General features: G+C 72.0%; 54 protein-coding genes and 1 pseudogene. 26 read left to right on the top strand and 29 right to left on the bottom strand.

What is annotated here, in order from left to right:
• Positions 1 to 217: 217 nt before the first annotated feature.
• On the bottom strand, positions 218 to 1,495 hold the full coding sequence (locus ACFWPQ_RS30510; protein ID WP_384041706.1) for a DUF692 domain-containing protein: 1,278 nt from the start codon (positions 1,493 to 1,495) through the stop codon (positions 218 to 220).
• Positions 1,496 to 1,624: 129 nt separating this feature from the next.
• Positions 1,625 to 2,416: a DUF4142 domain-containing protein gene (locus ACFWPQ_RS30505; protein ID WP_384041654.1), complete on the bottom strand. Its 792-nt coding sequence runs from the start codon at positions 2,414 to 2,416 to the stop codon at positions 1,625 to 1,627.
• Between the two features lie 199 nt (positions 2,417 to 2,615).
• Between ACFWPQ_RS30505 and ACFWPQ_RS30500 the strand changes: the two genes are divergently transcribed.
• Positions 2,616 to 3,944: an FAD-dependent oxidoreductase gene (locus ACFWPQ_RS30500; protein WP_384041652.1), complete on the top strand. Its 1,329-nt coding sequence runs from the start codon at positions 2,616 to 2,618 to the stop codon at positions 3,942 to 3,944.
• Positions 3,945 to 3,951: 7 nt separating this feature from the next.
• Here the strand turns inward: ACFWPQ_RS30500 and ACFWPQ_RS30495 are convergent, their stop codons facing one another.
• The gene (locus tag ACFWPQ_RS30495) at positions 3,952 to 4,647 is read right to left on the bottom strand and encodes an aminoacyl-tRNA hydrolase (RefSeq protein WP_384041649.1); all 696 of its coding nucleotides are present in this window, start codon (positions 4,645 to 4,647) and stop codon (positions 3,952 to 3,954) included.
• Positions 4,648 to 4,779: 132 nt separating this feature from the next.
• Here ACFWPQ_RS30495 and ACFWPQ_RS30490 point away from each other — a divergent pair, with 132 nt between their 5' ends.
• Positions 4,780 to 5,652 (top strand): ATP-binding cassette domain-containing protein, encoded by an 873-nt coding sequence (locus ACFWPQ_RS30490; protein WP_384041647.1) that lies wholly within the window; start codon positions 4,780 to 4,782, stop codon positions 5,650 to 5,652.
• Positions 5,649 to 6,320 carry an ABC transporter gene (locus ACFWPQ_RS30485; protein WP_384041644.1) on the top strand — a complete coding sequence of 224 codons (672 nt, stop codon included), beginning with the start codon at positions 5,649 to 5,651 and terminating at the stop codon, positions 6,318 to 6,320. The genes ACFWPQ_RS30490 and ACFWPQ_RS30485 overlap by 4 nt, the downstream gene beginning before the upstream one ends.
• Here ACFWPQ_RS30485 and ACFWPQ_RS30480 read toward each other — a convergent pair.
• Positions 6,312 to 6,494, bottom strand: coding sequence for a hypothetical protein (locus ACFWPQ_RS30480; protein WP_384041642.1), 183 nt, complete (start codon positions 6,492 to 6,494; stop codon positions 6,312 to 6,314). The two genes, ACFWPQ_RS30485 and ACFWPQ_RS30480, sit on opposite strands and share 9 nt — an antisense overlap.
• Before the next feature lie 206 nt (positions 6,495 to 6,700).
• Between ACFWPQ_RS30480 and ACFWPQ_RS30475 the strand changes: the two genes are divergently transcribed.
• Together ACFWPQ_RS30475 and ACFWPQ_RS30470 are read left to right on the top strand one after the other, a co-directional pair.
• Complete coding sequence (locus ACFWPQ_RS30475) at positions 6,701 to 7,495, top strand: oxidoreductase (RefSeq protein ID WP_384041639.1); 795 nt, start codon at positions 6,701 to 6,703, stop codon at positions 7,493 to 7,495.
• On the top strand, positions 7,480 to 7,773 hold the full coding sequence (locus ACFWPQ_RS30470) for an NAD(P)H-dependent oxidoreductase (RefSeq protein WP_384041704.1): 294 nt from the start codon (positions 7,480 to 7,482) through the stop codon (positions 7,771 to 7,773). The genes ACFWPQ_RS30475 and ACFWPQ_RS30470 overlap by 16 nt, the downstream gene beginning before the upstream one ends.
• A gap of 15 nt (positions 7,774 to 7,788) precedes the next feature.
• On the opposite strand, the gene ACFWPQ_RS30465 is transcribed toward ACFWPQ_RS30470, so the two are convergent.
• From ACFWPQ_RS30465 to zapE, 6 genes are all read right to left on the bottom strand, one after another.
• A complete protein-coding gene (locus tag ACFWPQ_RS30465) occupies positions 7,789 to 8,643 on the bottom strand; it encodes a polysaccharide deacetylase family protein (protein ID WP_384041636.1) in 855 nt (284 codons plus the stop codon).
• 64 nt (positions 8,644 to 8,707) lie between these two features.
• Positions 8,708 to 9,544, bottom strand: a complete 837-nt coding sequence (locus tag ACFWPQ_RS30460) for a slipin family protein (RefSeq protein WP_384041633.1) — start codon at positions 9,542 to 9,544, stop codon at positions 8,708 to 8,710.
• A 284-nt stretch (positions 9,545 to 9,828) separates the two neighbouring features.
• Positions 9,829 to 11,298: a SulP family inorganic anion transporter gene (locus ACFWPQ_RS30455; protein WP_384041631.1), complete on the bottom strand. Its 1,470-nt coding sequence runs from the start codon at positions 11,296 to 11,298 to the stop codon at positions 9,829 to 9,831.
• An 8-nt stretch (positions 11,299 to 11,306) separates the two neighbouring features.
• Positions 11,307 to 11,885: a carbonic anhydrase gene (locus ACFWPQ_RS30450; RefSeq protein WP_361295000.1), complete on the bottom strand. Its 579-nt coding sequence runs from the start codon at positions 11,883 to 11,885 to the stop codon at positions 11,307 to 11,309.
• Positions 11,886 to 11,987: 102 nt separating this feature from the next.
• A complete protein-coding gene (locus ACFWPQ_RS30445) occupies positions 11,988 to 12,383 on the bottom strand; it encodes a hypothetical protein (protein ID WP_384041627.1) in 396 nt (131 codons plus the stop codon).
• Positions 12,384 to 12,620: 237 nt separating this feature from the next.
• Positions 12,621 to 13,727 carry a cell division protein ZapE gene (gene zapE / locus ACFWPQ_RS30440; protein WP_384041624.1) on the bottom strand — a complete coding sequence of 369 codons (1,107 nt, stop codon included), beginning with the start codon at positions 13,725 to 13,727 and terminating at the stop codon, positions 12,621 to 12,623.
• Positions 13,728 to 13,977: 250 nt separating this feature from the next.
• Between zapE and ACFWPQ_RS30435 the strand changes: the two genes are divergently transcribed.
• The 4 genes from ACFWPQ_RS30435 to msrB all read left to right on the top strand — a co-directional run bounded on the left by ACFWPQ_RS30435 (position 13,978) and on the right by msrB (position 17,391).
• On the top strand, positions 13,978 to 14,760 hold the full coding sequence (locus ACFWPQ_RS30435) for a pyrimidine reductase family protein (protein WP_384041701.1): 783 nt from the start codon (positions 13,978 to 13,980) through the stop codon (positions 14,758 to 14,760).
• Between the two features lie 153 nt (positions 14,761 to 14,913).
• Entirely contained in the window at positions 14,914 to 15,387 is a 474-nt protein-coding gene (locus ACFWPQ_RS30430; RefSeq protein ID WP_089104693.1) for an indole-3-glycerol phosphate synthase, read from the top strand.
• Between the two features lie 194 nt (positions 15,388 to 15,581).
• Positions 15,582 to 16,970, top strand: coding sequence for a UDP-N-acetylmuramate--L-alanine ligase (gene murC / locus ACFWPQ_RS30425; protein ID WP_361294990.1), 1,389 nt, complete (start codon positions 15,582 to 15,584; stop codon positions 16,968 to 16,970).
• 13 nt (positions 16,971 to 16,983) lie between these two features.
• A complete protein-coding gene (gene msrB / locus ACFWPQ_RS30420; protein ID WP_384041621.1) occupies positions 16,984 to 17,391 on the top strand; it encodes a peptide-methionine (R)-S-oxide reductase MsrB in 408 nt (135 codons plus the stop codon).
• Positions 17,392 to 17,406: 15 nt separating this feature from the next.
• Here msrB and ACFWPQ_RS30415 read toward each other — a convergent pair.
• Positions 17,407 to 17,616: pseudogene (locus ACFWPQ_RS30415) on the bottom strand (MFS transporter); the annotation flags it as partial.
• A 200-nt stretch (positions 17,617 to 17,816) separates the two neighbouring features.
• On the opposite strand from ACFWPQ_RS30415, the gene ACFWPQ_RS30410 reads away from it, so the two are divergent.
• Positions 17,817 to 19,109 carry a PP2C family protein-serine/threonine phosphatase gene (locus tag ACFWPQ_RS30410; protein WP_384041619.1) on the top strand — a complete coding sequence of 431 codons (1,293 nt, stop codon included), beginning with the start codon at positions 17,817 to 17,819 and terminating at the stop codon, positions 19,107 to 19,109.
• Here ACFWPQ_RS30410 and ACFWPQ_RS30405 read toward each other — a convergent pair.
• Together ACFWPQ_RS30405 and ACFWPQ_RS30400 are read right to left on the bottom strand one after the other, a co-directional pair.
• Positions 19,106 to 20,536 carry a sensor histidine kinase gene (locus tag ACFWPQ_RS30405; RefSeq protein WP_384041698.1) on the bottom strand — a complete coding sequence of 477 codons (1,431 nt, stop codon included), beginning with the start codon at positions 20,534 to 20,536 and terminating at the stop codon, positions 19,106 to 19,108. The two genes, ACFWPQ_RS30410 and ACFWPQ_RS30405, sit on opposite strands and share 4 nt — an antisense overlap.
• 59 nt (positions 20,537 to 20,595) lie before the next feature.
• Positions 20,596 to 21,294 carry a response regulator transcription factor gene (locus tag ACFWPQ_RS30400; RefSeq protein WP_361294981.1) on the bottom strand — a complete coding sequence of 233 codons (699 nt, stop codon included), beginning with the start codon at positions 21,292 to 21,294 and terminating at the stop codon, positions 20,596 to 20,598.
• A gap of 151 nt (positions 21,295 to 21,445) precedes the next feature.
• Here ACFWPQ_RS30400 and ACFWPQ_RS30395 point away from each other — a divergent pair, with 151 nt between their 5' ends.
• Genes ACFWPQ_RS30395 through ACFWPQ_RS30385 form a run of 3 tightly spaced genes read left to right on the top strand, consistent with a single transcriptional unit; the run spans position 21,446 to position 23,994 of the window.
• Positions 21,446 to 22,783 (top strand): ferric reductase-like transmembrane domain-containing protein, encoded by a 1,338-nt coding sequence (locus ACFWPQ_RS30395; protein WP_384041615.1) that lies wholly within the window; start codon positions 21,446 to 21,448, stop codon positions 22,781 to 22,783.
• Between the two features lie 10 nt (positions 22,784 to 22,793).
• Positions 22,794 to 23,249 carry an FMN-binding protein gene (locus tag ACFWPQ_RS30390; protein WP_384041612.1) on the top strand — a complete coding sequence of 152 codons (456 nt, stop codon included), beginning with the start codon at positions 22,794 to 22,796 and terminating at the stop codon, positions 23,247 to 23,249.
• A gap of 4 nt (positions 23,250 to 23,253) precedes the next feature.
• Positions 23,254 to 23,994, top strand: a complete 741-nt coding sequence (locus tag ACFWPQ_RS30385; protein ID WP_384041610.1) for an FAD:protein FMN transferase — start codon at positions 23,254 to 23,256, stop codon at positions 23,992 to 23,994.
• 134 nt (positions 23,995 to 24,128) lie between these two features.
• On the opposite strand, the gene ACFWPQ_RS30380 is transcribed toward ACFWPQ_RS30385, so the two are convergent.
• From ACFWPQ_RS30380 to ACFWPQ_RS30355, 6 genes are read right to left on the bottom strand one after another with little or no spacing between them, the layout of a single operon-like run.
• Complete coding sequence (locus ACFWPQ_RS30380; protein WP_384041607.1) at positions 24,129 to 25,982, bottom strand: prolyl oligopeptidase family serine peptidase; 1,854 nt, start codon at positions 25,980 to 25,982, stop codon at positions 24,129 to 24,131.
• Positions 25,979 to 27,043, bottom strand: a complete 1,065-nt coding sequence (locus ACFWPQ_RS30375; RefSeq protein WP_384041605.1) for an ABC transporter ATP-binding protein — start codon at positions 27,041 to 27,043, stop codon at positions 25,979 to 25,981. The genes ACFWPQ_RS30380 and ACFWPQ_RS30375 overlap by 4 nt, the downstream gene beginning before the upstream one ends.
• Positions 27,040 to 28,083 (bottom strand): ABC transporter ATP-binding protein, encoded by a 1,044-nt coding sequence (locus ACFWPQ_RS30370; protein ID WP_384041602.1) that lies wholly within the window; start codon positions 28,081 to 28,083, stop codon positions 27,040 to 27,042. Before ACFWPQ_RS30370 ends, ACFWPQ_RS30375 begins: the two co-directional genes overlap by 4 nt.
• The gene (locus ACFWPQ_RS30365) at positions 28,083 to 28,988 is read right to left on the bottom strand and encodes an ABC transporter permease (RefSeq protein ID WP_384041599.1); all 906 of its coding nucleotides are present in this window, start codon (positions 28,986 to 28,988) and stop codon (positions 28,083 to 28,085) included. The genes ACFWPQ_RS30370 and ACFWPQ_RS30365 overlap by 1 nt, the downstream gene beginning before the upstream one ends.
• Positions 28,985 to 29,953, bottom strand: a complete 969-nt coding sequence (locus tag ACFWPQ_RS30360) for an ABC transporter permease (RefSeq protein ID WP_384041597.1) — start codon at positions 29,951 to 29,953, stop codon at positions 28,985 to 28,987. The genes ACFWPQ_RS30365 and ACFWPQ_RS30360 overlap by 4 nt, the downstream gene beginning before the upstream one ends.
• A gap of 31 nt (positions 29,954 to 29,984) precedes the next feature.
• Positions 29,985 to 31,697 (bottom strand): ABC transporter substrate-binding protein, encoded by a 1,713-nt coding sequence (locus ACFWPQ_RS30355; RefSeq protein ID WP_384041595.1) that lies wholly within the window; start codon positions 31,695 to 31,697, stop codon positions 29,985 to 29,987.
• A 191-nt stretch (positions 31,698 to 31,888) separates the two neighbouring features.
• Here ACFWPQ_RS30355 and ACFWPQ_RS30350 point away from each other — a divergent pair, with 191 nt between their 5' ends.
• The gene (locus ACFWPQ_RS30350) at positions 31,889 to 32,620 is read left to right on the top strand and encodes a TetR/AcrR family transcriptional regulator (protein WP_384041592.1); all 732 of its coding nucleotides are present in this window, start codon (positions 31,889 to 31,891) and stop codon (positions 32,618 to 32,620) included.
• 14 nt (positions 32,621 to 32,634) lie between these two features.
• Here the strand turns inward: ACFWPQ_RS30350 and ACFWPQ_RS30345 are convergent, their stop codons facing one another.
• The 3 genes from ACFWPQ_RS30345 to ACFWPQ_RS30335 form a co-directional block, all read right to left on the bottom strand.
• On the bottom strand, positions 32,635 to 33,753 hold the full coding sequence (locus ACFWPQ_RS30345) for a M20/M25/M40 family metallo-hydrolase (RefSeq protein ID WP_384041589.1): 1,119 nt from the start codon (positions 33,751 to 33,753) through the stop codon (positions 32,635 to 32,637).
• Between the two features lie 392 nt (positions 33,754 to 34,145).
• The gene (locus ACFWPQ_RS30340; RefSeq protein ID WP_384041586.1) at positions 34,146 to 36,284 is read right to left on the bottom strand and encodes an ArnT family glycosyltransferase; all 2,139 of its coding nucleotides are present in this window, start codon (positions 36,282 to 36,284) and stop codon (positions 34,146 to 34,148) included.
• Positions 36,281 to 37,126, bottom strand: a complete 846-nt coding sequence (locus ACFWPQ_RS30335; protein WP_384041583.1) for a dolichyl-phosphate beta-glucosyltransferase — start codon at positions 37,124 to 37,126, stop codon at positions 36,281 to 36,283. Before ACFWPQ_RS30335 ends, ACFWPQ_RS30340 begins: the two co-directional genes overlap by 4 nt.
• A 243-nt stretch (positions 37,127 to 37,369) precedes the next feature.
• On the opposite strand from ACFWPQ_RS30335, the gene ACFWPQ_RS30330 reads away from it, so the two are divergent.
• From ACFWPQ_RS30330 to ACFWPQ_RS30320, 3 genes are read left to right on the top strand one after another with little or no spacing between them, the layout of a single operon-like run.
• Entirely contained in the window at positions 37,370 to 38,500 is a 1,131-nt protein-coding gene (locus tag ACFWPQ_RS30330) for an ABC transporter ATP-binding protein (RefSeq protein ID WP_384041580.1), read from the top strand.
• Positions 38,497 to 39,147, top strand: coding sequence for an ABC transporter permease subunit (locus ACFWPQ_RS30325; RefSeq protein ID WP_351497229.1), 651 nt, complete (start codon positions 38,497 to 38,499; stop codon positions 39,145 to 39,147). The genes ACFWPQ_RS30330 and ACFWPQ_RS30325 overlap by 4 nt, the downstream gene beginning before the upstream one ends.
• Complete coding sequence (locus ACFWPQ_RS30320; RefSeq protein ID WP_361294936.1) at positions 39,144 to 39,809, top strand: ABC transporter permease; 666 nt, start codon at positions 39,144 to 39,146, stop codon at positions 39,807 to 39,809. The genes ACFWPQ_RS30325 and ACFWPQ_RS30320 overlap by 4 nt, the downstream gene beginning before the upstream one ends.
• Before the next feature lie 108 nt (positions 39,810 to 39,917).
• Here ACFWPQ_RS30320 and ACFWPQ_RS30315 read toward each other — a convergent pair whose 3' ends face one another.
• The 4 genes from ACFWPQ_RS30315 to ACFWPQ_RS30300 are packed head-to-tail and all read right to left on the bottom strand — an operon-like array spanning position 39,918 to position 43,952.
• Positions 39,918 to 40,514 carry an ATP/GTP-binding protein gene (locus ACFWPQ_RS30315; RefSeq protein WP_217547088.1) on the bottom strand — a complete coding sequence of 199 codons (597 nt, stop codon included), beginning with the start codon at positions 40,512 to 40,514 and terminating at the stop codon, positions 39,918 to 39,920.
• Positions 40,501 to 40,911 carry a DUF742 domain-containing protein gene (locus ACFWPQ_RS30310; protein ID WP_361294932.1) on the bottom strand — a complete coding sequence of 137 codons (411 nt, stop codon included), beginning with the start codon at positions 40,909 to 40,911 and terminating at the stop codon, positions 40,501 to 40,503. Before ACFWPQ_RS30310 ends, ACFWPQ_RS30315 begins: the two co-directional genes overlap by 14 nt.
• 51 nt (positions 40,912 to 40,962) lie before the next feature.
• The gene (locus ACFWPQ_RS30305; RefSeq protein WP_384041576.1) at positions 40,963 to 41,439 is read right to left on the bottom strand and encodes a roadblock/LC7 domain-containing protein; all 477 of its coding nucleotides are present in this window, start codon (positions 41,437 to 41,439) and stop codon (positions 40,963 to 40,965) included.
• Positions 41,436 to 43,952, bottom strand: a complete 2,517-nt coding sequence (locus ACFWPQ_RS30300; protein ID WP_384041573.1) for an ATP-binding protein — start codon at positions 43,950 to 43,952, stop codon at positions 41,436 to 41,438. Before ACFWPQ_RS30300 ends, ACFWPQ_RS30305 begins: the two co-directional genes overlap by 4 nt.
• Before the next feature lie 358 nt (positions 43,953 to 44,310).
• Between ACFWPQ_RS30300 and ACFWPQ_RS30295 the strand changes: the two genes are divergently transcribed.
• The 3 genes from ACFWPQ_RS30295 (at position 44,311) to ACFWPQ_RS30285 (ending at position 47,725) form a co-directional block, all read left to right on the top strand.
• Positions 44,311 to 45,273 carry an ABC transporter substrate-binding protein gene (locus ACFWPQ_RS30295; RefSeq protein ID WP_384041570.1) on the top strand — a complete coding sequence of 321 codons (963 nt, stop codon included), beginning with the start codon at positions 44,311 to 44,313 and terminating at the stop codon, positions 45,271 to 45,273.
• Positions 45,274 to 45,312: 39 nt separating this feature from the next.
• The gene (locus ACFWPQ_RS30290) at positions 45,313 to 46,164 is read left to right on the top strand and encodes an aromatic amino acid lyase (RefSeq protein ID WP_384041568.1); all 852 of its coding nucleotides are present in this window, start codon (positions 45,313 to 45,315) and stop codon (positions 46,162 to 46,164) included.
• A 175-nt stretch (positions 46,165 to 46,339) separates the two neighbouring features.
• Positions 46,340 to 47,725, top strand: a complete 1,386-nt coding sequence (locus ACFWPQ_RS30285) for an MFS transporter (protein ID WP_384041565.1) — start codon at positions 46,340 to 46,342, stop codon at positions 47,723 to 47,725.
• 25 nt (positions 47,726 to 47,750) lie between these two features.
• Here ACFWPQ_RS30285 and ACFWPQ_RS30280 read toward each other — a convergent pair whose 3' ends face one another.
• A complete protein-coding gene (locus ACFWPQ_RS30280) occupies positions 47,751 to 48,206 on the bottom strand; it encodes a TerB family tellurite resistance protein (protein ID WP_361294917.1) in 456 nt (151 codons plus the stop codon).
• A gap of 187 nt (positions 48,207 to 48,393) precedes the next feature.
• On the opposite strand from ACFWPQ_RS30280, the gene ACFWPQ_RS30275 reads away from it, so the two are divergent.
• From ACFWPQ_RS30275 to ACFWPQ_RS30250, 6 genes are all read left to right on the top strand, one after another.
• A complete protein-coding gene (locus tag ACFWPQ_RS30275) occupies positions 48,394 to 48,756 on the top strand; it encodes an ArsR/SmtB family transcription factor (RefSeq protein ID WP_384041562.1) in 363 nt (120 codons plus the stop codon).
• The gene (locus tag ACFWPQ_RS30270) at positions 48,746 to 51,397 is read left to right on the top strand and encodes an HAD-IC family P-type ATPase (protein ID WP_384041559.1); all 2,652 of its coding nucleotides are present in this window, start codon (positions 48,746 to 48,748) and stop codon (positions 51,395 to 51,397) included. The genes ACFWPQ_RS30275 and ACFWPQ_RS30270 overlap by 11 nt, the downstream gene beginning before the upstream one ends.
• A gap of 140 nt (positions 51,398 to 51,537) precedes the next feature.
• Positions 51,538 to 51,810 (top strand): Sec-independent protein translocase subunit TatA, encoded by a 273-nt coding sequence (tatA, locus tag ACFWPQ_RS30265; protein WP_384041556.1) that lies wholly within the window; start codon positions 51,538 to 51,540, stop codon positions 51,808 to 51,810.
• 243 nt (positions 51,811 to 52,053) lie between these two features.
• A complete protein-coding gene (locus ACFWPQ_RS30260) occupies positions 52,054 to 52,446 on the top strand; it encodes a hypothetical protein (protein WP_384041553.1) in 393 nt (130 codons plus the stop codon).
• Positions 52,443 to 52,742, top strand: a complete 300-nt coding sequence (locus ACFWPQ_RS30255; RefSeq protein ID WP_384041551.1) for a hypothetical protein — start codon at positions 52,443 to 52,445, stop codon at positions 52,740 to 52,742. Before ACFWPQ_RS30260 ends, ACFWPQ_RS30255 begins: the two co-directional genes overlap by 4 nt.
• A 152-nt stretch (positions 52,743 to 52,894) precedes the next feature.
• Positions 52,895 to 53,431, top strand: coding sequence for a hypothetical protein (locus ACFWPQ_RS30250; protein ID WP_384041548.1), 537 nt, complete (start codon positions 52,895 to 52,897; stop codon positions 53,429 to 53,431).
• A 102-nt stretch (positions 53,432 to 53,533) separates the two neighbouring features.
• Here ACFWPQ_RS30250 and ACFWPQ_RS30245 read toward each other — a convergent pair whose 3' ends face one another.
• Together ACFWPQ_RS30245 and ACFWPQ_RS30240 are read right to left on the bottom strand one after the other, a co-directional pair.
• Positions 53,534 to 53,971, bottom strand: a complete 438-nt coding sequence (locus ACFWPQ_RS30245; RefSeq protein WP_361294899.1) for a DUF6114 domain-containing protein — start codon at positions 53,969 to 53,971, stop codon at positions 53,534 to 53,536.
• Positions 53,971 to 54,669 (bottom strand): DUF6230 family protein, encoded by a 699-nt coding sequence (locus ACFWPQ_RS30240; RefSeq protein ID WP_384041544.1) that lies wholly within the window; start codon positions 54,667 to 54,669, stop codon positions 53,971 to 53,973. Before ACFWPQ_RS30240 ends, ACFWPQ_RS30245 begins: the two co-directional genes overlap by 1 nt.
• Positions 54,670 to 55,276 lie beyond the last annotated feature (607 nt).

Here is a 55,276-nt window from a genome sequence, read left to right as displayed (position 1 = left end):
GGGGAGCTTCGGCCGGACCTCGGGTGCAGGCCGGTGGGGGCTGGCCGCGCAGTTCCCCGCGCCCCTTACGGGGCGCTGTCCAGCTGTGTCCTACATAGCTACATAGCTGCGGGCAGGCGTGCCGCAGGGCGGCACGGGTGGGCGCTGGGGGTCCCCCCGGCCGAAGGCTGGGGGAGGCACCCGGCAAGCGCCGGTAAGCGTCCCCACCCCCCGGCCACTACCCCCGCCGCAGCAACGCCCTCCGCGCAAGCGACCGCCGGGGCGTCGCCCCCGCACGCTCCAGCCACCACTCCTCCAGCCGCCTGCGGGACCCCGCGTCCCCCACCCGCCCCTCCCGCAGCAGCACCCCCGCGAACTCCAGCGCGTCCCGCCGGTAGCCCCCCGTCATCGGCCGCTCCTGCGCGTACGCCAGGAACGCCGTCCGGTACCCCGCCCCCAGGATCTCCGGCAGCTCCGGCGCCACCTTCGCCACCACGTCCGCCCGCTTCGCGGCCAGCGCCCGCGCCTGCACCCCCATCCGCACCCGGTCGAACCCCTCCGGCACCGGTGTCCCCGCGACCAGCGACGACAGCACCGCCGCCTGCGCGAGCCCGACCCGCTGCCGGGTGGCGTCGGGGACCTCGGGCGCGGTCGCCGTGGCCGAGGGCTCCCGCTGCCCGCCGGCCACCGCACCGCCCGCCGCCACGGCCGCCCGGATCGCCGCCAGCTCCCGCTCCAGCTCGGCCGGTTCGGGGAAGTTCTCGTCCCGCTCCAGCAGCACGCCCGGCGGCGCCACCCGGGACGCGAGCCGGGTCAGGACGTCCAGGACCGCCGGGGGCACCGGATGGGCGTGGCTGTCGTGCCAGACGCCGTCCCGCTCGAAGCCGCCCGCGACATGGACGTAGGCGATGGCCTCGACGGGGAGTTCGGCGAGCGCCCTGGCCGGGTCCTCGCCCCGGTTGACGTGGTTGGTGTGCAGGTTCGCCACGTCGATCAGCAGCCGTACCCCGGTGCGGTCCACGAGGTCGTACAGGAACTGCCCCTCGGTCATCTCCTCGCCCGGCCAAGAGATGAGCGCGGCGATGTTCTCGACGGCGAGCGGCACGGGCAGCTCGGCCTGGGCGATGCGGACGTTCTCGCAGAGCACGTCGAGGGCGTCCCGGGTGCGGGGGACGGGGAGCAGATGGCCCGCCTCGCGGGCGGCCGACGCCGTGCGCGGACCGCCCGCGCGGACGAACGCGATGTGCTCGGTGACCAGCGGCGAGCCCAGTGCCGCCACCCGCTCGGCGAGGGCGGCGAGCCGGTCCTCGTCCGGGCGGTCCGCGTCGCCGAGACCCAGTGAGACGCCGTGCGGTACGACCGTCACCCCGCGCTCGCGCAGCCGCCGCAACGATTCGGGGAGGTGGCCCGGGCAGGTGTTCTCGGCCACGACCTCGACCCAGTCGATGCCCGGCATGCGCTCCACGGCGTCCGCGATCTCCGGCCGCCAGCCGATGCCCGTTCCCAGCCGCTCCAGAGTCATGGCCGTCCCCCCTGCTGCTTCGAGTGAGGGGGGTATGGCCCCGGAGCACGCCCGCGAACCGCGTTGCCTGCCGCTTCAGAGCAACATTTGAGGTTCGGGGGCGCGCTCCGGGGAGCTCTCCGGCTACTGGCCGAGCAGGCCGAGCGAGTCCGTCGGGTCCGGACGGGCCGTGTTCACCGTGCCCGGCTCGCCGGGGGAGGGCTTGGACGTGGTCCGCACGTTGCCGCTGGCCTGTGCGGCCGGCGCGGAGGGCGCCACCACCCCCGGCGCCGGCGCCGCCGGACCGGTCGGGCTGGCCGTGGTCGCGCCCGCGACCTCGTTGGCGATGGCCTCGAAGTCGACCTTGCCGGTCTTCTCCAGGATCGTGATGTGGTCGAGCACGGTCTGGTTGGTGTCGGAGGCGAGCTGCCGCACCAGGCTGTTGCGCGTGGAGTTACGTACCGCCCCGACCGCGGGGAAGATCTTGCCGTGCGCGGCCCGCAGCAGGTTCACGAACTTGTACTCGTACTCCGCCCCGGTCGCCGCCGACATCTCGTTCAGCCAGCCCTGCTGCTGCTCGTTCGGCACGTTGGGCAGCTCGACGCCCAGCTGTGCCGCGACGATCCGGACCCTTCTGTCGAGGTCGGTGTGGCCGACGATCAGGTGGTCGCCGGCCTCCTTGATCGCCGCGCTCGGCGCCCGCTGGATCGCCTGCTGCCCGGCCGGCAGCTCCCAGAGCCCGGCCAGCCGGACCCGCACGATGAGATCCCGGTCGGCGGCGGTCAGCGGGCCCCACTGGGTCGCCACGGTGCCCGCCGCCACGTTCGCCTGCCCGGTGCCGGAGCGGTCGGCGTACGACCACACGGGATAGGCGAGCGCGCAGAGCGTGGTGGCCAGGGCCGCCATGATCAGGGCCGTTCCGTTGAAACGCCGCAAGGGATGCCTCCCCGTGTCGCTGGTTCAGTGCCAGGACGTACGGGTGGGGCGACAGCGGTGTTCAAACAAACGGCAAAGTTTCCAAGGGGAGGTAAAAAAGACCAGGTCAGGATAGGTGGTTTGACAATCGAGTATCTCTATGTTCAAGCTTATGTATCTCGAAAATCGAGATACATGAACATCGAGGAAAGTGATCGTCATGCACGTCTTGGTCATAGGCGGCGGTACCGGCGGGATGTGCCTGGCACACGGTCTGAAGAAGGCCGGCGTCTCCGTCGCGGTGTACGAGCGCTACGGCTCCCGGAGCGACGGCCTGTACGGCTACCGGGTCGGCATCGACCCCACCGGCAGCCGGGCCCTGCACGAGTGCCTGCCGCCCGGGCTCTTCACCACGTTCGTCGACACCTGCGCCCGGGACCCCCGGTACTTCAACGTGCTCACCCAGTCGAACCGCACCACCGCCACCATCGAGCTGCCCGAGGCGGCCGACGCGGTGGACAGCGAACGCTCCGTGTCCCGCTCGACCCTGCGCCAGGTGCTGTTCACCGGCATGGACGACGTCGTGCACCACGGCAAGGAGTTCACCCGCTACGAGCAGCACCCGGACGGCAGGGTCACCGCCCACTTCGCCGACGGCACCACCGCGACCGGTGACGTCCTGGTCGCCGCCGACGGCACCCGCTCCGCCGTACGCCGGCAGTACCTGCCGCACGCGGAGATCAGGGACACCGGGATCACGGCCGTCGCCACCAGGACCCCACTCACGCCCGAGACCCGCGCACTGCTGTCCGACGAGGTGCTCAACGGACTCTCGCTGATCTTCGGCACCAAGGGCCTCGTCGGCATGCTCCATGTCATGGAGTTCAAGTGGGACGCCGAGGGCCGGCCCAAGAACCCCGCCGACAAGGCGCTGTTGGACAGCTGGTCGGGCCTGCGGTTCGACAACACCCACGACTACATCAACCTGTCCGTGTGGAGTTCCCACGCCCACTTCCCCGAGGACACCGCCCGGCAGCGCGGCAAGCAGCTCGTCGACACGGTCCTGCGGGTGACCCGCAACTGGCACCCGGACCTGCGCAGGATCTTCGAACTGTCCGACCCGGCGGCCGCGTTCCCGCTGAGGATCGCCACCTCGGTCCCCGTCGACCCGTGGCCCACGACCACCGTCACCCTGCTCGGCGACGCCATCCACACCATGACCCCGGGCCAGGGCGTCGGCGCCAACACCGCGCTGCGCGACGCCTCGCTGCTCTGCCGGGAACTGACCGCCGCCGCCCGCGGCGACAAGCCGCTGCTCACCGCGATCGGCGACTACGAGGCGGAGATGATCCCCTACGGCTTCACCCGCGTCGCCGAGTCCCTCGACAACAACGGCACCAGCGGCGACGACCCGCTCTACCGGCCCGTCACCGGCCGCCTCGCCCTCTTCGCCACCCGCAGCTTCTTCAGCGCGACCGGCAAGGTCCCCGCCCTGCGCCGCAGGTTCCTCGCCGACATGTACGCCTACCGGGGCGCCGACACCGACTGACCGCGCGCTAACCGCGGAGCGCGGGGTGGTCCGCGACCACCGTGCAGCTGCCCGGCGCGATCTCGGTGAACCCGGCGTCCCGCACCAACGGCAGCCCGCTGCCGGTCAGGTCACGCCACTCGGCCGGATCGGCGGTCCGTACGGCGAGCGGGAACCCGGCGTCCCGCCAGGCGTCCCGCTCCTCCTGCGACAGCGCCCACCAGGCCAGTTGCGCCCCGTGCCCGGCCTGCGCCATCGCCTTGCCGGCCGACATCTCCAGCTCCGGGTTCAGCCACAGCACGGGCGCGGACCGGTCCGCGCCCACGGGCGGCTCCGGATCGTCCAACTCCGTCCCCGACACCTGCAACTTGGCCAGCTCCTTGGGCCACCCGTCCAGGGGTACGGGCGGAAACACCCGTACCTCGGCGGACTTCCCCGTGAGGGTGATCCCGGGCAGCTCCCCGGCCCGCCGCCACTCGGCGCCGCGGGCCCGCCGCACGACCTTCCGGATCCGCGCGTCCTCCCAGTCCCGAAGGGCCTGCGCCCACTCCCCGTCGCCAAGGGCTCGCGGGTCACTGAGCATGGCCAGCACGGCCCGAGCGGCGGTTTCGAGTGCGTCGGTGCGCGCAGGAGGAGCGGACTTCTCTATCCGCACGACAAGGGGCAGCACAAACTGGGGTGCTTCGTCGCGACTGTTCGCCGAGACCTGGAAAGGAGCGCTCACCGCACCAACCTATAGGGGCGCGGGGCTGTGCCCAATTTGCGGCTCCGCCGCGTGGGCGCGAACGGCCCCCACGCACCCGCAGACCGCACACAACCGAAACTCACCACCCCGATCCCGCACGACAATGTCCCCATGCACCGTGATCTTGAACTGGCCCGCGTAGGCCGCCGCTACGGCATACGCGGCCCCTGGGTGTTACGAGGCGTCGACCTCACCATCACCCCCGGCTCCCTCACCCGCGTGGAGGGAGCGAACGGCACCGGCAAGTCCACCCTGCTCCGCCTCGTCGCCGGCTTGGACACCCCCACCGAGGGCCGCATCACCGGCCGCCCCCGTACCGCGTACGTACCCGAGCGCTTCCCCGCCGCCCTCCCCTTCACCCCCTCCGGCTACCTCACCCATCTCGGCACCGTCCACGGCCTCTCCCGCCGGTCGGCCGCCGCCCGCGCCGCGAACTGGCTGGAGCGGTTCGGCGCCGCGGCCCACGCAGCCACACCCATGGCCCAGCTCTCCAAGGGCACCAGCCAGAAGGTCGCGGTCGCCCAGGCACTGCTCGCCGACCCCGAACTCCTCGTCCTCGACGAGGCCTGGACCGGTCTCGACGCCGAGGCCCGTGCCGAACTGGAGCGGGCCGTCGCCGAGCGCACCGCCGCCGGGGGCGCCGTCGTGTTCGTCGACCACGATCCCCGGCGCCTCGCGGGCGTGCCCGACGCGGTCCACCAAGTCGTCGACGGCACCCTCGGACCCCGTACCGAGCAGACGGCCGCACCCGTCGGCCCGCTCACCCTCGTCACCGTCCGGGGCCCGGCCGGCGGCCGGCTGCCCGCCGACGCGACGCGCCCGGCGGCCTCGGCCGAGGAACCGGCCCCCGGCACCTACCGTCTTACGGTTCCCGCGTCCCACTCGGACGTGGTGCTGCGTGCCCTCCTCACGGCCCGCCCGCCCTGGCACGTGGTCTCCGTCAGCGCCCCGGACGTCCCACCGGACGAGAAAGACCGCCCATGACCGCACTCCTCCGCTACCAGACCGATCTCCTCCTGCGCTCCCAGCGCTGGCTGCCCCCGGTGATCCTGTACGCCGTGTTCCTGGGCGTGGGCGTGCAGAGCGGTCAGCCGGTGCTGGACTCGCTCGGCTACACGGCCGCCGCGCTGCTGCCGGTGGCCGCCTGGCTGGTACGGATCTGCGTCACCGGCGAACCGCCCGCCGCCCGCGCCTGCGTCACCGCGGCGCGCGGCCCGGCCAGGACCCATCTGGCCGCGCTGCTCACCGCCTTCTTCGCCGCCGCCCTGCTCGGCACCGCGGCCACGCTCGTCGTGACGGTGATCAGCCGGCACGCCACCAACGACCACCGGCTCCCCGTACCACCCCTGCGGGCCGGGACCGCCGGCCTCCTCGCGACCCTCGCCTGCGCGCTGCTCGGCAGCGCCGTCGGCGCGCTCACCAACCGGCCGCTGCTGCGCTCGCCGGGCCGGGCGGTGCCCACCATGCTGCTGGCCGCACTGCTCTCGACGGTGGTCGCGGGCTCACCGGCACACGCCGCCGTCAGCGGCCTGGTCACCGGCTCGGAGTCCGGCCGGATCCCGGTCTCCCCGCTCCCGGTGGCCGCCGCGGCCCTGCTCACCACCGCGGCCTTCGCCCTGGCCTGCGCCCTCAACGGCCGCCGCTCACCCTGAACAGGCGGCCCGCTGCGCCTCCTGCCACTCGCAGCGCGGACACATCGTGATGCCCTTGTACGACTCCGGGTACTCCGTCGGCTCCCGGCACAGCACGCACTCCGCGAACGGCGGCCCCTCCGCCGTCGCCGGCTGCGCCGCCCCGTCGGTCGTGCAGTAGCCCTCGTCGCTCATCCCTCCAGCGTAGACAGTCTCCGGCGGTGGAAGTACAGGCAGCCGGATCGAGGATCGATGGAGGTTCGGCTCGGACATGGCCCGGCCCGGTTGGTGTCGTTTCCGTCGGGTCGGCAGTGTGGACGGCGGGCGGAGCTTCCTCCGGGAGGCTCGCCCCAAGCCCGAACACCCATGGCACATCACTGCTCTTCCAGGAGCCCCTGCCCGTGAACGCGAAACTCCCCGGCGGCACCCTGCGCCTGTCGGACACCCTCACCCTCACCCGCGTCGGCTTCGGCGCACTCCAGCTCGCCGGTCCGATGGCCTACGGCCCGCCGCGCGACCGCGACGAGGCTCTCGCCGTACTGCGCGACGTGGCCGACGCCGGGACCACCCATCTGGACACCAGCGACTACTACGGCCCGCACCTCGTCAACGGACTGATCCGTGAAGCCCTCCACCCCTACCGCGACGGACTCCGCATCGCCACCAAGGTCGGTGCCCGCCGGACCCCCGACCGCGGCTGGCCCGCCGCGCTCTCGCGTCCCGAACTGGTCCAGGCCGTGCACGACAACCTGGAGCACCTCGGCCTGGACGCGATCGACCTGGTCAACCTGCGGATGACCGACACCCTTGAACCGGCGGACATCGTCGAGCCGTTCACCGTACTGGCCGAACTGCGCGACCAGGGGCTGATCCGCAACCTGGGCGTCAGCAACGTCAGCCTGGACCAGGTCAGGGCCGCCCGGGAGATCGCCCCCGTGGTCGCCGTCCAGAACCACTACAACATCGCCCACCGGCTGGACGACGACCTGGTGGACTGGTGCGCCCGGCAGGGCATCGCCTTCGTGCCCTTCTGGCCGCTGGGCGGGTTCCGTCCCCTCCCGCTCCAGGTCCTCGTGGACGTCGCCTCGGACCTGGGTGTCTCCGCCCGGCAGATCGCCCGCGCGCCCAGGCCGGCAGCGTCGACAGCCTCTTCGTCCTCACGCCCGTCTACAACGCCGGCATCTCGGCGGCGCTGAAGAACGCCATCGACTGGCTCTCCCGCCCCCGTGACCACTGCGCACTGGCGGCCAAGCCCGTCGCGGGCCTGGTCGTCGGCTACCACTCACAAGGGGCGGAACACCGGCTCAACACCATCCTGCGTGCCACCGGCGCCACGCCCCTCACCGTCCCCCTCCCGATGCTCGGGCTGCGCACCATCGACCAGCGCGACATCACGGGGGACCCGCGCGTGCACCGAACCGTCCGGGAAACTCTCGACGTCCTCCGACGGGCACCCGCGCACGCACCGGGGTGACATCGGCCCGCCCGGTCACCGGTGACCGGGCGTCTGCCCGATCAGCTCGGACACCTTCACGAACCGGAAGCCCCGCTCGCGCAGCTCCGGCACGACGGTCCGCACCACCTGGTCGGTGGTCGGGGCGGCGCTGCGGGTGCAGTGCATGACGACCACGGAACCCGGCTTCACCCCGTCCAGCACCTGTTTGGCGACCGCGTCGGCGTCCGTCGCGAACGCGTCCCCGCTCACCACGTCCCACTGCACCGCGGTGACCCCGAGGGCGCCGACCGCGCGCAGCGCCTGCCGGTCGTAACAGCCGCCGGGGAACCGGAAGTACGGCATCGGGTGCGGAACCCCGGCGCGGAGCAGCGCGGCGTAGGCACGCTCCACGTCCGACTTCATGTGCGCGGCGGAGACGGTCGGCAGGCCGTAGCAGTCACCGGTGAAGGCGTAGTGGCTGTAGGAGTGGTTGGCGACCTCGAACTGCGGGTCGCGGCCGAGGGAGCGGGCCTGGGCCGGGTACTCGTCGGCCCAGCGGCCGGTCATGAAGATCGTGGCCGGCACCTTCAGCCTGCGCAGGGTCGCGATCAGCGCCGGGTTGTCGAAGTGCTCGCCGGCGGCCGCGCGCGGCCCCTGGTCGGCGGTCATGTCGGCGTCGAAGGTGAGGGCGACGGTCTTGCCCAGGGTGCGCGGGCCGTTCATGAAGACGGGCGCCGCCCCGCCGGGGCCGGGGGCGAGCGTGGGCGGCGGGGTGGTGGACGAGGAGGCCCTGGCGGGGGCCGGGGGGCCGGCATGGGGTGCCTCGTTGGCGCCGCAGGCGGCGAGCGCGGCGCCCAGGGCGACGCAGACGGCGGTCGTACCGGTAAGACGGCGTGCTGGTCGGATCACCGTATGAACGTAGGGCGGAATGTCTGTTTTTCTCGGGTGGCGCGGCGGATCGTGCGGCGCCGGGTCACCCGGGCGGCGGCCCGGTCCGCAGGGTGCTGTCGGCGATCCCGGCCGGGGCGTTGCCGTTCGGCCCCGGCTGCTGCCTTCCGGCCCGCTCCAGGAACCGCAGCAGCTCCACCGGGAACGGCAGGACCAGGGTGGAGTTCTTCTCGGCGGCCACCGCCACGATCGTCTGCAGCAGCCGCAGTTGCAGGGCCGACGGGGTGTCCGCCATCTGCTGGGCCGCCTCGGCCAGCTTCCGGGAGGCCTGGAGCTCGGCGTCGGCGTTGATGATCCGGGCCCGGCGCTCCCGGTCGGCCTCGGCCTGGCGGGCCATCGAGCGCTTCATCGTGTCCGGCAGGGACACGTCCTTGATCTCGACCCGGTCCACCTGCACGCCCCAGCCCACGGCCGGGCTGTCGATCATCAGCTCCAGGCCCTGGTTGAGCTGCTCGCGGTTGGAGAGCAGGTCGTCCAGGTCGCTCTTGCCGATGATGGAGCGCAGCGAGGTCTGGGCCATCTGCGAGACGGCGAACTTGTAGTCCTCGACCTTGACCAGCGCGCTCACCGCGTCGACCACCCGGAAGTAGACGACCGCGTCCACGCGCACGGTCACGTTGTCGCGGGTGATGCCCTCCTGGGCGGGGACCGGCAGCGTGACGATCTGCAGGTTGACCTTGTACAGCCGGTCCACGAACGGGATCACCAGATTGAAGCCGGGCGTCCGTACGTCACCCGTGACCCGGCCGAGCCGGAACAGCACGCCGTGCTCGTACTGCTTGACGATCCGCGCGCCGGCGGCCAGGTACAGCGCGCCGAAGCACAGCGCCGCCACCACCGCGACCAGCAGCTCCTGAACCATCTCGACCCCCAGGTAAAGAGGTCCGATATTTCCGTTGCTGTAACGATATGCCCGATGGGAGGGTCGGGGCCACGGCCGCCGGGAAGCAGGTCCGGGCCGGGATGCCGAGGGGCGTCGGCACCCCGGCCCGGGGCGGCCGCCGGTTCAGACGGCCGTGACCGAGGGGTCGTGACCGAGGGGGCATGACCTTGGAGCCGTGGCCTTGGAGCCGTGACCTTGAGGTCATGACCCTGGGGTCGTGGCTCAGGCCGCTGTGACCTTCACCATGACCCTGGGGTCGTGGCTCAGGCCGCTGTGACCTTCACCGGCTCGGTGTTCGCGTCGCTGTGCCGCTCGGCCCAGCTCTCCAGCGCGGTCCGGCAGGCGTGGTCGAGGTGGTGCAGCCCGGACAGGTCCACCCGGACCGGGCGGTCCTGGGGCAGCGCCTCCAGACTGTCGAGGATCTTCGGCAGCCGCAGGAAGGTCGCGTTGCCCGACAGGTAGGCGTCGACAGGCCCCGAGCCCTTGTCGACGACCTCCAGCTTCAGGTGCGAGGCCTCCCAGGCCGTCTTGACGATCGACAGGGCGAGCCCGATCAGCACCCCCTCGAACATGCTCACCGCGACGATGGACACCGCCGTGACGACGAGGATGAGCGCCTCGCCCCGGTGCTCGCGCCACAGCACGGCCAGCGCGCGCACCGGGATCAGCTTGGCGCCCGAGTAGACCAGGATTCCGGCGAGCGCCGGGATCGGTATGTAGCTCAGCACCCCCGGCAGCAGGGCCGCGAACAGCAGCAGCCAGACGCCGTGCAGCACCCGCGACGCCTTGGTGCGGGCGCCCGCCTGGACGTTGGCCGCGCTGCGCACGATCACCGCGGTCATCGGCAGCGCGCCGAGCACTCCGCAGAGCGCGTTGCCCGCGCCCTGGGCGATCAGCTCCTGGTTGTACCGGGTGCGCGGGCCGCTGTGCAGCCGGTCCACGGCCGCCGCGCTGAACAGCGACTCGGCGGACGCGATCAGCGTGAACGCGACGATCGTGCCGATCAGCCCGACGCTCGCCAGCTCGCCGAAGGCGCTCAGCGGGGGCGGCTGGACGGAACCCAGCAGCCCGTGCACCTCGACGGTGGCCACCGGAAGGCTCAGGAAGAACGCGGCCAGGGTGGCGAGGCCGACGGCGGCCAGCGGCCCGGGGACCGTCCGCACCTTCGCCGGGGCGTACTTCCACAGCACGAGGACCGCGACGGTGCCCGCGCCGAGGGCCAGCGAGGCCAGCGCCCCGCCGTCCCCGAGGGCGTCCAGGAACGCCCCGGGCAGCCCGGCGATCTTGCCGGGGCCCGACTCGGGGGCCTTGGCGGCGAGCGCCGGGTACAGCTGGCCGGCGATCAGTACCAGACCGATTCCGGCCAGCATGCCCTCGACGACCGAGACCGAGATGGCCCGGAACCAGCGCCCCAGCCTCAGGACGCCCATGGTGATCTGCAGGACGCCGGTGGCCAGCACGATCACCCCGAGCAGCGGCAGCCCGAACTCCCGCACCGCCTCGAAGACGAGCACGGTCAGGCCGGCGGCCGGCCCCGACACCTGAAGGCTGCTGCCGCGCAGCATCCCGGTGACGAGACCGCCCACGATGCCGGTGACCAGGCCGAGTTCGGCCGGGACACCGGAGGCGACGGCCACACCCACGCAGAGCGGGAGCGCGACCAGGAAGACGACGAGAGAGGCGGCGAAGTCCTGCCGTATGTAAGGGAACTTGATGTGGGGGAACTTGGTCATCGCGACGCTCACAGGGTCTCGAACGCGTCGGTGTCGGCGCGGTGTTCGCGCACGGCACCGGTGTGGACCTCGTAGTACCAGCCGCGCAGGGTCAGTTCGCCCTCCGCCAGCTTCCTGTCGATGAACGGGTACGAGCGCAGCCGCAGCAGCTGGGCGAGCACATGGCTCTGCACGCCCTCGGCCACGGCCGGATCCTCGACCGCCCCGGTCGGGCGCGGCTCGGCACTCGCCAGCCAGTCCCGGACGGCGGGTACGGCGGTCAGGTCGTCGCCGCGCACCAGCGCGCCGACCGCGCCGCAGTGCGAGTGCCCGCAGACGACGATGTCGCGGACGCCGAGCACCTCCACGGCGTACTCGATGGTGGCCGCCTCGCTGGTGGGGTGGACCGAGGCGTATGGCGGGACGATGTTGCCCGCGGTGCGCAGCTCGAAGAGCTCGCCCGGGCGGGCGCCGGTGATCAGGGCCGGGACGACCCGGGAATCGGAGCAGGTGATGAAGAGCACCTGCGGGGACTGGCCTTCGGCGAGCCTGGCGAACTCCTCAGGGCGCTGTCCGAACGTACGGGCGTTGTCGATGAGGGGCTGCATGGTGTGTGGATTCCTCCTGGCGCGCTACAGCGGCGCGTCGGGCTTGCACGACGTCTGTGGGGGGATGAGGGGCATGGAGAGCCCGGGGCAGAGCCCGTCCCGTCAGCAGCGGAAGACCTGCAGCGTGGCCGGTGAGTGGGCTCTCGACGCTCTTGACGCGCGGTGGTGCCTGGCCGGGGAAGGCCCCGGGGTGCGTATGGCCTCGGTGTGCCGGGGGCCGGGCTGACGGTCGTCCGCCCAGCCGGCGGTGGCGCTGCGATGGCGGTCGGCGGTCGGCGGCGGGCTGGGGGGCTCGCCGCAGCGGCCGTGGTCCCGGAGGGCGGGCGAGGCGTCGCGCACGGCCTTCGCCGAGGGGTGCGGCCCGGGCTGGGCTTTGGCCTCGACATGACTGAGGGTGTGCGCGACTGCGAAGGTTGCCGTAGGCGCGAAGAACTGGACGGCGAGCAGGGCGGCGGCCAGGTGCGCGAGCACGGTCCGGGCCGTCGTACCTCGGAACATGAGCCCCCCTCGCGGCAGTTCACGCCTCTCGTGCGCACCAAGCACAGGTCAATGGTTGGTCAAGAAACACGTTAACCCTGCAAAGTTGTTTGCAGGGTTAACTCGGTGTTGCGAGCCGAAGAGAGCGTGAAAAATGCCGGTGGCGTGGCCTGATCAGGCTCTTGACCTGACGAGCTTGATCACATAGGGGCCGGTCGGCGGGGTCTGCCCGGGGTCTGCCCGGGTTCCGCTCGGGGTCTATTCGGGGGCCACGAAGGCCTTGCCGTCCCGGGCCAGGGCCGTGAGCCGCGATATCGCGCGGAAGTACTTCTTCCGGTAGCCGCCGTTCAGCATCTCCTCGCTGAACAACTTGTCGAAGGGCATCCCGGAGGCCAGGACCGGGACCTCGCGGTCGTAGAGCCGGTCCGCGAGGACCACGAGCCGCAGCGCGGTCGACTGGTCCGGCACCGGCCGGACGTCCGTCAGGCAGACGGCCGACACGCCGTCGGTCAGCGCGCCGTACCGGCTGGGGTGCACCTTGGCCAGGTGGTCCAGGAGGTGCGGGAAGTCGTCGAGCGAGGCGCCCGGGGTGGCGTACGCCGCCTTCGTCACCTGTTCGTCGGAGTACGGCGCCGGCGCCTCGGGCAGGCCGCGGTGGCGGTAGTCCTCGCCGTCGATGCGCAGGGCGCGGAAATGGGCCGACAGGCCCTGGATCTCACGCAGGAAGTCGGCGGCGGCGAACCGGCCCTCGCCGAGCTTGCCGGGCAGGGTGTTGGAGGTGGCGGCGAGCGCGACACCGGCGTCCACCAGCCGGCCCAGCAGCGTCGACACCAGGACGGTGTCGCCGGGGTCGTCCAGCTCGAACTCGTCGATGCAGAGCAGGCGGTGGCCGGAGAGGGTCTGCACGGTCTGCTGGAAGCCGAGGGCGCCGACCAGGTTGGTCAGCTCCACGAAGGTGCCGAACGCCTTCAGCGCGGGCTCGGCCGGGGTGGCGTGCCAGAGCGAGGCGAGCAGGTGGGTCTTGCCGACGCCGTACCCGCCGTCGAGATAGACCCCGCGCGGTCCGGCGGGCACCTTGGCCGCTCTGGCCCTCCCGAAGCCGAGGAAGCCGCGCCTGCCGCCGGCCACCGCGTGCGCCCCGCCGAGACCGCCGGCGAACCCTTCCAGAACCCGTACGGCCTCGGTCTGGCTCGGCTGGTTCGGGTCCGGGAGGTAGGTGGCGAAGCGGACCGAGTCGAAGCGGGGCGGCGGCACCATCTCGGCGACCAGCCGGTTCGCGGGGACGTGCGGGGAACGGGCGCACAGCGCCAGCGGGGCCGCGTCGGCTATGGGGCTGACCTCGGATGCGGCGGGAGAAGACGACACGGTTACCCATGCTAGTTGCCGTGCCACACTGCACGGCATGCGACGCCTGTTCCCTGTGACCGAACAAACAGCAGCCCGGGCCTCCGGCGGTCCGACCGAGGGGGCGGGGCCCGGGGGCGGTGCGGGTGCCTCCGGCGGTTCGGCCGAGGAGCTGCGGCTCGCGGGTGGCGCGGGTGCCTCCGGCGCGGAGGCCGAGGGGGCGGCCCACGGGGGTGGGGGTGATGGCTCCTCCGGCGGTGCGGCCGACGGGCTGCGTGCCGACGGGGTGCGTGCCGTGGAGGTGCGTGCCTCCGCTTCCGGTTTCGTCGATCGGGAGTGGAGTCTAGGCGAGCTGGCGCTCGCCTATGCCTATCCCGAGTCCGCCGGGCGGGAGGTCTGGCTGCGGGCCAACATGGTGTCCACGCTCGACGGGGCCGGTCAGCACGACGGGCAGTCGCAGCCCATCTCCGGTGCGGCCGACATGCGGATCTTCGGCACCCTGCGAGGGCTCGCGGACGTCGTCGTCGTGGGCGCGGAAACGGTACGGCAGGAGGAGTACCGGCCGGTACGCGAGCGGGCGGAGTTCGCCGGGGCCCGGGCCGCGGCGGGGCAGGCCAGGGTCGCCGCGGTCGCCGTCGTCAGTGCGAGCCTCGACCTCGACTTCTCGCTCCCGCTGTTCACCTCGCCCCTCGTGCCCACGCTCGTCCTGACCGGCGCGGCGGCCGCCCCCGACCGCGTCGCCGCCGCCGAGCGGGCCGGCGCCCGGGTGGTGGTCGCCGGTGACGGCGCCGGCGTCGACCCCGCCCGCGCGGTCCGCGCCCTCGCCGGCCTCGGCCACACCCGGCTGCTCACCGAGGGCGGCCCCCGGCTGCTCGGGCAGTTCATCGCCGCCGGTGTCCTCGACGAGCTGTGCCTGACGCTCTCCCCGATGCTCACGGCGGGCGACGCGCAGCGGATCGCCGGGGGCCCCGGTGTCGCCGTACCCCGGCGCTTCGAACTAGTGTCCCTCCTGGAAGAGGCCGGATTCCTGTTCGGCCGCTACCGCCGGTCCTGAAAACAGCGGAATATCCCGTTCCGCTTAGCTTCCGGCGGGCAAACTGAATCCGGCAGTACCCGTGCGATCACGGGGCAGGATGGTTTCCGCAGGGGTGCCGGCCCCCACGGAGGACAGAGGGTCGAGCGGCCCTCTAGGGAGAAGAGGCGCCTGGTGTTCACAAGCGTTCTGATGATCGAGAAGGCCCTGACGTCCGCCGACGTGGAGTTCGTCACCACCTTGCACGGGGACGAGCAGGTCGCCTTCCACGTGCTGCTCCAGCCGCGCGGCGACCAGGCGGACCGCCTGCTGCGGGCCATCGACGACATCGCACTCGGCGAACTCGACGAGGCCGCGCGCGAGCGGGAGACGCCGGAGGGCGATGCGGCGAAGGGGCCGGCCGAGCAGGCGTTGGACGTGTCCCTGACGGCCCTGCGGGCGGCGGGGAGCACGGCGGAGGGGCGGATGGTCGAGGACCACCCGCTGGACGCGCTGCGGAAGCTGGTGGAAGAGGTGGGTGCGGACGAGGTGATCGTGCTGACCGACCCGCACTACGTGGAGGAGTTCTTCCACCGGGACTGGGCGTCCCGGGCGCGGCACAAGGTGGGGGTGCCGGTGCTGAAGCTGTTCTCGCACAGCAAGGCGTAGGCGCCGCTGGGGGTGCGGTGCGTCGGCGGCCGCGGGTGAGTCGTGGCCTGTCGCGCCCGCGCGGCGGCAGCCGCATATCGATACGGCCCCGCGCCCCTTTGGGTCGGCAGGGCTCGCGTCCCCTGCAAAGGCGCCCGTGCTCCAGCACATAGGCTAGGGCTGCTTTCGCACGTCACCGTCTCTGGGAGAAACACATGGCACCCGGCCTTCCTTCCGCCATGGAGCGACCGCACTTCATCGGGATCGGCGGCGCCGGGATGTCGGGGATCGCCAAGATCCTCGCCCAGCGCGGTGCCGAGGTGGCCGGGAGCGACGCCAAGGAGTCGGAGACCGCCGAGGCGCTGCGGGCGCTCGGCGTCACCGTGCACATCGGGCACGCGGCCGGGCACCTCGCCGACGACGCCAGCTCCGTCGTCGTGTCGTCGGCGATCCGGAAGGACAACCCCGAGCTGGCCCGCGCGGCCGAGCTGGGGATCCCGGTGGTGCACCGCTCGGACGCCCTCGCCGCGCTGATGGACGGCCTGCGTCCGATCGCGGTCGCCGGTACCCACGGCAAGACCACCACCACGTCCATGCTCGCGGTGTCCCTGACCGCGCTGGGCCGCACCCCCTCGTACGCCATCGGCGGCGACCTCGACGCCCCCGGCTCCAACGCCCTGCACGGCGAGGGGGAGATCTTCGTCGCCGAGGCCGACGAATCGGACCGCAGCTTCCACAAGTACGCGCCCGAGGTCGCCATCGTCCTCAACGTGGAGCTCGACCACCACGCCAACTACGCCTCGATGGAAGAGATCTACGAGTCCTTCGAGACCTTCGCCGGCCGGATCGTGCCCGGCGGCACGCTGGTGGTCAACGCCGACCACGAGGGGGCGCGCGAGCTGACCCGGCGGGTGGCAGGGAAGGTGCGCACGGTGACGTACGGCGAGGCCGCGGACGCCGACGTCCGGGTGCTGTCCGTCGTACCGCAGGGCCTGAAGAGCGAGGTCACCGTCGCGATGGACGGGGCCGAGCTGACGTTCACGGTGTCCGTGCCCGGCCGGCACTACGCGCACAACGCCGTCGCCGCGCTGGCCGCCGGAGCCGCCCTCGGGGTGCCGGCCGCCGAACTGGCGCCCGCCCTGGCCGCGTACACCGGCGTCAAGCGCCGCCTCCAGCTCAAGGGCGAGGCGGCCGGCGTCCAGGTCATCGACTCCTACGCGCACCACCCGACCGAGATGACCGCCGACCTGGAGGCCATGCGCGCCGCGGGCGGGGACGCCCGGATCCTGGTCGTCTTCCAGCCGCACCTCTTCTCCCGGACCCAGGAGCTGGGCAAGGAGATGGGCGACGCGCTGGCCCTCGCGGACGCCTCGGTCGTCCTCGACATCTACCCGGCCCGCGAGGACCCGATCCCCGGGGTCACCAGCGAGCTGATCATCGAGGCGGCGCGGGGCGCGGGCGCCGACGTCACCGCCGTGCACGACAAGGACGAGGTTCCCGCCGTGGTCGCGGGAATGACGAAGCCCGGTGATCTGGTTCTCACCATGGGCGCGGGAGATGTGACCGACCTGGGCCCGAGGATCCTGGAACGCCTGGCGAAGTGAGGGGCTGAGAGTCATGTCGTACGACGTCGAGAAGCCGGACGAGCAGTGGCGGGCGGAGCTGTCGCCGGCCGAGTACGCCGTGCTGCGTCAGGCGGCGACCGAGCCGGCCTTCAGGGGTGAGTACACCGACACCAAGACCAAGGGCGTGTACTCCTGTCGCGCCTGCGGTGCCGAGCTGTTCACCTCCGACACGAAGTTCGAGTCCCACTGCGGGTGGCCGAGCTTCTACGACCCGAAGGACACCGACGCGGTCGAGCTGATCGAGGACCGTACCCACGGGATGGTCCGCACCGAGGTGCGCTGCGCGCGCTGCGGCTCGCACCTCGGGCACGTGTTCGAGGGTGAGGGGTATGCGACCCCGACCGACCAGCGGTACTGCATCAACTCGATCTCGCTGCGGCTGAGCGCCGACGAGAGCTGAGTCCGGCCGGGCCCGTCATCGGACGGGCCCGTGGGCCTGGCGGCGGGTGGCGAGGACCACCACCAGGCCGCCCGCGACGGCCAGGCCCGTCAGGACCGCCGCGAAGACGGTCGCGCCGTCGGCCGGCCCGACGGCGTCGCCGAGGTAGCCGGCCGACACCGGCAGCAGGCCCGCCGGGACGTAACCGCCCACGTTGAGCGCCGCGTTGGCCTCCGCGAGCCGCTTGCGGTGCTGCCCGGCCACGTCCGCGTCGCCGACCTCGGCGCACGCTTTCCCGGCCTGCCGGACCTGGTCGCGGCGTGGACCCCGGACGCGCCCTGACGGGCGGGCCGGCGGTCCGTGGCGCGGCGTTCCGAACCGTCTCCGGGACGGGTGACACACGGATGGCCGGTGCCCGGACCGGCGCTGTTTGAGATTCTGTGAGGGTGTCCGGTGTCGCGCGATGGTTCCAGTCCCGCCGGGGACCCGCGTCCGCCGACGGCGCGGGCGGAGAGGGCGGCCGCACGGCGGGCGCCGACCGCTCCGTCCCGCTGCGGGCGTTGCGCACGGCCGCGGCCGGCATCGGCACGAGCCTCGACGAGTCCACCACCTGTACGGAACTGACCCGGGCGGCGGTACGGCTGGTGGGCGGCGGCGCGGCCGTGATGCGGCGCGTCGGCGACACCGTCTCCGGCTACGAGTCGATCACCGGCGACGCCGATCTGCTGCCCGACGCCCGCTGGGCCACCGCGGTGGCCCAGGACGCGGGCACCCCGGCGGCCGACCACTGGGTCGACCCCTGGCTCTCCCGTCCGGTCGGCAGCCGCACCCGCCCGGCCCTGTGCGCGCCCCTGACCAGCGGATCCGACCAGTACGGCGTCCTGGTCTGCGCCCGCGAGGGGACGGCCTACGCTCGTGCGGAGGCCGAACTGCTCGCCCTGCTCGCCGAACGCGCCGCCTCCCACATCCGGCACGCCCGCGAGTACGAGCAGGTCAACCGCACCGCCGGTGACCTGCAACGCGCCCTGCTCTCCGAACCGGGCCGGCCGCACCCCAACCTGGACGTCGCGATCCGCTACCTCCCGGCGGGCGGGCGGGTGCTGGTCGGCGGCGACTGGTGCGAGACCGTACGACTGCACTTCGGGCGGACGCTGCTCGTCGTCGGCGACGTGATGGGCCACGGACTGGAGGCCGCCGTCGACATGAACGCGTACCGGTCCTCACTGCGCTACATCGCCTCCTCCGAGCTGCCCCCGCACCGGGTGCTGCGCCAGATGGACGACATCGCCGCCACCGAGGCGGACCGCAGACCCGCCACCTGCCTGCTCGTGCGCGTCGACCCCGGCCGCGGGCAGGTCACCCTGGCCAGCGCCGGCCATCTGCCGCCCGCGCTGATCACCAGGGAAGGCCGTACCGCACTCCTGCTGGTCCCCGTCGGCCCGCCGCTGGGCACCGGCTTCGGCGGCTACGAGTCGGCCACCCACCGGCTCGAACCCGACGAGGCACTGGTGCTCTTCACCGACGGCCTGGTGGAGCACCGCGGCGAGGACATCGACCGCTCCCTGCAACGCCTCGCCGACCTGCGCTTCACCCCCGCGGCCGGCGTGGACAACCTCCTGGACTCCATCATCACCCGCCTCGACGCCCGCCACGCCGAGGACGACGTCGCGGTGCTGGCGGCGCGCCCGCATCCACGGGAGGGCGGGTTCAGCCTGGAAGGCGCGGTGGAGGAGGGCTAGCCGGCGGTGCGGGCGGCGGCCGGTTCCCTGGGCAGCGTCAGCGTGAACACCGTGCCTGCCGTCGGGTCCTCGCCCAGCCCGATGGTCCCGCCGTGCGCCTCCACCAGCGCGCGGGCCACCGACAGGCCGAGCCCGCTGCCGCCCCGGTCGCGGCTGCGGGCCTTGTCGACGCGGTAGAAGCGGTCGAAGACCCGGGCGCGGTCGCCTGCCGGGATGCCGGGGCCGCGGTCGGCGACGCTCACCGACGCCGAGTCGGCGGTGACGGCGACGGTCACGGACACCGGGGTGCCGGTGGGGGTGTGGACGGCCGCGTTGGTGAGGAGGTTGTCCAGCACCTGGCGGATACGGACCGGATCGAGGCGGACCGGGACCGGGTCCGGACCGGCGGTCACCGCCAGGGGATGGTCGGCGTGCGCGGCACGGAAGGCGTCGGCGGCCTCCCGGACCAGCTCCCTCAGGTCCGCCTCCTCCAGCCGCAGCGGGGTCTCCACCTCGGCCGCGTCGAGCCGGGCGAGGAGCAGCAGGTCGTCGAGGAGGATGCCCATCCGGGCGGCCTCCGCGCGCAGCCGGGCCAGATGACGGTCGCGTTCCGCGGGCTCGTTGGCGGCCGCGTACTGGAAGAGGTCGGCGTACCCGCGTACCGACATCAGCGGGGTGCGCAGCTCGTGCGAGGCGTCCGCGACGAAGCGGCGCAGCCGCTGTTCGGCCTCGGCGCGCACGGCCAGCGAGTGGTCGATGTGCTCCAGCATGGTGTTGAACGCCGTGCGCAGCTCCTCGACCTCGGGCCCGCCGCCCCGCTTCGCCGCACGCAGCGGCAGCCGGGCCGCCGACTCCGTCAGGTTGTGCGAGGTGATGCCGTGGGCCGTGTGCGCCATGTGACTCAGCGGCTCGAGACCGTGCCGCAGCAGCCGGCGGCCGAACACCACCAGCGCCAGCAGTGCCACCCCGAAGGCGACCACCTGGATGATGACCAGCTGCCGTACCGTGCCGTCGATGCTGTCCATCGGCGCGCCGCTGACCAGGACCACGCCGGTCTCGACCTCGCAGGCGCGCAGCCGGTACTCGCCCTTCCCGGCCAGGTCCTCGGTGCGCAGCACCTCCGTGCCGGCGGCGATCTGCGCCTTCGCCACCGAGGTGAGCGGGGCGATGTCCGCGGGCAGGTCACCGCTCTCCTCGGGTTTGCGCAGCACCGGGGTGCCGTGCGAGACGTCGTACACGGCGTAGTACCAGTGGTAGTACTTCTTGCCCTGCAGGCTGCCGTTCTGCGCGATGCTCTTGGACTGGGCGACCTGGGCGAGGCCTAGCTGGTCGTCGAGCTGGGCCGACAGGTAGTCCCGCATGTACATCGTCAGGGCCGTGCCGACGACCGCGAACGCCACCAGCGCCAGCGCCCCGAGCCCCAGCGCCAGCCGGGTGCCCAGCCGCATGCTCCGGTACGAGCGCCGCAGCCGGCCGATCCGCGGCAGGCCGATCCGGAACCGGCCTCTCACTCCGCGGCCTGCTGCCGGATGACGTACCCGAAGCCGCGCACGGTGTGGATCAGCGGCTCCCCGCCGGTCTCGTCGTCCATCTTGCGGCGCAGCCGGCTCACCACCAGCTCCACCACGTTCGAACGGCCGCCGAAGCCGTACTCCCACACGTGGTCGAGGATCTGCGCCTTGGTGAGCACGGTCGGCGACTTGCGCATCAGGTAGCGCAGCACCTCGAACTCGGTCGGGGTCAGCGAGAGCAGCCGGTCGCCGCGGCGGACCTCGCGGGTGTCCTCGTCCATCGTCAGGTCGGCGACCCGCAGCACCGAGCGCTGGAAGCCGGGCCCGGCACTGCGCCGCAGCACCGTGCGCAGCCGGGCCATCAGCTCCTCCACCGCGAACGGCTTGACCAGGTAGTCGTCCCCGCCGCGGGTCAGCCCCGCGACCCGGTCGGCGACCCCGTCGCGGGCCGTGAGGAACACCACCGGCACCATCGTCCCGGAGTGCCGCAGCCGGTCGAGGACACCGAAGCCGTCGAGATCGGGCAGCATCAGGTCGAGCACGACGATGTCCGGCCGGAACTCGGCGGCCCGGGCCAGGGCGTCCTCGCCCGAGTACGCGGTGACCGCCTCCCAGCCCTCGTACCGCGCGACCGTCGCGACCAGGTCGGCGATCGGCGGGTCGTCGTCCACGACGAGGAGTCGTACTTTTTCCACCCGCTCATACTGCGCCACCGGGCCGTGGACGCCAGACCCCGTCCTGCACAGAAAAGACATCGATAAGCAGTTGTAAGTAGTCCGACAGGAAAACGACAGCAGCCACGGGCGAAGCTCGACTCCCAGGACCCGATCAAGGAGCTGCCGACCCGTGACGACCGTCCAATCACCCCCTGCGCCCCCCACGGCGATACGCCCCAGGGTGGTGGCCCGCACAGGCCTGTACGCCGTGCTCGCCGCGAACGCGGCCGTGGTCGCCTGGTTCTTCGCCCAGGCGGGCTTCGCCTCCAACGCCCTGATCGTCATCGGCCGCTTCTTCGGCCTCTACGGCGCCCTCGTCATGGCCTTCCAGCTGGTGCTGGTGGCCCGGCTGCCCTGGCTGGACCGCCGGATCGGCATGGACCGGCTGACCTCCTGGCACCGCTGGACCGGCTTCGCGCTGCTCTGGACGCTGCTCGCGCACGCCGTCTTCATCAGCTTCGGCTACGCCGACGGCGCGGGCGTCGGCCCGGTCGGTGAACTCGTCGACCTCGCCGAGACGACCGAGGGCGTGCTCCGCGCGGTCGTCGCCCTCGGCATCATCATCGTGATCGGCGCCGTCTCGGCGCGCTACGCCCGCCGCCGGCTCGCCTACGAGACCTGGCACTTCATCCACCTGTACACCTACGTGGCCGTGGTCCTCGCCTTCAGCCACCAGGTCGCGGTCGGTACGACCTTCACGGCGTCGACGGCCGCGAAGACGTACTGGTACGCGGTGTGGGGCGTGGCGCTCGGCGCGGTGGCCCTCGGCCGTCTGGTGCTGCCGCTGTGGCGCAACTACCGGCACCAGTTCCGGGTCTCCGCCGTCGTCCCCGAGTCGGACAACGTCGTCTCGGTCCACGTCACCGGCCGCGACCTCGACAAGCTGGGCGCCCAGGCCGGCCAGTTCTTCCTCTGGCGGTTCCTCACCAAGGACCGCTGGTGGCAGGCGAACCCCTTCTCCCTCTCCGCCGCCCCCGACGGCCGCAGCCTGCGCCTGACCGCCAAGGCCGCCGGCGACGGCAGCGCGGCCCTGCGCCACCTCAGGGTCGGCACCCGCGTCTTCGCCGAGGGCCCCTACGGCGCCTTCACCACCCTGCACCGGCAGAAGACCGAGTCCCTCCTCATCGCGGGCGGCGTCGGCGTCACCCCCATCCGCGCGCTCCTGGAGGACCTCGAAGGCCACGCGGTCGTCATCTACCGTGTCGGCACCGACCGGGACGCCGTCCTCTACGACGAGCTGCGCGACCTCGCCGTCGCCAAGGGCGCCGAACTCCACCTGGTCACCGGCCCGCCCGTCCCCGACAGGCTGGCCCCGCGCGAGCTGGTCCGGCTGGTGCCCGACATCGCCGACCGGGACGTCTTCCTGTGCGGGCCGCCGCCGATGATGAACGCGGTGCTGCGCACCCTGGGAGACCTGGGCGTGCCCAAGCCGCAGATCCACTTCGAGCGTTTCAGCCTGGCGGGATGAGAGAGACACCGTGAAGCGAGCCATACCTGTCGTCGTCCTGAGCATCGCGGGCCTGATCCCCGTCTGGCGCTACGAGCCGTCGATCGGCGGTACGACGTCCACCACCGCCGAGTCCTCCACGACCGATTCCTCCACCGCCGGGTCCTCCACGGCCGGGTCCGCCGCCTCGCCGTCGGCCTCCTCGACCGCGGGTTCGGGCACCTCTGCCGGCACCGTCGTCAAGGGCACCACCGTCAACACCGACAAGGGCCCGGTGCAGGTCCAGGTGACCTTCTCCGCCGACAAGATCTCCGCGGTCTCGATGCTCCAGCAGCCGAACCACCCGCAGACGACCGCCGCGGTGCCGGTGCTGATCTCGGAGACGCTGAAGGCGCAGAGCGCGGACATCGACACCGTGTCCGGTGCGACGATCACCAGCGACGCCTACAAGGAGTCCCTCCAGGCCGCGATCGACGCGAAGGGCTGAGCGCATGCAGCGGGTCGAACACGTCATGGGCTTCCCGGTCTCGCTCCGCGTCGACGACGAAGGGGACTTCACCGGGGCCGCCGACGCCGTCTTCGCCTGGCTGCGCGAGGTCGACGAGCGGTTCAGCCCCTTCCGGCCGGACAGCGAGGTCTGCCGGCTCGACCGCGGGGAGATCACCGCGTCCGAGGTGAGTCCGGACCTCGCCGAGGTGCTCGCGCTGTGCGAGGAGTACCGGCTGGCGACCGGGGGTGCGTTCGACGTACGGCTGCCGGGGCGGGGCCTCGACCCGTGCGCGGTGGTCAAGGGCTGGTCGGTGCAGCGGGCGGCGGACCTGCTGTCGGCGGCCGGGGCGCGGCGGTTCGTGCTGAACGCCGGCGGTGACGTGGCCGCCGCCGGCGGGCCCTGGCGCGTAGGGGTACGCCACCCCGAGCACGCCGACCGGCTGTGCACGGTCCTCGAACTCACCGACGGGGCGGTCGCCACCTCCGCCCGCTACGAGCGCGGCGACCACATCGTCGACGGCCGCACCGGGCGCCCGGCGACCGGCCTGCTCAGTCTGACGGTCGTCGCCTCCTCGCTGACCGAGGCGGACTCCGTGGCCACGGCCGCCTTCGCGATGGGCGCCGAGGGCGTCGGGTGGGCGGCAGCGCGCCCCGGCTGCGAGGTGTTCGCCGTGGACGCCGGGCGGCAGGTGCTGCGGACGGCGGGCTTCCCGGTCGCGGGGGAGCCGTCGGCGGCCGCCTGAGGCGCCCCGGCGGTTCAGCGGCGGTTCGGCGGACGGGGGAGGGGAGGTCCGCCGCGGTGCGCCCGGCGGACTCGACTACCGCGTCCAGGGCCGCCGTTCGCTTCTGGTGGCCACCGGTGGGAACTCCTCGCGGCTCACAACGGGACCTGACTCCAAGGGTGTTGGCGCAGGGCGGCATGGACCAGGCGGAGCATCCTGGACTGTTCGCCCAGCGCCTTGGCCCGTCCGGTCGTCTCGTGACCGCCGCTGTACCAGTCGACGACGACGTCCCCGCCGGCCGCCCGCAGCGCCTCCTCGTAGCGGCGTACCTGCTTGGGCGCGGTACGGGTGTCGTGCGTGCCCTGGTTGATCCAGACCGGCGCGACGACATCGGACACGTAGGTGATGGGCGACGCCCGCACGAAGCGTTCCAGGTCGTCCTCCGGCTTCGCGCGGAAGAACGACGACCAGGCCGCGCGCAGCGCCGGGTTCATGTCCTCGTACCCCGTCAGCCAGTCCGCCATCGGCACGTGCGCCAGCGCGCCGGCGAACAGTCCGGGCAGCCGTCCCACGGACAGCAGCGACAGGAAACCGCCGTACGAGGCGCCCGTGACGAACACCTTGTCCGGGTCGGCCACGCCCTCCGCGACCAGCCACCGCACCGCGGCCTCGATGTCCTCCAGCTCCCGGTCGCCGATCGCCGGCATGAACCCCTCGCGGAAGCGCCGCCCGAAGGTGACCGAGCCGCGGTAGTTCAGCGCGGCGTAGGCCACGCCGTTGTCCAGCCAGGCCTGGGCGGCGGGGTCGTAGCGGTCGACCGTCACCAGGTTGGGGCCGCCGTGCAGTTGGAGGACCAGGGGGACGGGTCCCTCGGCACGGCGCGGCCGGGCCCACCACAGCTGGACGTTCGTGCCGTCCGCCGAGCGGACCGCGTTCGACGTGCACCGCACGCCGTCCAGGTCGAGCTGGGGGAAGAGCCGGGGGACGGGCACGGAGTCCGGGCCGTCGGCGTGCAGCACGCGCAGAGGGGAGTCGAAGCGCTGGTGCAGGAGACGCAGCGTGCGTCCGGGACCGTAGTGCGAGGCCCACTGGTTGCAGTGCGAGTCCGCCACGTCCGGCTCGAAGTAGGCGCCCGCCGGATGGTCGAGCAGCCGGAGCGCGCCCGACTCCAGGTCGGCCTCCATCACCCGGTGGATCCCGCCGTCCACGTGCACGGCCAGGATCCGGGTGGCGTCCTCGGACCAGTCCAGCGGGACCACGTCGCCCCGTACGTGCGGTGCCTCGATGTCGACGCGGGTGCCGAGGGCCGGGTGCCAGACGCAGGGGCGGGCGAACCCGGTGCGCTCGGTGGCGACCAGGATCCGGTCGTCGCCCGGGACGGGGGAGAACCGGACTCCGCGCACGGGTGCCTCGGGACCGTCGGTCAGGAGGTCGAGCACCTCGCCGGTGGCGGTGTCGACGACGGTGACCGCGAACCTGCGGACGCCCGGATTGTGGTCGGTGGTGTCGACGCAGGCACGGGTGCCGTCGGCGGAGACCAGACCGTTCCAGGCCTCGTACGGCGACCGGAACAGCGGCTCGGGGTCCGCGGAACCGTCCGTGCTCAGCAGCCACAGGCTGAAACCGTCCTCCGCCGCACAGGTGATCACGGCCCGGTCCGCCCGCCCCGCCACGTCGATGCCGCGCAGGGTGTAGGGCGGCAGGTCCGGGGTGAGGTCGCGGCTGTCGCCGCCGTCCAGTCCCGTCGCGTGCACATGACCGACCTCGTTCCCGTTGTCGTCGTGCAGCGCCAGAATTCGCTCGCCGTCGAAGGAGAGCACCGCCTGCGCCAGGTCGCCCGAGGTCACCTCGCTCAGCGGCCGGACCGTGTCGCGCCCGGCGTCCCACAGCGACAGCCGGGGTCCGTCCTCGCTCTCCACGACGATCAGGGACCGGTCGCCGGGTCCGCGCCCGCGCCGCACCGCGAGGGGCCGTTCGGCGGTGAAGAACCGCTGCCAGTTCGTGGTCATGGTGTGGTGACCTCCTTGGGTTCGCCCTGGTCGGCCGGGGGCTGGGCATCGGGAAAGTGGCAGGCGGCGAGGTGCCCTTCAGATCTTTCAGACCTTTCAGGCCCGTCGCCCTGCTCGGTGAGGGCGGGCGCGGTCTCGGCGCACACGTCCCGCGCCTTCCAGCAACGGGTGCGGAACCGGCAGCCGGACGGCGGGGCCAGCGGGCTGGGCAGGTCGCCGTCCAGGACGATCCGCCGGCGCGCCCGCTGGACGCGCGGGTCGGGGACGGGCACGGCCGACAGCAGGGCCTGGGTGTAGGGATGGCGGGGCTGGGTGAACAGCGCGTCCACGGGCCCCTGTTCGACGATCCGCCCGAGGTACATGACGGCGACCCGGTCGCTGATCTGCCGGACCACCGACAGGTCGTGGGCGACGAACAGGTAGGTGAGGCCCAGCTCCTGCTGGAGGTCCTCCAGCAGGTTGATCACCCCGGCCTGCACACTGACGTCCAGCGCGCTGACCGGTTCGTCGAGGACCAGCACCTCCGGTTCGACGGCGAGCGCGCGGGCGATGCCGATGCGCTGCCGCTGGCCGCCGGAGAACTGGTGCGGATGGCGGTGCGCGTGGGCGGGGTCCAGGCCGACGAGCTCAAGGAGTTCCCGCACCCGTTCGTTCTCCCGGCCCCGGTGCAGACCGTGGATGTGCAGCGGCTCGGCGAGCGCCGCGTGCGCGGTGAGCCGCGGGTTCAGGGAGGCGTACGGGTCCTGGAACACGAACTGGATCCGACGGCGTACGGCCGCCAGCTCCCGTCGCCCGGCCGCCGTCACGTCCGTGTCGAACAGCATGATCCGGCCGGCGGCCGGGTCGGTCAGCCGGACCAGGCAGCGGCCCAGGGTGCTCTTGCCGCAGCCGGTCTCCCCGACCAGGCCCAGGGTGGATCCGCGCGGGATGACCAGATCCACCCCGGAGACGGCCCGCACGGTCTGCGCGTGTCGGCCGCGCCGGCCGGTGGTGTACTCGGCCACCAGCCCCTCGACCGTCAGTGCCGGCCGCCCCTCGGCGGTCGGTGCCGTTGCTGTCATGGCGTCACGCTCGCGATCTCGTGCGCCCGCACGCAGGCCGCGGTGTGGCCGGCGCCGACCGGGACCGGCCGGGGGCTCTCGGCGCACCGTTCGTCGGCGTGCGGGCAGCGGTTCCGGAAGGGGCAGCCCGGGGGCCGTTCGGCGGGGGAGGGCGGCTGCCCGGCGATCTGCGCGAGCCGCCGGGTGCTGCGGTCGATCCTCGGCAGCGCGGCGAGCAGGCCGCGCGTGTAGGGGTGGGCCGGTTCGTAGAAGAGGGGCTCCACCGGGGCCTCCTCCATCTTCCGCCCGCAGTACAGGACCAGGACGCGGTCGGCGAGGCCGGCCACCACGCCCAGGTCGTGGGTGATCAGCAGGATCGCGGACCTCGTACGGTCCTGGACGCGCGCCAGGACGTCGAGGACCTGGGCCTGGACGGTCACGTCGAGGGCGGTGGTCGGCTCGTCGGCGATGAGGACGTCCGGTTCGTTGGCGATACCGGTGGCGATCATCACGCGCTGGCGCATGCCGCCCGACAGCTCGTGCGGGTACTGGCCGGCCCGGGTCCGGGGATCGGGGATGCCGACCAGGTCGAGCAGGTCCACGGCCCGGTCCCGCAGGGCGGCGCGGGAGACGGTCGGGTCGTGCACGCTCACCGCCTCGGCGAGCTGGGCGCCCACCGTCATCATCGGGTTCAGCGCGGCCAGCGCGTCCTGGAAGACCATGGCGATACGCCGGCCGCGTACGGCGCGCAGCTCCCGGTCGGGCAGGTTCAGCAGCTCCTGGCCGCGCAGCCGCACCGAGCCCTCGGCCACGGCGTTGCGCGGCAGCAGCCCCATCACCGCCAGCGAGGCGGCGCTCTTCCCGGAGCCCGACTCGCCGACGACGGACAGGGTCTCCCCGGCGTGCAGGTCGAAGGAGAGCCGGTCGAGGGCGGTCACGGGACCGGCGTCGGTGCGGTAGGTGACGCTCAGGTCGCGGACCGACAGCAGCGGGGCCGCCGCCCCGGCGGCCTCTTCGGCGGCGGCGTCTTCGGTGCCGGTCTCTTCGGTGGCGGGGTTCATCACTGCCTGCCTTGGGGGTCGAGCGCGTCGCGCAGCCCGTCGCCGAGGAAGTTCACGGCGAGCACGGTGACGAGGATCGCCAGGCCGGGGACGTACAGGAGATAGGACTGTGAGGTGCCGATCAGCCCGGCGGCCTGGGTGAGCATGTTGCCCCAGCTCGACTTGGGCGGCTGGACGCCGTAGCCGAGGAAGCTGACGGTGGATTCGAGGATGATCGCCGAGGCCACCGACAGGGACACGTTGACCACGATCAGGCCGGTCAGGTTGGGCAGCAGATGCCGTACGACGATCCGCGGGCCGGAGGCGCCGATGACCCGGGCCGCCTCCACGAACTCCTGGTGGCGCAGCTGGATCACCCGGGACCGGACGACCCGGGCGATCAGGGTCCAGCCCAGACCGCTGAGCACCACGACGATGGTCAGCGGGGAGGGCCCGAGGCCCTGCAGGGACACCGCGAGGACGGCGACCGGGGGCACGATCAGGAACAGGTCGGCCACCCGCATGATCACCTCGTCGGGCCAGCCGCCGAGGTACCCGGCGACGGCACCTGCGGCCGTCCCCACCAGGGTGGCCAGCAGGGCGACGCCCAGGCCGATCGCCAGGGAGAGTTGGCCTGCGTAGAGCATCTCGCTGAGGTAGTCGCGGCCGAGGGAGTCGGTGCCCAGCCAGTGGGCGCCGGACGGCGGCTGGGAGGCCGCCAGGAGGTTCTGCGCGTTGCGCGGGAAGGGCGCGATCCAGGCGGCGCCGAAGCAGCAGACCGCCAGCAGGACCAGCACGACCAGCGAGGCGACCGCGAGCCGGTGGCGCAGGAAGCGGGACAGGACGACCCGGGAGGTCCGCGGGTCGCCGGACGGCGGTCCGGACACGGGTGGCGGGGGCGCCGGGAGGGCGGTGGACTGGGTCATCGCAGGGCCACCCGGGGATCGAGGAGGGCGTAGGACAGGTCGGCCAGCAGGTTGAAGAGGACGACGGCGACGGCCACGACGAGCATCCAGGGCAGCAGGACGAAGACGTCCCCGGTCTCCAGGGAGGCGAGGAACAGCTTGCCCATGCCGGGGATCGAGAAGATCTGCTCGGTCACCACCAGCCCGCCGACCAGGGTGGCCGCGTCCATGGCGACGACGGTGACGAACGGCGCGAGCGCGTTGCGCAGGGCGTGCCGCAGCAGGATGCGGCGGCGAGGGACGCCCTTGGCGCGTGCGGTGCGGACGTAGTCGCTGGACAGCGCCTCCAGGAGGGTGGCGCGGCCGAACCGGGACCAGGAGGCGACGAGTCCGACGGTGAGCGTGGCGACGGGCAGCACCAGGTGGCGCAGGTAGTCCAGGTCGAGTCCGCTGTGGCCGACGGAGTGCAGTCCCACGAAGTAGAACGGGGGATCCGCAAGGCCGAACTGCTGCTTGGGCCACACGGCCAGCACCTGGATGAGGACCAGGCCGAACCAGAACGCCGGCATGGCGACACCGAGGTAGGACAGGCCCGTCAGGAGGTGGTCGCCCGCGGTGTACTGGCGGGCAGCCGAGAACAGGCCGATCGCCAGCGCCAGGACGACGGCGAGGGCGACGCCCCACAGGATCAGCTGGAGCGTGGTGCCGAGGGCGTCGCCGACCATCGGCAGCACGGCTCCGCCGGTGCGGGTGCTGATGCCCCAGTCGCCCTGGACGAGGCCCCTGACCCACAGCCAGTACTGCTCGGGCAGGCTCCGGTCGAGCCCGAGGCGGACCGTCTCCCGGTGCAGGGCGGTGGGGTCGACCGACTGGCGCAGTTTCGCCAGCGGGTCGAAGGTCGCCCGCACCGCCCAGAACAGGATGAAGGAGGCGACGCAGACCACGGGCACGGAGGCCAGCAGGCGGCGCAGGGCGTATCGGGTCATGGCAGGCCCCTGCGGGGTGAGCGGACCGGTGTCATTTCGCCAGGCCCCATTCCTCGAGGTTCCACCAGGGGCCTTCCACCGGGTTGATGGAGAGCGGCCCGCCGACGCGCGCACCGGTGACCAGGATGTTCGGGACGGCGGCCAGCGGCAGCGAGGGGACGTCGTCGGCGATGAGCTTCTCCGCCCTGTGCGACTCCGTGATCCGGGCGGTGTCGTCGAGTTCGGTCTCCACCTGCTCCAGCACCGGGTCCAGACCGGGGATGCGGATCCGCATGAAGTTGATGCCGGACCGGCCGTTGGCGGCGCTCGGGATGGCCGTGCTGCTGAAGGTGGCGGCCAGGGTCGGGTTCGGGAACGCGTCGGTGAGGTTCCACAGGCCCAGCTGGAAGTCACCGGCGGGGGCGAGCTTGCCGAAGAGCTCCGCGGGCGTGGAGTTCTTGATCGTCACCCGGAACCCGGCCTTGGCGAGCTGGGCCTGGAGTATCTGCTCGGTCAGCTCGCGGCTCTGGTTGCCGGCGAGGGAGGTGACGGTGAACGCGGCCTCCTTGCCGTTCTTCGCCCAGTACCCGCTCCCGTTCTTCGTCCACCCGTCCGCCTTCATCAGCTGCGCCGCCTCGGCCGCGTCGGGCCGGTAGCCGGAGAAGTCCGTGGACGCGTAACGGGAGACCAGGGGCGACAGGAAGCTCTGTGCGGGGGCGGTGACGCCGTAGGAGCCGAACAGGCGCTTGACGATGGCCTCCCGGTCGACCGAGTAGGCGAAGGCCTTGCGCACGGCGGCCGAGTCGAAGGGGAACTTCGCGTTGTTGAGCCACAGTGCCTGGAGGTTGCCGGTCTGTGACTGCACCTGCATGCGGGCCGCGCTGCCCAGGGTCTTGATCTGGTCGACCGTGGTGAGCTGCGGGGTGGGGTAGAGGGCGTCGAACGTTCCGCCGGCGAAGGCCTGGATCGCCGCCGAGGTGTCCGAGGCGAACTGGAAGGTGACCTTGTCCAGGTGCGGCTTGGGGCCCCAGTAGCGGTCGTTGGGGACGAGGGTGACCGAGACCCCCTTCCTCCAGGACGCGATCTTCCACGGGCCGCCGCTGAAGGCGTAGCCGTCCTTCATGACGGCGTCCCGGTCCTTGCCCTGGAGGAGATGGGAGGGCAGCACCCCGTAGCCGGCGCCGAAGAGCTGCTTCCAGTTGCCGTAGGGGGACTTGAGGGTGACGACGGCGGTGGTGGCGTCGGGGGTGGCGATCGACGTGATGCGGTCGTAGCCGCTCTTGTCGAAGATCGCCTTGCCGTCGCGGACCTGGAGGGCGGTGTACTTCAGGTCCGCGGAGGTGATCGGCTTTCCGTCGGACCAGACGGCCTTCGGGTTGAGCCGGTAGGTGATCTGCTGCTGTTTCCCGACCGGTTTCGTGGTCGGCTCGGACGCCATCAGGTTCGAGGGGACCGGTGTCCAGTTCCCGTCCTTGAGGCGGACGTCGAAGACCTGTGGGACGGTCTCGGTCTGCATCAGGTACGTGCCCCAGACGGAGGCGCCGCAGGTGCCGATCCAGTCGGCGCAGTCGGGTTCCTGCTCGGCTCCGATGACGAGGCTGCCGCCCTGTCCGACCGGCAGGTTCGTGCCGGATTCCGACTGGGGGGAGGCAGCCCCGGAGGTGCATGCGGTGGCGGTCAGCGTGAGTGCGGTGAGGAGTGCGCCGGCCGCCGGGAGTCTGGCCGGGAACCGGCCCTGAACGGTCGCTGTGAGCGGTTGAGGCATGGCTGGAAACCTTCCGTGGCGAAGCCGTGGGCTCATCGTAGGGAGCCTCACAAGACTTAGCAATGGAGATAGGCTAGTAACTATGCGTTTGCATTGCCCAGGTGTGTGAATAACGTTTTGGTGCAGGCGGGCAGGCGATAGGGTCGCGACGGCGGCCCGGAACGCCGAGGGAGCCGAGGGAAGGGAAGAGCATGAGTGGTGCGCGCGCGGGCGACGGCAAGGGAGCCGCGGCGGGTGGGGCCGGGGGACGGCGGAGGCTGGCGCGGGACACGCTCAGCCGGCGGGTGATCCTGGACGCGGCGGAGAAGGTCGCCACCCGGGACGGCCTGGAGTCGTTCACCTTCCAGGCCCTGGCCAAGGAGCTGCACGCCCACCCGACCTCGCTCTACCGGCACTTCCGCGACAAGGACGAGCTGGTCCTGGAGCTCATCGACGACCTGCGGGCGCGCTCCTACGGCGGACAGCTCCAGGCCACCGACTCCTGGCGCGACGACCTGCGCACCCAGGCCCGGTACATCCACGAGCACTACCTGCGGTATCCCGTGTTCGCCTGGCAGATGGCGGCACGTACGACGCGCCGGCCGACCGAGTTCGCCAACGTGGAGTTCGCCCTCGACTGCCTGCACCGGGCCGGTCTCGACGACGAGGAGGCGGTGGCGTTCGTCCGGGTCTTCGGGAACGTCATCCGCTCGCTGTCCGCCATGGAGGCCGGGCTCCAGGCGCTCGACCCCGACTCCCGCGACCGGGACACGCTGGCCTGGGAGCTGGAGTACCGCCGGCTCCCGGCGGACACCTACCCGCGGATCGCCGGTCTGACGGCCCCGCTGACGGCGATCGGCGATCCCGGGATCTTCGACAACGCGATCGACATGCTGCTGGACTCGGTGGAGGCCCGGGTGCGGGACCGGGCGACGGGGGCGTGACCGGGGCCCCGATCTCAGGGCGCCCGATCGGCGAGCAGGCCGGCGACGAGGGCCGTGCGGTCCCGGACGGAGGTCAGGTCCACCCACTCGTGGCGGGCGTGTGCGCCACCGCCGTCCGGGCCCAGGCCGTCCAGGGTGGGCACCCCCAGACTCGCCGTGATGTTGCCGTCCGAGCCGCCGCCGACGCCGGTCTCGGTGACCGGGCCGAGCCCCAGCCGCTCGGCGACCGCCCGGGCGGAGTCCAGCAGGCCGGCGGACATCCCGCGTTCCAGCGGGCCGCGGTTGACGCTGCCCTGGAAGGCGAGTTCCGCGCCGGGCTCCCGCGGCCGCAGTGCCCGTAGTTCCCGTTCCACCCGTTCCAGTTCCGTGCGCTCCCAGGCGCGCACGTCGACGTCCACGAACGCCCGCTCGGGAACGGTGTTGATGGTGGTGCCGGCGCTGCCCACCGTGGGCGTGACGGTGGTCCCGCGGTCGGGGTCGGCCAGATCGCTGATCGTCAGCACCTGATGGGCCAGTTCGATCAGCGCGTTGACGCCGTTGTGCGGTTCGAGGCCGGCGTGCGCGGCCCGGCCGCTGACGCCGAGGCGGTACTGCGCGACGCCCTTGCGTGCGGTCTTGAGCGCGCCGCCCTCGCCGGGTTCGAGCACCAGGACGGCGCCGCAGGCCGCGGCGGCCTCCTCGACGAGGGCGCGTGAGGTGGCCGACCCGCGCTCCTCGTCACCGGACACCACCATGCTGACGTGGGAGACGTCCCCCGCCTGCGCGAGTGCCTCGAAGGCGAGGACGAGACCGGCCTTCATGTCGAAGACCCCGGGGCCGGTCGCGCGCGTTCCTGCCACGGCGAACGGGATCTCCGCCAGGGTGCCGAGCGGCCACACCGTGTCGGCGTGCCCGAGCAGCAGGACCCGATGGCTTGTCGGTACGGCGGGATCGGCGCCGCGCCAGTACAGATGCGGCACCCCGCCGGAGATGACCCGCCGCGGGCGTCCCAGCGCGCTGACCGCCCAGCTTTCGAGCAGGTCGTAGGCGTCGTTCAGCCCACGGTCCCCACCCGACGGCGTCTCGATGCCCACCAGTTGCCCCAGTCGCCGGGTGAAGCGCTCGGGGGGCGTGAAGCCGGAACTGAAGGACAAGACAGCTCCCTTCCGATGGATGACGGTCCCGGATCCCCGCCGACCGTGGGCCGTCGGGGATCCGGGATTCCAGGATTCCGGGAGGATCACCATGCTCGTAGTCTAGAAGATAGTCAATATGCATTGCTATCTTCTGGGAGTGCCATGCCGACGAGCGACTTCTCCAGAGGTGCGACCGCGTCCCCGCACCGGCGTTGCGGGAGGACGGCGACGCGCTCGTACGGCCGGTGGGGTCGCCCCCGCCCGCGAACCCGCCGCCGTCGAACCCGCCCGCGACCTCCGCGACGGCCACTGAAGCGAAGGCGCACGGCGCCCCTCCGCGCGCGCACCCACGTCATGCAGATGTCCGGCCGCCTGCGGGCGGCCGGACAGTGTGCGTGGTCAAGCGGTGGTCAGCCGACGTCGGACGCGTCCAGGCGGTACAGGCCGCTGTACGCGCTCACCGCCGTGCCGTGCTTCTTCACCCAGGTCGCGATCTCCGAGTTCGTGCCCTGGCCGCCGTCGCTGCTGACCACGATGTAGTGCAGCTTGCCCGCCTTCACCAGGCTCTTGAGCTTGGCGAGGGTCATCGCGTCGTCGCTGCCGGACCAGCCGCCCATGGAGATGACGGGCTGACCGGACTCCAGGATGATCGAGGACGCGGTCTGGTCGGTGGCCACCGCGACCAGCCAGGTGGCGCCGTCCTGGTGCTTCTTGAGGTACGTGATCATCGCGGAGCTGACCTGGGTGCCACCGCCCATGCCTCCGGCGGTACGACCGGACTCCGACTGGCTGTTGGAGCTGGAGCTGGAGCTGGAGCTGGAGCTGGAGCTGGAGCTGGAGCTGGAGTCGGTGCCGGTTCCGGTGCTTCCCGTGCCGGTCGGCGGCTGTCCCATGGACTGCCCGCCGGAGCTGCCGGAGCTGCTGGAGCCGGTGGAACTGCCGGAACCGCCGGGGGCGGTCCCGCTCGGCGCGCTGCCGCTCGGGCGCTGGCCACCGCCGCCCATACCGCCCATGCCGCCGCCGGTGTTCGGCCCCGCCGTCGGGTTGGTGCCGTTGGTGCTCGCGGTCGTGGCCGCCGAGACGGAGTAGGCGGCCGGGCCGGCCAGCAGGGCGACGACCGCCGCCACCGCCGCGAGGCCCATCAGCTTCTGCCGCCGCATGAACCGCCCGGCCAGCAGCCCGGCCACCGCCAGCGCACCGCCCAGCGCGGCCACCACCTCGGCGACCGTGTACACCGTGCCGGAGCCGGAGACCCGCTGGAGCAGCACGACCGCCCAGACGGTGGTGGCGGCGACGGCCGCCGGAAGCACCCAGCCCCACTTCGCGACCGAGCCCTCCTTGAAGGCCTTGTACAGCATGACCCCGCCCGCGCCGGCCAGGGCGGCGATCCCCGGCGCCATGGCGGTGACGTAGTACGGGTGGAAGGTGCCCTCGGCGAGGGAGAAGGTCAGGAAGTGCAGGACGAACCAGCCGCCCCAGAGCATGAGGGCCGCCCGCTTGGCGTCGGTGCGCGGAGCCCGGCCGCGCAGCACCAGGCCGCCGACGAGGGCGATCGCGGCGAACGGGATCAGCCAGGAGATCTGGCCGCCCATGATGTCGTTGAACATCCGGTACAGACCCGAACTGCCGCCGAAGCTAGCGCCGTTGCCCTGCGAGCCCACCGAGGAACTCGCCCCGAAGATCCGGCCGAAGCCGTTGTAGCCGATGACCAGGTCCCACACGGTGTTGTCGGTGGAGCCGCCGATGTAGGGCCGCGAGGAGGCCGGGATCAGGTCGACGATCACCATCCACCAGGCACTGCTCACGACCAACGCGACCGTGGCGACGGCGAGGTTGCGGATGCGCCTGCCCAACGACAGGTTCGTGGCCCAGAGATAGACGACGAAGAACGCGGGCAGCACCACGTACGCCTGCATCATCTTGGTGTTGAAGGCGAACCCGATCGCGACCGCCGACCAGACCAGGGGCATGAGCCTGCCCGTGCGCACGGCCTTCAGCAGCGCGGCCGCGCCGAGCAGCATCAGGAAGACCAGGATCGGGTCGGGGTTGGTGTCCCGGTTGATGGCGACGGTGATCGGCGTGAGGGTCAGCACGAGGGCGGCGATCGTGCCCGCCACGACCCCGAAGTCCCGCTTCACCAGCCGGTACAGCAGGGCCACCGAGCCGACGCCGACGGCGACCATCGGCAGCATCAACTGCCAGGTGCCGTAGCCGAAGACGCGGGCGGACAGGCCCATCACCCAGAGGGCGAAGGGGGGCTTGTCGACGGTGATGAAGCTGCCGGCGTCGAGGGCGCCGAAGAAGAACGCCTTCCAGCTCTTGGTGCCGGAGTAGACCGCCGCGTCGTAGAAGGTGTTGCCGGTGATCGAGGTGAGGTTCCAGGCGTACAGGGCGGTGGCCAGGAGCAGGATCGCCCACAGCGCCGGGCGGGCCCAGCGCGGGTCCTCGGGGGCGCCCAGGAACAGCCTTCTGGCACGGGAGACCGGCGGGGTGGCGGCCCGGTGCCGGCCGTCCTGGACCGGGGTGGGCGGCGGGGCGAGGGTCGTCATGACGCGTACTCCAAGGGCTCGACGGCGGTGGCTGCCCCGGTGGGCAGGGCCGTGACGTTCTGGGGGACGGTGGTGCGGCGGGGTACGGCGTGGATGCGGGTGCGGCCGGTGACGGTGGCCCGGAACATGCGGGCCATGCCCCTGAGGTCGTCGGCGGCGGTGCGGACGATGTCGACCCGGCTGTCGGGGTCGTCGACCCAGTCGACCGGGACCTCGTGCACGCGCAGCCCGTTGCGCTGGGCGAGCACGAGGAGTTCGGTGTCGAAGAACCAGGCGGTGTCCTCGATGTGCGGGGCGAGGGCGCGGAACACCTCGGTGCGCACGGCCTTGAAGCCGCACTGCGCGTCCGAGAAGCGGGCGCCGAGGCCTGCCTTGAGCAGCAGGTTGTAGGAGCGCGAGATGAACTCCCGCTTCGGGCCGCGCACCACGGCCGACTGCCGGTGCAGCCGGCTGCCGATGGCGAGGTCGCTGTGCCCGGAGAGGAGCGGGGCGACCAGCGGCAGGAAGCCGTCGAGCCCCGTCGACAGATCGACGTCCATGTAGGCGACGACGTCGGCGGTGGACCGGCTCCACACGTGCTTCAGGGCGCGGCCCCGGCCCTTCTGCTCCAGCCGCTGTGCGTGGACGTGCGGCAGGCGCAGGGTCAGGTCGGTCGCCACCGTCCAGGTGGCGTCCGTGCTCGCGTTGTCCGCGATGGTGATGCGGAACGGGAACGGGAAGGAGTCTTCGAGGTATGCGTGGAGACGGCCGATGCTGCCGGCGAGGACGTGTGCCTCGTTGTACACCGGCACCACGATCTCGACCGACCGGCGCCGGACGCCTCCCGCGTTCGTTTCGTTCATGGCCATGACGATCCGGGCCCTGTCTGGGGCGGTCGTGAGGCTTCACTGAGCGAGGAATGAGAATCAGGGAACTCACAGGTGGAGCACAGCGGACCACGGTCAGGTCACAAACTGAAGAGGATCAGTCAGCCGCCAAAGTACTGAAACACTTCCGGTTTAAACTCTGTCCACAACAGCCTGCGCCACGGCGACCGTGGTCGATAACTGGGCACTCTCTGGCAAACCCGAAGGGTATTCGGCGTTTTGATACGGATAGATTCAGTCACCAAGCGGTACCCGGACGGTACGGTCGCCGTCGACCGGCTCTCCCTGGAGATACCGGATCGCTCGATCACCGTCTTCGTCGGTCCTTCGGGCTGCGGCAAGACGACGACCCTTCGGATGATCAACCGGATGGTGGAGCCCAGCGAGGGCCGCATCCTCCTCGACGGCGCCGACATCCACGCCCAGCCGGTCAACACCCTGCGCCGGTCGATGGGTTACGTCATCCAGAACGCCGGTCTCTTCCAGCACCGCACCATCATCGACAACATCGCCACCGTGCCCCGGCTGCTCGGCTGGAGCAAGCAGCGGGCGCGGTCCCGGGCGGCCGAGCTGATGGAGCGGGTCGGTCTCGACTCCGCGCTCGCCAAGCGCTACCCGTACCAGCTCTCCGGCGGCCAGCAGCAGCGCGTCGGTGTGGCCCGGGCGCTCGCCGCCGACCCGCCGGTGCTGCTGATGGACGAGCCGTTCTCCGCCGTCGACCCGGTGGTCCGAAAGGGACTCCAGGACGAACTGCTGCGCATCCAGGACGAGTTGGGCAAGACCATCGTCTTCGTCACCCATGACATCGACGAGGCGATCAAGCTCGGCACGATGGTCGCCGTGATGCGCACCGGCGGCCACCTCGCCCAGTACGCCCCGCCCGCCCAACTGCTGACCGACCCCGCGGACGCCTTCGTCGAGGACTTCCTCGGCGCCGACCGGGGCATCCGGCGGCTCTCCTTCTTCCCGTCCGCGGACCTCGAACTGCAGACCGCCCCGGTCGTCGCGATCGACGCCGACGCCACCCGGCTCGGCGCCCGCGCCACGGCCGACGCCCCCTACCTCCTCGTCACGGACCTGGACGGCAGGCCGCTCGGCTGGGGCGAGCCGCGGGCCCTCACGGCCGGCTCGATCCGCCCGGAGCAACTGATCTCGTACGGACGGCCCTTCATTCCCGGCAGGGACTCGCTGCGCGCCGCGCTCGACGGTTCCGTCCTCTCGCCGACCGGCTGGGCCGTGGCCGTGGACGGCGAGGGACGCGCGGTCGGCGTCGTCTCCCAGCAGGTCATCGGCGCCGCGATCCGCACCGCGCACGCCGAGGGCCGCGACGACGCGAAGGTCGGGGGATGAGCGGCTTCTTCGACATCCCGAGCGACCTCCAGAACACCTACTTCGGGCTGATCGGCCTCCACCTGCGCGAGGCGCTCATCCCGGTCCTGGCCGGTCTGCTGGTGTCCCTGCCCATCGCGCAGCTCTGCGTGCGCTTCCGCTGGCTGTACCCGCCGGTGCTGGGCGTGACCACGATCCTGTACGCCATCCCCTCCCTGGCCTTCTTCGTCGTCCTCATCGACTACACCGGCCAGACCGAGACGACCGTGATGATCCCGCTCGCGGTGTACAGCCTGGTGGTCCTGGTCCCGGCCATCGTGGACGGCGTCCGCTCGGTCCCGGCCGAGACCCTGGCCGCCGCGACCGCGATGGGCCTCGGCCCCGTACGCCGTTACTTCCAGGTCCAGTTGCCGATCGCCGTCCCCGCGATCATCGCGGGCCTGCGCGTCGCCACCGTCTCCAGCATCTCCCTCGTCAGCGTCGGCATGCTGATCGGCAACCAGGGCGCCCTCGGCAACCTGCTCAACGACGCGAACATCTACCACCGCCCCGAACTGGCGGTGAACTCGGTCGTGACCACGGCCGTACTGGCCATCCTGGCCGACGCGGTCCTCGTTCTCGTACGCCGTGTGCTGACGCCCTGGATGCCGAAGGAGAGCACCCGGTGAACGTCCTCAACTACGTCCACGCCTTCTTCAGCGACAGCTCCCACTGGCACGGCTACGACGGCATCCCCACCCGCCTCTGGGAACACATCCAGTACTCCCTGGAGGCGCTGGCCTACGCGGCGGGCATCGGCCTGCCGATCGGCCTGATCACCGGTCACTACGGCCGCGGCGGCAACACCCTCGCCCTGATCGCCACGGCCGGCCGGGCGCTGCCCAGCTTCGGCCTGCTGGTCCTGATGTTCATCTGGCTCGGCTTCGGCATGCTGCCGGTGATGATCCCGCTGGTGATCCTCGCGGTACCGCCGATCCTGGTCACGACGTACGAGGCGATGCGCTCGGTCGACCCGTCCCCGGTGGACGCGGCGCGGGGCATGGGAATGCCGGAGGCACGCGTCCTCTTCCAGGTCGAACTCCCGGTCGCCCTCCCGCTGATCCTCAGCGGCCTGCGCTCGGCGGCCATCCAGATCGTCTCGACGGCGACGATCGCGGCCTACGTCAGCCTGGGCGGCCTCGGCCGCTACATCATCGACGGCCTCTACCAGAAGAACTACGAGAAGGTCGTGGGCGGCGCCACCCTGGTGGCGGCGATGGCTCTGGCGACGCTGGGCATCTTCTGGGCGGTACAGCGACTGACGGTCTCTCCCGGAGTGCGGAGGAGTTAGCCCCGTCAGGGGCAGCGCCCCGTCAGGGGCGCGGGACTGTATCAATGTGCGGCTCCGCCGCGTGGGCGCGATCAGCCCCACGCGGCGGACAGTTCCCCACCCACCGAACTACCCTCCACTACGCGCCAACGCCAGCTCCAGGACAACAAGCAGCGCATCCCGCACAGAACCCCGTTCCCGCGCGTCGAAGACGACCAGCGGAGTCCCTTCAGCAACGTCCAGTGCCCAGCGCACCTCGTCCAAGGTGTGTTCGACGCGGCCATCAAACGCGTTGATCGCGACGGCGAACGGAATCCCCTTGTGCTCGAAGTAGTCGACCGCGGCATAGCAGTCGTCCAGGCGACGCGTGTCAACGATGACCAGCCCGCCGAGCGCCCCTTCGACGATGTCGTCCCACATGAAGCCGAACCGTTCCTGCCCGGGCGTGCCGAACAGGTACAGCTTCAGGGTCGGGTCGATGGTGATGCAGCCGAAGTCCATCGCCACGGTCGTGGTGGTCTTGCGCGGGGTGAGCGAGAGGTCGTCCACACCCGCCGCGACCTCGGTGATCGACGCCTCGGTGGTCAGTGGCTCGATCTCCGAGATCGAGCCGACGGCAGTGGTCTTGCCCACGCCGAAACCGCCCGCGATGACCATCTTCACCGGCAGCGGCGGCCGTACGGCCGTACGCCCGGTGCCCCGGGTCAGCGAGTCAGTCGGTGTCACGGAGTACCCCTCGGGAGTCGGGGATGGCCCGCAGGCCATCGATAACCCTGCGCAGGACGGACGAGTCGTGGGTGGCCTCGAAGTCGGGCACGTGGACCGTCAGCTGCCCGGCCTCGCGCAGGTCTTCGGCCAGCACCCGGACCACGTTCAGGTGCAGCCGCAGCCGGGCCGCCAGTTCCGCGAGCGACTGCGGAATCCGGCACGCGGCGACGATGTCGTGCTGCTCGAAGGAGAGCCGGTCGAGCACCGCGAGCCCGGCGACGGTGGCCACCACCTGGGTCTCGACGGGCATCGCCGGTCCGGAGGCGCTGTCCGCCACCCGGCCGGCGGTGACCAGGAACGGCCGTACGGCGGGGGCGGGGCCGACCGGGTCCGGGCCCGGAGGCGGGTCCGCCATGGCTGTGTCTTCCTCTCTCGGCCTTCTCGGCAACTCGACCGGCGGTGCCGGTCAGCGCGTCTGTGGGACGCCGACGCTGTTCTTCAGCTCCAGGACGAGCTGCGGACTGAGCGCCGAACCCGCGCGGTTGGCGAACAGCGTCATCTCGTAGGCGATGTTGCCGAGCTTGGCCTCCTTGTCGGCAACCACGCCGAGCACGGCGCCGCTGCCGATCGCGGAGACGATGACATGGCCGCCCTCCAGGTCGATGATGACCTTGTTGAGGCCGCCCAGGCCGTAGTTGCCGGACGCACCGGCGGCCAGGCTGGTGATGCCGGAGACGATCGCGGCCAGTCGCTCGGAATGCGCGCGCTCGCGCAGTTCCGAGACCGCGATCAGCAGACCGTCGGAGGACACGGCGATCGCGTCGACCACGCCTGCGGTCTCGGTGGCGAAGCGGTTCAGCAGCCAGGTGAAGTCGGCTGCGGCCGCCTGCAGGTCGGTCGGCGTGACGCCGCCCGTCGGGGTGTCACCTGTCGACGTGCTCACTGCTCGGCTCCTTCCGGAAGGTGGTTCTGGTCCTGCGGGGGGTGCGTGGGGTCGATGCGCGGCAGAGGCCGCTCGTGGCTTCCGGTGTCGCTCTCGCGCCGGGCGCGCTCCACCGCCGCCTCGAACTCGTCCAGCGCGTCCCGCTCGGCCTCGGCGTCGCGGGTGCGCGGCGCCTGGGCGAGGCTCTGGGCGGCGCCGACGGTGGTGCGGAGGGTCGCGCCGCGTACCCGGCGGCGCAGCGGGCGGGGCCCGCCGGCGTCGTCGGAGTCGTCGGCCGGAGGTTCGCCGGAGCGCGCGGCCGGGATCAGCGGGGCCTGCGGCTCGGCGGGCTCGGCGGCCGGTTCGCGGCGCGGCTGCCGGCGGGGGAGCGGGTTCTCCGGCTCGGCCCAGGACGGCACGGTGACGGCGGCGGTCGGGCCGGTCACCTCGGCCGACGCCACCGGTGCCGCCGGTTTCGTCAGCGCGGCCGGTGCCGTCGGTGCCGTCAGCTCAGCCGGCTGTGTCGGCTGCTTCGGTTCAGCGGCGAACGGGGTGCCGGAGGTGTCCGCCACCGCGCTCATCGTCAGCAACAGCCGGGAGGGCAGGGTCACTTCGGCGGTGACGCCACCGCCCGGGGTCCGGGTCAGCTCGACGCCGATCTCCCAGCGCCGGGCCAGCGCACCCACCACGAAGAGGCCGAGCACCTTGGTCGGCACCAGGTCGAGCCGCTCACGGCGGATCAGCCGCATGTTCTCCTCGGCCAGCCGCTCGGCGCTCATGCCGAGGCCGTGGTCGGTGACAACGATGTGCGCGCCCGCGTCGCTGGAGCGGACGGTCACCTCGACGGGGCTGCCCGCCGGCGAGAACGACACCGCGTTCTCCAGGAGTTCGGCCACCATCAGCGTGAGGTCGCCGATGATGTCCGGCTCGATCATGGCGTCCGTGCCGGCGTACAGCCGTACCCGCTGGTAGCCCTCGATCTGGCCGAGCGCGGCCCGGACGACGTTGGACACCGGGGTCGGGCCCGCGGCCAGCACCGTCTCCCGGATGCCGGCCAGCAGCATCAGGCTGTCGGCGTTGCGGCGCAGGCGGACGGCGATGTGGTCGATGGAGTAGAGGCGTTCGAGCAGGGCCGGGTCGGTCTCGGCACGCTCCACCGCGTCGATGAAGGCGAGCTGGCGGGTGGTCAGGTTGCTGACGCGGCGGCCGACGTTGCCGAACATCTCGGCGGTGTTGCGGCGGCTGAGCACCTGGCGTTCGAGCAGGGCCGCGGCCGTGGTCTGCACCTGGTTGAAGGCCTCGGCCAGGTCGCCGATCTCGTCGCGTGCGGTGACCGGCATGTCCCGCAGCCGGGGCGGACCGGAGTCCTCGGCGTCGTCGTCGGCGACGCGGGCGAGTTCACGGCCCGCGACCTCGGCGACCTCGTGCGCGACCCCGGTCAGGGCCTGCACCGGGCGGATCACCGAGCGGCGGACCAGCGCCGCGAGGGTGATCCAGAGGATGAAGCCGAGCAGCGCGCCGTTCAGCAGGTAGATCGCGTGCCACTTGGCCGACTCGGCGGCGGCGTCGGCCCGGTCGGCGATCTGGCCGATGAGCGAGGTGGTGATCGTCAGCCGGGCGGTGGCCTGCTGGAGGTAGGCCGGGTAGTCGGAGAGCGCGTCCTTGACGGCCTGCCGGATCTGCTCCTGGTTCCCGGACTCCAGCTGCGCCGGGTCGATCTGCAGCTCGGCGAAGGACTGGGCGATGGTGGTCTGGGCCTTGGTGTGCTCGACGTCGGCCAGCTGCCGGGCCTGTCCCTCGGTGGCGAACCGGGTGAAGCGGTCGGCCTGGTGCTGGTAGAGGTCGTAGGCGCCGACCGCGTTGGTGAACTCGATCAGGGCGTTGGTGTCCCCGGTGGTCGCCGCGAGCACGTTGGTCTCGAAGGCGCCGTGGGCGGCGTCCGCACGCAGCAGCGAGTCCAGCAGGTTGCCGGTGAAGGTGGAGGCGAGGTTGGCGTCACGGTCCAGACCGAGCCCGTCGATCAGGTCGTTGGACGCGTTGGTGTAGGCCGGGTCGATGTTGTCGGCGGGCAGATAGGACTGCTCGACGGAGTCCCGCAGGCTGGACAGGCCCTCGACCTGCCGCAGTGCGTCCGCCTCGGTGTCCGGCAGCCGGTCGCCGAAGGCGTCGCGGACCTTCGCGACCTGGGAGTTCACCGACTCCTGGGCCGCGCGATAGGCGGCCGCCGAGGGGGTGGAGTAGCCGGACTCGTAGCGCGCGGAGAGCAGGATCGCCTGCTGGTGCTCCGCCTCGACCTTGTCCACCAGGCGTGCCACCTGCGTGCTGTCCCGGACGGTCTGCGCCGCGTCCTCCGCGCTGGTGGACTGCTCCACCAGGTCGGTGAAGACGTAGGCCAGCAGTACGGCGATGACGGCGAGCGGTACACCGACCAGCAGGTTGAGCTTGCGCCGGAAGGGCCAACGGTCGGCGAAACCCCTGATCCCGCCCCGCGCCTGGGCGGGCAGGACGGGCGCGTCCACCTGGTTCGTGGACACCGGGCCTCCTTCATGAGGGTGTCTGGTCTGGGGGGCGTCTTCACCCCGAGCTGCTGCGGAACGACACCGAGTAGCGGGCCCCGTGCACCGCTGTGACCGATATCAACTGCCGTGAGACTACAGCGTTCTTGAAGCACCATTCCGCTTGCTGTTTATCAAGAATCCGTTACAAAGAGACCGCTCTCCGTCCACAACTGGCCACGGATCGAAGCCAATCGGTGACCCGGAGACACTTGACTGACCGAGAACCGGCTGGATTGGATCGTCGGGAGTGGTTCGCAACAGCCCCGTGGCGCGCAACAGGCCTCGCGTGGTTCGCAACACCCCCACCCTTCCCACAGCTCCCGGAACGGCAACCGTGACTTCCAACACCCTTCCCAGCAGGTCAATCCGGACATACCGAGGCGTGGCGGCGGTCGCGCTCGCCGCGACGACGGCCCTGCTGGCGGGCTGTTCCTCTTCCGACGACAGCAAGTCCGACCCGCTGTCGGACAGCAAGGCGAGCGGGGACACCGTTGTCGTCGGCTCCAACAACTTCGCCGAGAGCATCCTGATCGCCGACATCTACGGCGAAGCACTCAAGGCCAAGGGCGTCAAGGTCACTTACAAGTCGAACATCGGCAGCCGCGAGACCACCTACGGTCTGCTCAAGAACGGTTCGATCTCGGTCCTGCCCGAGTACAACGGCGCCCTGCTCGCCTACCTCGACCCCAAGGCGGCCCCGAAGACCGTCGAGGAGACCACCTCGGCGATCGAGGCGAAGCTGGACTCCAAGCTGACGCTGCTCGACCCGGCGGACGCGCAGGACAAGGACACGGTGACGCTCAACGCGGCCACGGCCGCCAAGTACAACCTCACCGAGAAGTCCTCCATAGCCGACCTCAAGAGCATCGCCAAGGACCTGGTCATCGGCGCCTCGCCGGAGTTCCAGACCCGCCAGCAGGGCCTGGTCGGCCTGAAGTCGGTGTACGGCCTGGAGTTCAAGTCCTTCAAGGCCCTGGACGCGGGCGGCCCGCTCACCCAGGCCGCGCTGAAGAAGAACGCGGTGCAGGCCGGCGACATCTTCAGCACGGACCCGACCATCACCAAGGAGAAGTTCGTCGTCCTCCAGGACCCGGAGAACCTCTTCGGCTTCGAGAACGTCCAGCCCCTGGTCTACAAGAGCGCCCTGAACCAGACGGCCACCGACGCCCTCAACGCGGTCTCCGCCAAGCTCGACACCGCGGCCCTGCTGGACCTGGACACCCAGGTGCAGTCGGACAACAAGGACCCGCTGGACGTCGCCCAGGCCTGGCTGAAGAAGGTCGGCCTCACCAGCTGACCCGTGTCCGACCTGCCACGGATCCTCCCTGGACCTTCCTTGGACCGTGTCATGCTCGACGGCAACGGCCTCGGCCTGACCGGACTCGTCCGGCTCGCCGACGCCGTTGCCGGCCCCGTCGTACCGCCCGGGGCGCTCCACCGGGTCCGCCGGGCCCACGAGAGCGCCGGCCGGCTCGCCGCACAGGGGCAGTGGTACGGCCGCGGCACCGGCGTGGGCGCCCACCGCTCCGTCGCCGTCGACCCCTCCGACGCGGCCGGCCACGCCCTGCGCCTGCTGCGCAGCCATGCCGGCGGCGCCGGCCCGGTGCTGCCGGCCCGTCAGGCCCGCGCGCTGATGGCCGTCCGGGCCAACCAGCTGCTGGCCGCCGGCTCCGGCATCCACCCCTCCTTCGTCACGGCACTGACCGAGGCCCTGCGCCTCGGCGTGCACCCCGTGATCAACGAGTACGGCGGTGTGGGCACCGGCGACCTGACGGCCCTGGCCCAGACCGGCCTCACCCTGATCGGCGAACGGCCCTGGCTCACGGCGTCCCCCGACGCCGAACTGCCCGCCCCGGTCGCCCTCCGCCCCGGCGACTCGCTCGCCCTCCTGAGCAGCAACGCCCTCGCCGTGGGCCGGGCCGCCCTGGCCTGCCACGACCTGGAGGAGGCGGCCAGCTTCGCGGGCCAGGCGGCGAAACAGGCCGAACGGGCGGCGGAGGCGTACCGGGTGGTACTGGCCTGCGAACTGGTGGCCGCGGTACGGGCGTTACGGCTGGGCCCGGTGGAGCCGTCGGCGCCCGCCTTCAGGGTGGCGGCGGCAGCCCTGCCGGCAGACATGGAGGACCGTGCGCTGACGGGGGACGTGACGACGGCGATGGAACTGCTGCCGCAACTGGCTGACTTGTGAGAGAGCGAAGCCGTCCTACCTAGGGGCGCGGGGAACTGCGCGACAAACCCCCACACACCCGCGGCCGAAACTCGACACGTGTGATTCCGTCACGAACACCGGGCTCGATGGAGGAAAACCTTCTCTTCCCCTCCAGAACCGTCGGCCCTCGCACGGCGATCCGCACGCTGCCCCCATGAAAACCACATCCACACCCGCCCCCACCACCCCGGCCCCCCACCCCTGGCGCTGGCCCGCCCTCACCGCCCTCCTCCTCGCCGAGGCGATGAACCTCCTGGACGCCACGATCGTCCAGGTAGCCGCCCCCGCCGTGCACGCCGGCCTCGGCGGCTCCGTCTCCGACGTCCAGTGGTTCAGCACGGCGTACACCCTGCCGTTCGCGGTCCTGCTGATCACCGGTGGACGGCTCGGCGACATCGCGGGCCGCCGCCGGCTCTTCGTCCTCGGTGTCACGCTCTTCACCGCGGCCTCCGTCGCCTGCGCACTCGCACCGACGGCGGGCCTGCTGATCGCCTTCCGCGCGGTGCAGGGCGCGGCAGCGGCCGTGATCATTCCGCAGACCATCGGACTCATCAAGGCGATGTTCGAGGGCGACGAGCTGTCCCGGGCGCTGGGCAGCATCGGTCCGGTGATGGGCCTCGCGGCCGTCTGCGGGCCGGTCCTCGGCGGTGTCCTCACCCACGCCGACCTGTTCGGCTCCTCCTGGCGGGCCGCCTTCCTGGTGAACGTCCCCGTGGCCCTGGTCGTCCTCGCCCTGTCCCCGAAACTCCTGGAGAACCGTGCCCCGCACCGCCCCGCCCTCGACGGGCCCGGCACGGCACTCGCGGCGACCGGAACGGGCCTGCTGGTCTATCCCCTGATCGGCACGAACCTCACCGAACTCCCGCCGCACGACTGGGCGTTGCTCGCGCTGGGCCTGCTGGCCCTGGCCGCCTTCGCCCTGCACCAGCGCCGCACGACCACGCCCCTCCTGGAACCGGGCCTCTTCACCCACCGGGGCTTCCTGCCCGCCCTCGCCACCTCGACGACGTTCTTCGCGGTGACCAACGGCCTGCTGACCGTGGTGGTCCTCCAGCTCCAACTGCAGGCGGGCCAGGGCGTACTGGCGGCAGGCCTGAGCCTCACGCCGTGGTCGGTCGGCCTGGCGGTGTCGTCCTGGCTGTCGGGGCGCCGCGGTGCCCGGCGCCGCATGATGCCGTACGGCCTGGCCCTCGTGCTCCTGGGCCTGACGGCCGCCGCGGCCGTATACGCCACCACCGCTACTGTTACCGCTACGGCCACCGCCCCGGCCCCCTACCCTTGGCCGCTCCTGCCCGCGCTGGCCCTGGTCGGCCTGGGCGCGGGCCTGTTCACCCCGGCCTTCTTCACGCTGGCCCTGCGACCGCTGCGCCCCCAGGAAGTCGGCTCAGCGGCGGGTGCGCTGAACGCCGTACAGCAACTGGGGGCGACGCTGGGAGTGGCGGTCCTGGGCAGTGCCTATCTGGACGGCTCGGCTGTGGCCGCCTGCGCCGTGGCCGTGGCCCTCACGCTCCTCTGCTGGGCCGCGAGCCGGCGGATGTGAGCCGCTCGCGGCCGGTGGGCGCCGGTCAGAGGTCGAACTCGTGCGGCGGCAGGTCGAGGGTGTAGCACGCCTCGCGGACCACGGCCTGCTCGGTCTTGTCGAAGTCGCCGTCGGCGCCGCCGATCACGATGCCGATCTGGATGACGGCACGCGCCTCGGCCGGCTTCTTCTTCGCCTTGGCGACCTCCTGGAGCACGCTCACCTTGCCGAAGGCGAAGTCGGCGGTCAGTTTGTCGAGATTCTCCTCGAAGCGGCGGCGCAGGTCGTCCGCCGGGAAGTTCTGCAACACCTCGTTGGTCGAGATGAGCTGGGCGACCCGCTGCCGCTCGGCCGGGTCGATGGTGCCGTCGGCAGCGGCCACGAGCGCGCACATCGCCATGCTCGCGTCGCGGAACGCACCGCTCTTCAGGTCGTTCTTCTTCGCCACGAGCTGGGTCTGCATCTGCGTCGCGGAATCCTTGATGCGGTCCCACAGGGCCATGCGCACTCACTCCTCGGTCGGTAAGAGACCTTCTTGCCAAGAAATTACTTCTACAACACCGTAGAAACTTGCGCGGCGGCCGATAAGTTCCCGCGTCCTAAACTGTCCCTCCGGCCTGCGACGGGTCGCTTCGACCCGGTGGACAGGACCCGGTGGACAGAACGCGCTGGACAGGAGGACCACGACGGTGGCGACGGTGCCCGGCAGCGGCGACGAGGACCCCACCGCGGACGTGCTCGCGGAGGCGGCCGCGGCCTTCGGGCTGCTCGCCTCGCCCGCCCGGCTGCACATCCTCTGGGCGCTGGCCCAGGGCGAGAGCGATGTCACGGGCCTCGCCGAGCGGGTCGGCGGCGCGCTGCCCGCCGTCAGCCAGCACCTCACCAAGCTGAAGCTCGCCGGCCTCGTCCGCTCCCGCCGGGAGGGCCGCCGCCAGGTGTACCTGGTCGACGACCCCGACGTCGTCGACGTCGTACGCCTGCTCGTCGGCCGCCTCACCGCCCGCACCACCGGCGCCGAACTCCCCGCCCCCCGGCGGCTCCGTGGTCTCTGAGGGCGAGGCCGCCACCTCGCTGCAGGTGCTGCGCCGACTGGACACGGGACCGCGCGGGCTGACCGAGGCCGAGGCCGCGGCCCGGCTCGCCGGCCTCGGCGAGAACACCCCGCCCCGCCCGCACACCGACTCCTGGCCGCTGCGCTGCGCCCGTGCCCTGCGCGACCCCTTCACCGCCGTCCTCCTCACCCTCGGCCTGGTCTCCGCGCTGGTCGCCTCCTGGGGTACGGCCGTGGTGATCCTCGCCCTGGTCGCGGTCAGCTGCGGACTGCGGGCCGCCGGCGAACACCGTGCCGACCGCTCGATGGCCGCCCTGCGCGCACTCGTCGCCGGCACCGCCACCGTGCTGCGCCGCTCCGGCGCCGACACCGAGCCGCGGGCGCGGGAGGTCCCGGTCGCCGAACTGGTGCCGGGGGACGTCGTCCGGCTCGGCCCGGGCGACCTGGTCCCGGCCGACGTACGGCTGCTGCGCTCCCGCGGGCTGACCGTGCACCAGGCCGTGCTCACCGGCGAGTCGGCGCCCGTCGCCAAGGCCGCCGTCGACGTCCCCGCCGTTTCCGGTGCTGCGGCCGATGCGGTCGCCGCGGGGCCCCTCCAGGAGCCGTACCTCTGTTTCCAGGGGAGCGGGGTCGCCTCGGGCAGTGCCACGGCGGTGGTCGTGGCGACGGGGGCGCGGACCCGGTTCGCCGTCGCGCAGGGCGGAGCCGCGCCGCGCGGGGCGAGCGCCTTCGACCGGTCCGTGCACGGCATCTCCTGGGTGCTCGTCCGGTTCATGCTGCTGACCCCGCCGCTGGTCCTCATGGCCAACGCCGCCCTGCGCGGCCGTGGACTGGAGACACTGCCCTTCGCGGTCGCGGTCGCCGTCGGACTCACCCCCGAGATGCTCCCGGTGATCGTCACCACCTGCCTGGCCCGGGGCGCGGCACTGCTGGCCCGCGCCCACCGGGTCGTCGTACGACGGCTGCCCGCGCTGCACGACCTGGGCGCGGTCGACGTGCTCTGCCTCGACAAGACCGGCACGCTCACCCAGGACCGGCCCGTCGTCGAACGCACCCTCGGCCCCGACGGCGACGACGACCCCGAGGTGCTGCGCTGGGCGGCCGTCGGCGCCTGGTGGACCCTGCAGCTCGCCGAACTGCCCGCCCCCGACGCCCTCGACGAGGCCCTGCTCACGGCGGCCGGACCGGTGGGGGAGGAGTACGACGGCATCGGCGCCGTCCCCTTCGCCCCCGAGGGGCGCACCGCCACCGCCGTCGTCGCCGGCACCCTCGGCACCCATGTCCTCGTCACCAAGGGCGCCGCCGAGGACGTACTGCACCGCTGCGCCCTCGACCCCGCCGAACGCGAGCGCCTCCTCGGCCTCGCCGCCCGCGAGGCCGGCGCCGGGCTGCGCGTCCTGGCCGTGGCCACCGCCCGGGTGCCGGCCCGCACCCGGCCCTACACGGCCGCCGACGAACACGGCCTCGCCTTCCGCGGCCTGGTCACCTTCCGCGACGCCCTCGCCCCCGGGGCCGCCGAGGCCCTGCGCGGCCTCGCCGACCTCGGCATCACGATCCGGATCCTGACCGGCGACCATCCGGCCACCGCCGCGCGGGCCTGCCGGGACCTGGGGCTGGGAGCGGTCGAGGTGGGGGTGGCGGCGGACGTACCGTGTCCGGCGGAGAGTTCCGGGTCGATCGCCGGGTCGATCGCCGGGCCGACCGTCGGGCCGTCCGCCGGGTCGTCCGCCGGGTCGAACGCCGGACCGACCGTCGGGCCGTCCGCCGGGCCGACCGTCGGGTGGATCGCCGGACCGACCGCCGGACCCGTCGTCGTCGCCCGCTGCACCCCCGCGGACAAGGCGCGGATCGTGGCCGGACTGCGCGCCGCCGGGCACACCGTCGGGTTCCTCGGGGACGGGGTCAACGACGTCCCCGCCCTGCGCGCGGCCGACGTCGGGATCGCGCCCCGCACCGCCGTGGACCTCGCCCGCGAGACCGCCGACGTGGTCCTCGCCGAGAAGGACCTCGGCGCCGTCGGGCACGCCGTCACCGCCGGCCGGCGCAGCAGCGCCAACATCGCCTCCTACCTCCGGGTCACGCTCTCCTCCAACCTCGGCAACGTCATCGCGATGCTCTCCGCCGGCCTGCTCCTCCCCTTCCTGCCGATGCTCCCGGTCCAGGTGCTCGCCCAGAACCTCTGCTTCGACGCCGCCCAGCTCGCCTTCGCGTACGACCGCCCCGCGCCCGCGGCACTGCGCCGCCCGACCGTGCTGCGGCCCCGGGCCTTCCTGCGGTTCATCACCGGCTTCGGCGTGCTCAACGCGATCGCCGACCTCGCCACCTTCGGCGTCCTCGCGCTCGCCCTGCGCGGCCCCGACGCCCTCGACGACCAGGCCGTCTTCCACTCCGCCTGGTTCACCGAGAACCTGCTCACCCAGGCCCTGGTGATGCTCCTGCTGCGTGGCGGCTCCCGCCGCGGGCCCGTCGGCCGGGCCGCCGCCGCTCTCGCCGCCGTCGGTCTGCTGCTCCCGCCGGGACCCCTGGGCGGGGCCCTGGGCATGACCGGGCTGCCGCCCGCCTACCACGTACTCCTCGCCGCCGTCCTCGGGCTGTACGCGCTGGCACTGCGGGCCGTGCGGGCACGCCACCACCGGCGTTAGCGATCCCGGGGCCGGGTCCGGGGGGCGTTGCCCACCCCGGGTTGTACAGTTGCGCAATGTAGCAATCGTCGTTGCCCGGCCGAGGCCCGTGAAGCACCCTCCGCCGGCACGAAAGAACGTGAGAAAGGGAGGGGGCGGTCATGCTCCGCAACGGACTGGAACCCTGGCACCTGCTGATCGTCGCGATCGTCTTCATCGTGCTCTTCGGTTCCCGGAAGCTGCCCGACACCGCCCGGGCCCTGGGCAAGTCGATGCGCATCCTGAAGAGCGAGGCGAAGGCCATGAAGTCCGACGACACCGCCGCGGCGGCGCCGGTGGAGCCGACCTCGGTCCAGATGGCGGCCGAGCCGGCCGCGGCCCCCGCGCAGCCGGAGCCGAAGACGGTCGCCGAGCCGACCGCCACCACGAGCTGACGCCCTCTGGTCCCGTACGCCGCGGGTCTCTGAACTCGTAGGGCGTGACCGGTCCGGGGCGTCCCGGACCGGTGGCGTCGGAGGGATGCTCCCGCTCCCCGGGGCGGCGGTCCGAGCGCCGTGTCGTGAGACGTACAGAGAAAGGCCGTTGCCGTGTCAGCCGCAGATGTCCTGACCCCCGTTCTCGGCCTGCCTCCGCGACGGGCTGCCGGTACCTTCGACGCTCTGGAGGGGGAATGGGGGATGACGTTTCCCGAGGAGTACGTGGACTTCGGCCGTGCCTACGGGGACGCGACGATCTCGGACTTCCTCTTCGTCTGCGGTCCCCGGACGCTCCAGTCGTACGCCGCGATGATGGGGCCGAGAATGGAGCGCAACCCCTTCGTGCCGGGGGAGGTGCTCCCCACGAAGGGCGGCATGCTGCTGTGGGGGAACACCGTCGAGGGCGACCAGTTGTTCCTGGTCGACCAGGGGGGCCGGTGGACCGTCGCGGCCTTCCGGCGTAACTGGGCGGACTGGTACGAGTCGGATCTGACGCTGCTGGAATGGCTGCGCCAGGCACTCACCGGACGGATCGCGGTGGACTGGTTGCCGGCCTGGCCGGAGCGACACACCCTCGTGCCGACAGGACGATGACCGGCTCGACGGGGCGGCGGACGATTCCGACGGCGTCGCGGAGGCCGTCGTTCCCAGACGGACGTCACTACGTCCGGCCTCCGTTGCCGTCGGCTCACCCGCGGCTCCTGGTCCGGCAGCCGGCCGAAGATCATGCAGCTGCCGACGGCCCCGACGGTGAGGCCGACGAATGGGACAAGACCCGCGTCATTGGCGACCAGTTCAACGGGGCGCCGAAGGCCGAGAACCTCTTCACCGGATTCGACCGCATGAACAAGAGCGGCATGCGGCGGTGCGAGAAGAAGACGGAGACGTAACTCATGCAGGGAAACGGGGTGCAGTATTCCGTGACCCTGGAGTACTCCGACGACACGGATCCCATGCCCACCGGAATACACATGACAGCCACCACCAAGGCTGGACCGTTGTCCGACGTGGCAGTGGAGAACAACTCGACCCGGCAGGACACATGCTGAACCTTTCGGACCTCGAACGCACGATGCCCGGGCTGCGGGCGGTGCGTCCGGCCGTGGCCCGCCGGGTCGACTGGCCCGCCCTGGAGCGCTCACTGGGGGTCGGTCTGCCGGCGGACTTCAAGGAGTTCGCCGAGGCCTACCCGCCTGTCGAGATCGACGAGTTCCTCCGGATCTGGAGTCCGGCGCCCGGACGGGAGGAGGAGTACGTCGAAGGGGTGCGCTACGGCCTCGACATCCTGGGGGACCTGAGGGAGTCCGGCGACATCGAGGACTACACGCCCTATCCGGAGCCGGGAGGACTGCTGCCGTGGGGCGAGTCGCTGGAAGGCGACGTCTTCTACTGGCGTACGGCCGGCCGGGATCCGCGGCAGTGGCCGGTGGTCGCCGGCGGGCGCAACGGCGCCTGGTGGGAGTGCGCGGGCGGCATGCTCGCGTTCCTGGTCGGTGTGGTCGACGGGACGGCGGAGAGAGCCGAGCTGCCGGACGGCGTACTCGGACCGGCCGCGTCCGTGGTCCCGCTCGGCCCGTGAGGCGGGTCGGCCTCGACCCACGCCGTCCTGCCCTCGGAAAAGAGGCCTCCGCACCCTCTGCGCCGACCGGCGGAGCGGGTGCGGAGGCCGTCGTTCACACGTTCACTGCGCCTGGACGATGTCCGTTGCCCGCGCCTGCTTCTTGCGTTGCCGTCGGCTCACCCGCGGCTCCTGGTCCGGCAGCCAGCCGAAGATCATGCAGCTGCCGACGGCCCCGAGGGCGAGGCCGACGAAGAAGCCGCCCAGGTTGGAGGTGACCCAGGTGCCCAGTGAGCAGAGGATGCCGAGGATGGAGTAGAAGAGGCGCTGCGAAGGGCTGAAGAGGGTCAGCAGGCCGCACAGCACCATGACCACCGGCAGCAGATAGCCCACCAGGCCCTGCATGCCGATGTGTATGACGACCTTCAGCGAGGCCTTCTCGGTGAGCAGGATCCACGTGCCGCCCAGGGTCAGCAGCAGCCCGCCCACGAACGGCCGACGGGCCCGCCAACCGCGGAAGGCGGGCCGCCACCCCTCATGTGGAGTGTCTGTGCCGGACATCAGCAACCCGAGCTGCTGAAGCTGAGTTTCAGGCCGGGAAGCTTGAACACCCCGGCGGTCGTCGCATAGTTGGTCTGCCGCAGGCTGTCGATGTGCACGGTGTCGGCCTGCTGGCTGAAGACGCCGATAGGACCCTTGACCCCGGCCTTGGTGAGGGTGCTCGCGTCGTTGCCGATCTCGATGTTGTTGAAGGACGCGTCGCCCGACAGCTCGGTCGAGTCGGTGGTCAGGTCGGTCGCCTGCACCTTCGACGAGCCGCTGCCCGCCTTGATGAGCAGGTTGGTACCGCCGAGGTCGACGCTCTGGCACAGGCTGTCCAGGGTCGCGTTCTTGATCGCGGAGGTGACGACCAGCACCTGGCCGCCGGTGTCACCGGCGTTCGGGCTGCCGTCGGCCATGCTGTCGAGCGCGCCGAACTGCTCGAAGCCGGTGCCGTCCAGCGACTTGGCGGTGACCGTGAAGGGCATGCCGGAGATGGAGAACGACACCCCCAGCGCTCCCTGGGCGGTCAGGACCGCGAGGCCGGCGAGGCCCAGGGTGGCCGGCACGGCCATCACGGCGGCCCGGCGTGCCCGGACCCGTCCGCGTCTCGGTGCCCCTCCGGTCTCCCCGGTGGTGTCTGGTGTTGCGGAAAGAGAACCGCTTCCCGGGTTCTCAGGCGTGTTGTCGGCGGACGGAACGTCCGGGGACTCGGCCATGTCTGCTCCCATGCATTAGTCACGCGGGTTGGGCTTCAGTGGCACGTTGTCCTGGCGCGGACAGCGGCTGCCGCGCACGCCTCCTCGCAACTCCCGGCGGGTGCAAGGGCTTTCTCGTTACGCAGCAGTAGCCAAGCCGCAAGTTACCGGCGGTTACTTTTCAGGGTCAAGACAGTTGTGAAAAAAGGGTGTTGAATTCGCGTCAATTATGTTCCGACCATGCACTCCCTTGATCAATTGCTCAACTCCCTTGATTGGCCTTGACGTTGACGGGTGATCAGGTCTACAACTCTCCCTGGTTTGTTTCGGATCCGTGGCGCCGGATCCGCCGAGCGGCATCGACCGCTTCCCGGCCTCTTCGATCACCGCTCCGCTCGCGGCGTCGGCACGGTCGCTTCCCCCCAGGGACCGTGCCCGAACGCCCTTGACCGGCCCGGTCGGAGGCCTAACCCCCCCAGGCTTTCGGCCGGTGTCCGGCCTGACCGCCGTGGGGGGGCCCGCCCCGACCGGGTATGGGGGTCCGGCCCGCCACCGCCCGCGCGGGCACCCCCCCCCCCCCCCCCCCCCCCCCCCCCCCCCCCCCCCCCAGGAAGGGCACCCCCCCGGC

Source organism: Streptomyces sp. NPDC058464 (assembly GCF_042721035.1).
Taxonomy (GTDB): Bacteria; Actinomycetota; Actinomycetes; order Streptomycetales; family Streptomycetaceae; genus Streptomyces.
Note: the sequence above shows the minus strand (reverse complement) of the source record. Positions and strands in the feature narration are given on the sequence as shown.

Coding starts and splice junctions, on each gene's coding strand:
- ACFWPQ_RS30500 (WP_384041652.1), top strand. CDS start 2,616: ATGCACGTCTTGGTCATAGGCGGCGGTACCGGCGGGATGTGCCTGGCA.
- ACFWPQ_RS30490 (WP_384041647.1), top strand. CDS start 4,780: ATGCACCGTGATCTTGAACTGGCCCGCGTAGGCCGCCGCTACGGCATA.
- ACFWPQ_RS30485 (WP_384041644.1), top strand. CDS start 5,649: ATGACCGCACTCCTCCGCTACCAGACCGATCTCCTCCTGCGCTCCCAG.
- ACFWPQ_RS30480 (WP_384041642.1), bottom strand. CDS start 6,494: ATGAGCGACGAGGGCTACTGCACGACCGACGGGGCGGCGCAGCCGGCG.
- ACFWPQ_RS30460 (WP_384041633.1), bottom strand. CDS start 9,544: ATGGTTCAGGAGCTGCTGGTCGCGGTGGTGGCGGCGCTGTGCTTCGGC.
- ACFWPQ_RS30455 (WP_384041631.1), bottom strand. CDS start 11,298: ATGACCAAGTTCCCCCACATCAAGTTCCCTTACATACGGCAGGACTTC.
- ACFWPQ_RS30450 (WP_361295000.1), bottom strand. CDS start 11,885: ATGCAGCCCCTCATCGACAACGCCCGTACGTTCGGACAGCGCCCTGAG.
- ACFWPQ_RS30445 (WP_384041627.1), bottom strand. CDS start 12,383: ATGTTCCGAGGTACGACGGCCCGGACCGTGCTCGCGCACCTGGCCGCC.
- murC (WP_361294990.1), top strand. CDS start 15,582: ATGGCACCCGGCCTTCCTTCCGCCATGGAGCGACCGCACTTCATCGGG.
- msrB (WP_384041621.1), top strand. CDS start 16,984: ATGTCGTACGACGTCGAGAAGCCGGACGAGCAGTGGCGGGCGGAGCTG.
- ACFWPQ_RS30405 (WP_384041698.1), bottom strand. CDS start 20,536: ATGCGGCTGGGCACCCGGCTGGCGCTGGGGCTCGGGGCGCTGGCGCTG.
- ACFWPQ_RS30385 (WP_384041610.1), top strand. CDS start 23,254: ATGCAGCGGGTCGAACACGTCATGGGCTTCCCGGTCTCGCTCCGCGTC.
- ACFWPQ_RS30380 (WP_384041607.1), bottom strand. CDS start 25,982: ATGACCACGAACTGGCAGCGGTTCTTCACCGCCGAACGGCCCCTCGCG.
- ACFWPQ_RS30375 (WP_384041605.1), bottom strand. CDS start 27,043: ATGACAGCAACGGCACCGACCGCCGAGGGGCGGCCGGCACTGACGGTC.
- ACFWPQ_RS30370 (WP_384041602.1), bottom strand. CDS start 28,083: ATGAACCCCGCCACCGAAGAGACCGGCACCGAAGACGCCGCCGCCGAA.
- ACFWPQ_RS30365 (WP_384041599.1), bottom strand. CDS start 28,988: ATGACCCAGTCCACCGCCCTCCCGGCGCCCCCGCCACCCGTGTCCGGA.
- ACFWPQ_RS30360 (WP_384041597.1), bottom strand. CDS start 29,953: ATGACCCGATACGCCCTGCGCCGCCTGCTGGCCTCCGTGCCCGTGGTC.
- ACFWPQ_RS30355 (WP_384041595.1), bottom strand. CDS start 31,697: ATGCCTCAACCGCTCACAGCGACCGTTCAGGGCCGGTTCCCGGCCAGA.
- ACFWPQ_RS30350 (WP_384041592.1), top strand. CDS start 31,889: ATGAGTGGTGCGCGCGCGGGCGACGGCAAGGGAGCCGCGGCGGGTGGG.
- ACFWPQ_RS30340 (WP_384041586.1), bottom strand. CDS start 36,284: ATGACGACCCTCGCCCCGCCGCCCACCCCGGTCCAGGACGGCCGGCAC.
- ACFWPQ_RS30335 (WP_384041583.1), bottom strand. CDS start 37,126: ATGAACGAAACGAACGCGGGAGGCGTCCGGCGCCGGTCGGTCGAGATC.
- ACFWPQ_RS30325 (WP_351497229.1), top strand. CDS start 38,497: ATGAGCGGCTTCTTCGACATCCCGAGCGACCTCCAGAACACCTACTTC.
- ACFWPQ_RS30310 (WP_361294932.1), bottom strand. CDS start 40,911: ATGGCGGACCCGCCTCCGGGCCCGGACCCGGTCGGCCCCGCCCCCGCC.
- ACFWPQ_RS30285 (WP_384041565.1), top strand. CDS start 46,340: ATGAAAACCACATCCACACCCGCCCCCACCACCCCGGCCCCCCACCCC.
- ACFWPQ_RS30280 (WP_361294917.1), bottom strand. CDS start 48,206: ATGGCCCTGTGGGACCGCATCAAGGATTCCGCGACGCAGATGCAGACC.
- tatA (WP_384041556.1), top strand. CDS start 51,538: ATGCTCCGCAACGGACTGGAACCCTGGCACCTGCTGATCGTCGCGATC.
- ACFWPQ_RS30260 (WP_384041553.1), top strand. CDS start 52,054: ATGACGTTTCCCGAGGAGTACGTGGACTTCGGCCGTGCCTACGGGGAC.
- ACFWPQ_RS30255 (WP_384041551.1), top strand. CDS start 52,443: ATGACCGGCTCGACGGGGCGGCGGACGATTCCGACGGCGTCGCGGAGG.
- ACFWPQ_RS30250 (WP_384041548.1), top strand. CDS start 52,895: ATGCTGAACCTTTCGGACCTCGAACGCACGATGCCCGGGCTGCGGGCG.
- ACFWPQ_RS30245 (WP_361294899.1), bottom strand. CDS start 53,971: ATGTCCGGCACAGACACTCCACATGAGGGGTGGCGGCCCGCCTTCCGC.
- ACFWPQ_RS30240 (WP_384041544.1), bottom strand. CDS start 54,669: ATGGCCGAGTCCCCGGACGTTCCGTCCGCCGACAACACGCCTGAGAAC.